This window comes from Nocardia veterana NBRC 100344, assembly GCF_000308855.1.
GTDB lineage: Bacteria > Actinomycetota > Actinomycetes > Mycobacteriales > Mycobacteriaceae > Nocardia > Nocardia veterana.
This window is the reverse complement of sequence record NZ_BAGM01000209.1, coordinates 1-57671: the sequence shown is the minus strand read 5'-3', so window position 1 is coordinate 57671 and position 57671 is coordinate 1. Positions and strand designations below refer to the sequence as shown.

48 protein-coding genes (1 of these 48 running past the window's edge) are annotated in these 57671 nt (G+C 68.8%); 19 read left to right on the top strand and 29 right to left on the bottom strand.

Features of this window, described 5'->3' with window-relative positions; all coding sequences use genetic code 11:
• The 3 genes in view from ON37_RS30055 to ON37_RS30045 are tightly spaced (at most 39 nt apart) and all read left to right on the top strand, a layout consistent with a single transcriptional unit that may run on beyond the window.
• Window positions 1-213 carry the final stretch of an ABC transporter ATP-binding protein gene (locus ON37_RS30055; protein ID WP_040724346.1) on the top strand. It extends 528 nt beyond the left edge of the window, so only the last 213 of its 741 coding nucleotides appear in the window; its start codon lies off the left edge, out of view; it ends in the stop codon at window positions 211-213.
• A 39-nt stretch (window positions 214-252) separates the two neighbouring features.
• Window positions 253-1596 carry an LLM class flavin-dependent oxidoreductase gene (locus tag ON37_RS30050; protein WP_040724344.1) on the top strand — a complete coding sequence of 448 codons (1344 nt, stop codon included), beginning with the start codon at window positions 253-255 and terminating at the stop codon, window positions 1594-1596.
• A complete protein-coding gene (locus ON37_RS30045) occupies window positions 1593-5348 on the top strand; it encodes an ABC transporter ATP-binding protein (protein ID WP_040724341.1) in 3756 nt (1251 codons plus the stop codon). The genes ON37_RS30050 and ON37_RS30045 overlap by 4 nt, the downstream gene beginning before the upstream one ends.
• Window positions 5349-5431: 83 nt before the next feature.
• Here the strand turns inward: ON37_RS30045 and ON37_RS30040 are convergent, their stop codons facing one another.
• Window positions 5432-6007 carry a CGNR zinc finger domain-containing protein gene (locus ON37_RS30040; RefSeq protein WP_040724338.1) on the bottom strand — a complete coding sequence of 192 codons (576 nt, stop codon included), beginning with the start codon at window positions 6005-6007 and terminating at the stop codon, window positions 5432-5434.
• 103 nt (window positions 6008-6110) lie between these two features.
• Between ON37_RS30040 and ON37_RS30035 the strand changes: the two genes are divergently transcribed.
• Entirely contained in the window at window positions 6111-7322 is a 1212-nt protein-coding gene (locus ON37_RS30035; RefSeq protein ID WP_051032315.1) for an epoxide hydrolase family protein, read from the top strand.
• A 35-nt stretch (window positions 7323-7357) separates the two neighbouring features.
• Here the strand turns inward: ON37_RS30035 and mhpA are convergent, their stop codons facing one another.
• Genes mhpA through ON37_RS30010 form a run of 5 tightly spaced genes read right to left on the bottom strand, consistent with a single transcriptional unit; the run spans window position 7358 to window position 13194 of the window.
• Window positions 7358-8917 carry a bifunctional 3-(3-hydroxy-phenyl)propionate/3-hydroxycinnamic acid hydroxylase MhpA gene (gene mhpA / locus ON37_RS30030; RefSeq protein ID WP_040724336.1) on the bottom strand — a complete coding sequence of 520 codons (1560 nt, stop codon included), beginning with the start codon at window positions 8915-8917 and terminating at the stop codon, window positions 7358-7360.
• Window positions 8914-9216 carry a DoxX family protein gene (locus tag ON37_RS30025; RefSeq protein ID WP_051032314.1) on the bottom strand — a complete coding sequence of 101 codons (303 nt, stop codon included), beginning with the start codon at window positions 9214-9216 and terminating at the stop codon, window positions 8914-8916. Before ON37_RS30025 ends, mhpA begins: the two co-directional genes overlap by 4 nt.
• Entirely contained in the window at window positions 9213-11129 is a 1917-nt protein-coding gene (locus ON37_RS30020; RefSeq protein WP_051032313.1) for an acyl-CoA synthetase, read from the bottom strand. The genes ON37_RS30025 and ON37_RS30020 overlap by 4 nt, the downstream gene beginning before the upstream one ends.
• On the bottom strand, window positions 11126-12064 hold the full coding sequence (locus tag ON37_RS30015) for a fumarylacetoacetate hydrolase family protein (protein ID WP_040724333.1): 939 nt from the start codon (window positions 12062-12064) through the stop codon (window positions 11126-11128). The genes ON37_RS30020 and ON37_RS30015 overlap by 4 nt, the downstream gene beginning before the upstream one ends.
• The gene (locus tag ON37_RS30010) at window positions 12061-13194 is read right to left on the bottom strand and encodes a VOC family protein (RefSeq protein ID WP_040724330.1); all 1134 of its coding nucleotides are present in this window, start codon (window positions 13192-13194) and stop codon (window positions 12061-12063) included. The genes ON37_RS30015 and ON37_RS30010 overlap by 4 nt, the downstream gene beginning before the upstream one ends.
• Window positions 13195-13326: 132 nt before the next feature.
• Between ON37_RS30010 and ON37_RS30005 the strand changes: the two genes are divergently transcribed.
• Together ON37_RS30005 and ON37_RS30000 are read left to right on the top strand one after the other, a co-directional pair.
• Window positions 13327-13977: a TetR/AcrR family transcriptional regulator gene (locus tag ON37_RS30005; RefSeq protein WP_040724405.1), complete on the top strand. Its 651-nt coding sequence runs from the start codon at window positions 13327-13329 to the stop codon at window positions 13975-13977.
• A gap of 267 nt (window positions 13978-14244) precedes the next feature.
• Window positions 14245-14718, top strand: coding sequence for an NUDIX hydrolase (locus tag ON37_RS30000; protein ID WP_040724329.1), 474 nt, complete (start codon window positions 14245-14247; stop codon window positions 14716-14718).
• Between the two features lie 125 nt (window positions 14719-14843).
• Here ON37_RS30000 and ON37_RS29995 read toward each other — a convergent pair whose 3' ends face one another.
• The 10 genes from ON37_RS29995 to hypF form a co-directional block, all read right to left on the bottom strand.
• Window positions 14844-15404 (bottom strand): hydrogenase maturation protease, encoded by a 561-nt coding sequence (locus ON37_RS29995; protein ID WP_083893401.1) that lies wholly within the window; start codon window positions 15402-15404, stop codon window positions 14844-14846.
• Complete coding sequence (locus ON37_RS29990; protein WP_040724327.1) at window positions 15401-16693, bottom strand: Ni/Fe hydrogenase subunit alpha; 1293 nt, start codon at window positions 16691-16693, stop codon at window positions 15401-15403. Before ON37_RS29990 ends, ON37_RS29995 begins: the two co-directional genes overlap by 4 nt.
• Window positions 16677-17450 carry an NADH-quinone oxidoreductase subunit B family protein gene (locus ON37_RS29985; RefSeq protein ID WP_040724326.1) on the bottom strand — a complete coding sequence of 258 codons (774 nt, stop codon included), beginning with the start codon at window positions 17448-17450 and terminating at the stop codon, window positions 16677-16679. Before ON37_RS29985 ends, ON37_RS29990 begins: the two co-directional genes overlap by 17 nt.
• Window positions 17450-18304: an FAD/NAD(P)-binding protein gene (locus ON37_RS29980; RefSeq protein WP_040724324.1), complete on the bottom strand. Its 855-nt coding sequence runs from the start codon at window positions 18302-18304 to the stop codon at window positions 17450-17452. Before ON37_RS29980 ends, ON37_RS29985 begins: the two co-directional genes overlap by 1 nt.
• On the bottom strand, window positions 18301-18810 hold the full coding sequence (locus tag ON37_RS29975) for a Crp/Fnr family transcriptional regulator (protein WP_083893400.1): 510 nt from the start codon (window positions 18808-18810) through the stop codon (window positions 18301-18303). Before ON37_RS29975 ends, ON37_RS29980 begins: the two co-directional genes overlap by 4 nt.
• Window positions 18807-19943: a 4Fe-4S dicluster domain-containing protein gene (locus ON37_RS29970; RefSeq protein WP_040724323.1), complete on the bottom strand. Its 1137-nt coding sequence runs from the start codon at window positions 19941-19943 to the stop codon at window positions 18807-18809. The genes ON37_RS29975 and ON37_RS29970 overlap by 4 nt, the downstream gene beginning before the upstream one ends.
• A gap of 135 nt (window positions 19944-20078) precedes the next feature.
• A complete protein-coding gene (hypE, locus tag ON37_RS29965) occupies window positions 20079-21131 on the bottom strand; it encodes a hydrogenase expression/formation protein HypE (protein ID WP_040724321.1) in 1053 nt (350 codons plus the stop codon).
• Entirely contained in the window at window positions 21128-22234 is a 1107-nt protein-coding gene (gene hypD, locus ON37_RS29960; RefSeq protein ID WP_040724319.1) for a hydrogenase formation protein HypD, read from the bottom strand. The genes hypE and hypD overlap by 4 nt, the downstream gene beginning before the upstream one ends.
• Window positions 22231-22494: a HypC/HybG/HupF family hydrogenase formation chaperone gene (locus ON37_RS29955; RefSeq protein ID WP_040724318.1), complete on the bottom strand. Its 264-nt coding sequence runs from the start codon at window positions 22492-22494 to the stop codon at window positions 22231-22233. Before ON37_RS29955 ends, hypD begins: the two co-directional genes overlap by 4 nt.
• A gap of 3 nt (window positions 22495-22497) precedes the next feature.
• Window positions 22498-24789 (bottom strand): carbamoyltransferase HypF, encoded by a 2292-nt coding sequence (gene hypF, locus ON37_RS29950; protein ID WP_040724317.1) that lies wholly within the window; start codon window positions 24787-24789, stop codon window positions 22498-22500.
• Between the two features lie 268 nt (window positions 24790-25057).
• Here hypF and ON37_RS29945 point away from each other — a divergent pair, with 268 nt between their 5' ends.
• Window positions 25058-26518, top strand: coding sequence for a bifunctional aminoglycoside phosphotransferase/ATP-binding protein (locus tag ON37_RS29945; RefSeq protein ID WP_040724316.1), 1461 nt, complete (start codon window positions 25058-25060; stop codon window positions 26516-26518).
• Window positions 26515-27009: a GNAT family N-acetyltransferase gene (locus ON37_RS29940; protein WP_040724401.1), complete on the top strand. Its 495-nt coding sequence runs from the start codon at window positions 26515-26517 to the stop codon at window positions 27007-27009. The genes ON37_RS29945 and ON37_RS29940 overlap by 4 nt, the downstream gene beginning before the upstream one ends.
• 17 nt (window positions 27010-27026) lie before the next feature.
• Here the strand turns inward: ON37_RS29940 and ON37_RS29935 are convergent, their stop codons facing one another.
• Complete coding sequence (locus ON37_RS29935) at window positions 27027-27977, bottom strand: 1-phosphofructokinase family hexose kinase (RefSeq protein WP_040724314.1); 951 nt, start codon at window positions 27975-27977, stop codon at window positions 27027-27029.
• 212 nt (window positions 27978-28189) lie between these two features.
• Here ON37_RS29935 and ON37_RS29930 point away from each other — a divergent pair, with 212 nt between their 5' ends.
• Window positions 28190-30994: a cation-translocating P-type ATPase gene (locus ON37_RS29930; protein WP_083893399.1), complete on the top strand. Its 2805-nt coding sequence runs from the start codon at window positions 28190-28192 to the stop codon at window positions 30992-30994.
• On the opposite strand, the gene ON37_RS29925 is transcribed toward ON37_RS29930, so the two are convergent.
• Window positions 30945-32282: a wax ester/triacylglycerol synthase family O-acyltransferase gene (locus ON37_RS29925; protein ID WP_040724312.1), complete on the bottom strand. Its 1338-nt coding sequence runs from the start codon at window positions 32280-32282 to the stop codon at window positions 30945-30947. The two genes, ON37_RS29930 and ON37_RS29925, sit on opposite strands and share 50 nt — an antisense overlap.
• A 120-nt stretch (window positions 32283-32402) precedes the next feature.
• A complete protein-coding gene (locus ON37_RS29920; protein ID WP_040724311.1) occupies window positions 32403-33329 on the bottom strand; it encodes a universal stress protein in 927 nt (308 codons plus the stop codon).
• A gap of 233 nt (window positions 33330-33562) precedes the next feature.
• On the opposite strand from ON37_RS29920, the gene ON37_RS29915 reads away from it, so the two are divergent.
• Window positions 33563-34186, top strand: a complete 624-nt coding sequence (locus ON37_RS29915; RefSeq protein ID WP_083893398.1) for a CBS domain-containing protein — start codon at window positions 33563-33565, stop codon at window positions 34184-34186.
• Window positions 34187-34553: 367 nt separating this feature from the next.
• Here the strand turns inward: ON37_RS29915 and ON37_RS29910 are convergent, their stop codons facing one another.
• Entirely contained in the window at window positions 34554-36599 is a 2046-nt protein-coding gene (locus ON37_RS29910) for an NAD(+) synthase (RefSeq protein WP_373282101.1), read from the bottom strand.
• Between the two features lie 41 nt (window positions 36600-36640).
• A complete protein-coding gene (locus tag ON37_RS29905; RefSeq protein ID WP_306306525.1) occupies window positions 36641-36907 on the bottom strand; it encodes an SHOCT domain-containing protein in 267 nt (88 codons plus the stop codon).
• A 326-nt stretch (window positions 36908-37233) separates the two neighbouring features.
• Between ON37_RS29905 and ppsA the strand changes: the two genes are divergently transcribed.
• The 3 genes from ppsA (at window position 37234) to ON37_RS29890 (ending at window position 41197) form a co-directional block, all read left to right on the top strand.
• A complete protein-coding gene (gene ppsA / locus ON37_RS29900; RefSeq protein WP_040724305.1) occupies window positions 37234-39546 on the top strand; it encodes a phosphoenolpyruvate synthase in 2313 nt (770 codons plus the stop codon).
• A 114-nt stretch (window positions 39547-39660) separates the two neighbouring features.
• Entirely contained in the window at window positions 39661-40125 is a 465-nt protein-coding gene (locus ON37_RS29895) for a DUF2231 domain-containing protein (RefSeq protein ID WP_040724303.1), read from the top strand.
• Between the two features lie 82 nt (window positions 40126-40207).
• The gene (locus ON37_RS29890) at window positions 40208-41197 is read left to right on the top strand and encodes an Acg family FMN-binding oxidoreductase (RefSeq protein WP_040724301.1); all 990 of its coding nucleotides are present in this window, start codon (window positions 40208-40210) and stop codon (window positions 41195-41197) included.
• A gap of 81 nt (window positions 41198-41278) precedes the next feature.
• Here the strand turns inward: ON37_RS29890 and ON37_RS29885 are convergent, their stop codons facing one another.
• From ON37_RS29885 to ON37_RS29860, 6 genes are all read right to left on the bottom strand, one after another.
• Window positions 41279-42529 (bottom strand): APC family permease, encoded by a 1251-nt coding sequence (locus tag ON37_RS29885; RefSeq protein WP_040724300.1) that lies wholly within the window; start codon window positions 42527-42529, stop codon window positions 41279-41281.
• 150 nt (window positions 42530-42679) lie between these two features.
• On the bottom strand, window positions 42680-43084 hold the full coding sequence (locus tag ON37_RS29880) for a DUF302 domain-containing protein (protein WP_040724299.1): 405 nt from the start codon (window positions 43082-43084) through the stop codon (window positions 42680-42682).
• 27 nt (window positions 43085-43111) lie between these two features.
• Window positions 43112-43354, bottom strand: coding sequence for a YgaP family membrane protein (locus ON37_RS29875; RefSeq protein ID WP_040724297.1), 243 nt, complete (start codon window positions 43352-43354; stop codon window positions 43112-43114).
• Window positions 43355-43390: 36 nt separating this feature from the next.
• Window positions 43391-43660: a metal-sensitive transcriptional regulator gene (locus ON37_RS29870; protein WP_030516394.1), complete on the bottom strand. Its 270-nt coding sequence runs from the start codon at window positions 43658-43660 to the stop codon at window positions 43391-43393.
• A gap of 67 nt (window positions 43661-43727) precedes the next feature.
• The gene (locus ON37_RS29865; RefSeq protein WP_083893397.1) at window positions 43728-45881 is read right to left on the bottom strand and encodes an MMPL family transporter; all 2154 of its coding nucleotides are present in this window, start codon (window positions 45879-45881) and stop codon (window positions 43728-43730) included.
• 480 nt (window positions 45882-46361) lie between these two features.
• Window positions 46362-46982 (bottom strand): TetR/AcrR family transcriptional regulator, encoded by a 621-nt coding sequence (locus tag ON37_RS29860; RefSeq protein WP_040724293.1) that lies wholly within the window; start codon window positions 46980-46982, stop codon window positions 46362-46364.
• Between the two features lie 361 nt (window positions 46983-47343).
• On the opposite strand from ON37_RS29860, the gene ON37_RS29855 reads away from it, so the two are divergent.
• The 5 genes from ON37_RS29855 (at window position 47344) to ON37_RS29835 (ending at window position 52102) form a co-directional block, all read left to right on the top strand.
• The gene (locus tag ON37_RS29855; protein ID WP_083893405.1) at window positions 47344-49182 is read left to right on the top strand and encodes an alkyl/aryl-sulfatase; all 1839 of its coding nucleotides are present in this window, start codon (window positions 47344-47346) and stop codon (window positions 49180-49182) included.
• A gap of 130 nt (window positions 49183-49312) precedes the next feature.
• Window positions 49313-49804: a pyridoxamine 5'-phosphate oxidase family protein gene (locus ON37_RS29850; RefSeq protein ID WP_051032311.1), complete on the top strand. Its 492-nt coding sequence runs from the start codon at window positions 49313-49315 to the stop codon at window positions 49802-49804.
• Window positions 49801-50262, top strand: a complete 462-nt coding sequence (locus ON37_RS29845; RefSeq protein ID WP_051032310.1) for a DUF2267 domain-containing protein — start codon at window positions 49801-49803, stop codon at window positions 50260-50262. The genes ON37_RS29850 and ON37_RS29845 overlap by 4 nt, the downstream gene beginning before the upstream one ends.
• A gap of 106 nt (window positions 50263-50368) precedes the next feature.
• On the top strand, window positions 50369-51013 hold the full coding sequence (locus tag ON37_RS29840) for a response regulator (RefSeq protein WP_040724292.1): 645 nt from the start codon (window positions 50369-50371) through the stop codon (window positions 51011-51013).
• An 87-nt stretch (window positions 51014-51100) separates the two neighbouring features.
• Window positions 51101-52102, top strand: coding sequence for an Acg family FMN-binding oxidoreductase (locus ON37_RS29835; RefSeq protein WP_051032309.1), 1002 nt, complete (start codon window positions 51101-51103; stop codon window positions 52100-52102).
• A gap of 62 nt (window positions 52103-52164) precedes the next feature.
• On the opposite strand, the gene ON37_RS29830 is transcribed toward ON37_RS29835, so the two are convergent.
• Window positions 52165-54732, bottom strand: coding sequence for a cation-translocating P-type ATPase (locus ON37_RS29830; RefSeq protein WP_051032323.1), 2568 nt, complete (start codon window positions 54730-54732; stop codon window positions 52165-52167).
• A gap of 247 nt (window positions 54733-54979) precedes the next feature.
• Here ON37_RS29830 and ON37_RS29825 point away from each other — a divergent pair, with 247 nt between their 5' ends.
• Entirely contained in the window at window positions 54980-56701 is a 1722-nt protein-coding gene (locus ON37_RS29825; RefSeq protein ID WP_040724291.1) for a GAF domain-containing sensor histidine kinase, read from the top strand.
• Between the two features lie 40 nt (window positions 56702-56741).
• Here the strand turns inward: ON37_RS29825 and ON37_RS29820 are convergent.
• On the bottom strand, window positions 56742-57671 hold a 930-nt coding region (locus ON37_RS29820), incomplete at its 5' end, for a universal stress protein (protein ID WP_373282100.1).

Sequence of the window (57671 nt, the reverse complement as noted above, 5' to 3'; positions counted from 1 at the left end):
GTCGCGGCTCATCGCCCGACTGTGCTGTTGGTTACCCACGACGTCGACGAGGCCATCACCCTCGCGCAGCGGGTGCTGATTCTCGACCGCGGCCGCATCGATATCGATATCCCTATCGACATCGACGGCCCGCGTGACCCGGCGCAACCACAGTTCCAGCAGATCCGCCGCTCGCTGCTGAGCGCGCTGGGCGCCGATCCGATCGCGGCCTGAGCGCCGGACATTCACTACCGGAAAGAATTTCGTCACCCGATGAGCAGAACCCTGCACTTGAACGCATTCCTGATGTCGACCGGCCACCACGAGGCGTCGTGGCGGCTACCCGAGTCGAATCCTTTGGCGCACCTGGATATCGAGCATTACATCCGGCTGGCGCAAACCGCCGAACGGGGTCTGTTCGACTCGATCTTCTTCGCCGATTCGCCGGTGCTGCAAGGAGATCCGGGCCGCCGGCCGGTCGGCAAGCTGGAGCCGACGATTCTGCTGACCGCGATCGCGCTGCGCACCAGCCGCATCGGCCTCATCGCCACCGCGTCGACCAGCTACAACGATCCCTACAATCTGGCCCGGCGATTCGCCTCGGTGGACTGGGTGTCCGGCGGCCGGGTGGGCTGGAATATCGTCACCACCGCCGGGGCCGACGCCGCCCGCAACTTCGGCCTCGACGACGTTCCCGATCACCGGCTGCGCTACGAGAAGGCCGCCGAATTCGTCGACGTGGCGACCAAACTCTGGGACAGCTGGGACGACGACGCCTTCATCGGCGACAAGGAACTCGGCATCCACTCCGACCCCGACAAGGTGCGCGAGATCAACCACATCGGCGAGTTCTTCCGGGTGGCGGGACCGCTCAATGTGCCGCGGTCGCCACAGGCCTATCCCGTTCTGGTGCAGGCGGGTTCGTCCGAGGACGGGAAGGGGTTCGCCGCCCGCTACGCCGAGGCGGTCTTCACCGCACAGCAGACCCTCGAGGACGGTCAGCAGTTCTACGCGGATCTGAAGGACCGGGCTCGCCGGCTCGGCCGCGACCCCGGCACCGTCAAGATCCTGCCGGGTATCGTCCCGGTGATCGGCGACACCGAGGCGCACGCACGCGAACTCGACGACGAACTGACCCACCTCATCCAGCCGGAATACCAGCGGCGGACTCTCGCCGAACGGTTCAAGCTGCCGGTGGAGGCGCTGGATCTGGACAGCGAGCTGCCCGCCGATCTGCCGAGCGAGGACGAGATCCAGGGTGCGAAGAGCCGGTTCACCTTGATCGTCAATCTCGCTCGCCGGGAACGACTCACGGTGCGCCAGCTGATCGCGCGCCTCGGTGGTGGGCGCGGGCATCGGACCTTCGCGGGCACCGCGGAACAGGTCGCCGACACCATCCAGGAATGGTTCACCGACGGCGCCGCCGACGGCTTCAACGTGATGCCGGCCGCGCTGCCCTCGGGGCTGGAGCGGTTCGTGGACGAGGTGGTGCCGATTCTGCAGGAGCGCGGCCTGTTCCGCACCGAATACGAGGCGACCACCTTGCGCGGGCACTACGGACTCGCGCGTCCGGAGAACCGGTTCACCGTGGCCGCCGATGCGGCGATCGCCCGGTGAGCCGGACGTATTCGGCTGCCGATCAGGGGTGGGTGCGGTATCTGCTGCATCGATGTCTGTCGCATCCGCGCGCCGTCGCGGGTGCGACCGTCGGCGCCCTCGGTAGTGCCGCGCTGACCGCGGCGCTCCCGCTGGTGGTGCGCCATGTCGTCGATACGCTCGGCGATTCCCGGGTACCGCCGGCCGCCGCCGTCACCGTCCTGATCGTCATCGGTGTGCTCCGCTTCGGGTTGTCGATGCTGCGCAGGGTGTGCTCGTCCACGCTGTCGCTGGGCGTCCAGTTCGATCTGCGGTCGGATCTGTTCGCCGCGCTGGTGCGGATGCCCGGCCGCGAACAGATGGCGGTGTCCACCGGGCAAGTGGTGAGCCGCGCGATCAGCGACATCACGTTGATCCAGATGTTCCTGCAACTGGTTCCGATCGTCACCGGCAATGCGGCGCTGCTGGTGACGGCGCTGGTCCTGATGGCGACGATGTCGCTGCCGCTGGCGGCCATCGCGCTCGTGCTGCTGCCGGCACTGTGGTTCGTCACCCGGCGCTCGCAGCGAGAACTGTTCCCCGCCAATTGGGACGCACAGGCCCAGGCGGCGGAGGTGGCGATGCGGGTGGAGTCGGCCGTCGCCGGGGTGCGCGTGGTCAAGGGGTTCGGGCAGGAGCGCCGGGAGACGGGAGAGCTGGAGCGGCGCGCCCGCGACCTGTTCCGGTCACGGCTGCGCGTGGTACGGATCACCAGCCGGTTCACCCCGGCGATGGCCGCCCTGCCGGCGCTGGGACAGGTGTTCATTCTGGTGGTGGGTGGTCTGCTCGCTCTTCATCGGAACATCAGTCTCGGAACGTTTCTCGCGTTCATGACGTATCTGGGGTCGTTCGTGAGTCCCGTGCGGCAGTTCTCGACACTGCTCACGGTGAGCCAGCAGGGGAAGGCGTCGCTGGATCGGGTGCGCGAGGTCATCGAGGCGAGCCCGGGCCGGCAGGCAGGTGCGCTCGCCCCGCTCACCGCGGCCGCCGCGCCGCCGCGGATCGACCTGGCCGAGGTGAGCGTGCGGATCGGTGACACCGCGGTTCTCGACCGTCTGGACCTGACCATCCCGGCCGGAACGACGGTGGCGTTGGCGGGCGGTGCCGGTTCCGGTAAGTCGACTCTGACCGCGCTGCTGCCACGGCTGATCGATCCGGATGCCGGTGTGGTGCGGCTCGACGGCGCGGATGTGCGCGAGTTGCCGGATATCCGCGGCCGGGTGGCCATCGTCTTCGAGGACACCCACCTGATGGCCGACACGATTCGGGCGAACGTGGCCTACGGCCGTCCGGATGCCACCGACGATCAGGTCTGGCACGCGCTGTACCTGGCGGCGGCCGACGAGTTCGTCCGGCGGCTGCCCGACCAGTTGCACACCCGGATCGGCGAACGAGGACAACGGCTTTCGGGTGGCCAGCGGCAGCGGCTCGCGCTGGCGCGCGCGCTGATCACCGACGCCCCCGTCCTGGTGCTCGACGATGCGACCTCGGCGATCGATGCGAAGGTCGAGCAGACCATCTTCGAACGCATCGCCGCCGAGGTGCGGCGTCGCACCACGGTAGTTGTGGCGCACCGGGTTTCGACACTCGCCCTGGCCGATCGGGTGGTGATCCTGGACGGTGGCCGGGTCGCCGAATCGGGCACCCTGGCCGAGCTCCAGGAATCCGGCGCCCTGTTCGCGACGCTGTTCACACCGCCGGACGTGGCGGAAATCGGCGCGGCACTGCGCACGACGACCGATGCCGTGCCGACCGAGATCCTGTGGGCCGAACCCGCCGAGCACGGCGACGAGAGCCGGACCCTGGAGCAGATGGCGCGGGCGTTCTCCCAGCATGCGGCCGGGGCGGGCGGTTTCGGACGCGGCGGCGGCATGATGACCTCCGCGCCGCCCAGCGGTGACGTGCAGGCGCTCATCGACGCACTGCCGCCGGTGACCGGCGAACCCGAGGTTCCCGAAATCTTCACCCGGACAGCGGATCCCGAGTTCGGTCTGCGGCGACTGCTGCGTCCGTTCGCCGGTCCGCTGCTGGCCGGTCTGGGTCTGGTCGCACTGGATGCGATCGCGCAGATTCTGATTCCGGTGCTGGTGCGCTACGGCATCGACCGGGGAGTTCTGGTCGGCGCGCGGGACGTCCTGCTCGGCGCGGCGGCACTCGCGGCCGCGGTGGTGCTGGCCGACTGGGTGATCGGTGTCGCGCAGGTGCGGGTCACCGGGCGGGCCGGGGAGCGGCTGCTGTTCGGCCTGCGGGTGAAGACGTTCGCCCAGCTGCAGCGGCTCGGCCTGCAGTACTACGAACGTGAACTCGGCGGGCGAATCATGACCCGCATGACCACCGATGTCGACGGCCTGTCCACCTTCCTGCAGACCGGCCTGTCGACCGCGCTGACCTCCTCGCTGACCATCGGCGGCGTGGTGATCGCACTGCTGGTGATCGACGCGCGGCTGGCCGTCGTGGTGCTGGCGCTCATGCCGATCCTCCTCGCCGCCACGGTCTGGTTCCGGCGGCTGTCGGTGCCCGCCTACAACAAGGCGCGGGACAAGGTCAGCGCGGTCAACGCCTACCTGCAGGAGAACGTCGACAACATCAAGGTCACGCAGGCCTACCGCCGGGAAGCGCTGAACCGGGCCAGGTTCGACCGGCTGTCGTGGGAGTACCGCGACGCGCGGCTGCGCAGCCAGACCCTGATGGCCGTGTTCTTCCCGTTCATCGAATTCCTGTCGGTGGTCGCGACGGCCGCCGTCCTCGCCGTGGGTGTGCATCAGGTGCGCGGCGCGGCGCTGAGCGCCGGGACGCTCATCGCGTTCCTGCTCTACATCGATCTGCTGTTCGCGCCGATTCAGCAGCTCTCGCAGGTGTTCGACAGTTATCAACAGGCGGTGGTCGGTGTCGATCGGCTCGGCCGGCTGTTCGCGGTGGAGGTCGCCACCCCGCAGGCGGCGCGGCCGCGAGCGGTGCGACGGGTCGACGGTGCGATCGAGGTCCGGAATGTGTGGTTCCGGTACCGGCCCGAGGACGCTGCCGTCCTGCACGACGTGACGTTGCGGATCGAACCCGGGCAGCGGGTCGCGCTGGTGGGCGAGACCGGGGCCGGAAAGTCCACGCTGGTCAAACTCCTGGCTCGCTACTACGACCCGACCGACGGACGAATTCTGGTGGACGGCATCGATATTCGCGAGTTCCGGCTGGAGGACTACCGTAAACGCCTCGGCGTGGTGCCGCAGGAGCCGTACCTGTTCGGCGACACCGTGTGCGAGGCCATCGCCTACGGCAGGCCGGACGCCGATCCCGCGGAGATCGAATGGGCCGCCCGGGCGGTCGGGGCGCACGAGATGATCGCCGCGCTCGACCACGGCTATCACCACCCGATCGGCCCGCAGGGCAGGCTGTTGTCCTCCGGGCAGCGGCAATTGCTCGCCCTCGCCCGAGCCCAGCTCGTCGAACCCGACATCCTCATCCTCGACGAGGCCACCGCCTCGCTGGACCTCGCCACCGAGGCCCGCGTCCGCGCCGCGATCGATGTGCTCACCGCGGGCCGCACCACGATCGTGGTGGCGCATCGGCTGGCGACCGCGGCGGACTCCGATGTGGTCGCGGTGATGGTGGGCGGGCGGTTGGCCGAGGTCGGCCCGCACGAGGAACTGCTGCGGGCGGAGGGTACCTACGCGGCGCTGTGGCGGGCGTATGTGGGAGCGTCGCGAACCGATGTCGATCGTGAATCGGCGCGGTTGTAGCGTGCGCCGGTTCGCCCGCTCGTCGGAACTCCGCGCTCACGTCCGTGCCGAATTCGACATCGCCGACCTCGTCTCGCGCGACATCAGCGCGCCACCGGGGAGACGGGCCGCCGCTTCGCCGCGAAACGCGCCTTCTTCTGACGATTTCCGCACGTGTTCATATCGCACCATCGACGGGTGCGACTTCGGCTGGTGTCGAAGAAGGCCGCCCGGCAGGTCGGCGACGCGCACAGGGCCAACCGCCCGTCGCGGTCGCCGGCGATGATCTCGATCGCATCGGCGGCGATCACGCCCAGGGCGTCGTCCACACCGGAAGCCGAGCCGAGCCGCCAGTGCCGACTGCCCTCGGTCGTCAGGATGGCGGCCGCCCGGCCGTTGCTGCTGCAGTCGTTGATGACCCCGACAGCGGCGGCCGGCAGCGCCTCGTGAAGCGCCGCCGCGGTCGCGGTGGCGTGAATCGATTCCCGGAGTTCCCGGGCGCGTTCGAGCTGGGCCGCGGTGCAGGAGTCCACCGCGAGGCCGTTCACCGCCAGCCAGTCGACGAGTCGCCGCGGGGTGGGGATGCGTTCCACGGGTTCGCCGTACCGCTCCGACAGCGTCCCGGTGAAGCTGGTCGCCAGCACTGCGCCGAGACGAAATTCGGGAAACCCACCAGGCATGGAACCACCATAGCCGGTTGCAGGCCGGCAGACCCCGTGTTAGAACCGTCATAGGCGGTTCCGATAGCTCTCGGAACCGGTTCCGCGATGACCAGGAGGTTTCATGTCCGCAGCCGGCCACCGCACCTCGCACCAGCCGCCCGGCATAGCGCGATTCGAGGCGCGTGCCACCGACGCCGACCTGGACGATCTGCGTGCGCGATTGGCGGCGGCGCGGCTACCGGAAACCGAAACGGTCGATCGTGCCGCGACGGGCCGCCGTCGGTGGCGACAGGGCGTTCCGCTCGCCGACCTCGTCGACCTCGTGAACTACTGGCGCACCGGATACGACTGGCGGGAGTTCGAAGCGCGGCTCGACCGAATCGGCCAGTTCCGCACGACGATCGATGGCCTGGGTATTCATTTTCTGCACCGCCGATCCAGCCGCGCGGATGCCACACCGCTCATCCTGACCCACGGCTGGCCCGGCAGCATCGTCGAATTCGTTGATGTGGCAGACGAATTGGCGGAGCCGAAGGATGCGGCCGCGCCGGCGTTCCACCTCGTGATCCCGTCGCTCCCGGGCTTCGGCTACAGCGACAAGCCGGCCACCGAGGGGTGGGGAACGGAAAAGATCGCGGCCGCGTGGGTGGAACTCATGGGACGGCTCGGCTACGACCGATTCCTGGCGCACGGCGGCGACTGGGGAGGCAATATCACCACGATCCTCGGCGGCAGGTTCCCCGGGCACGTGCTCGGCATCCACACGGTGTTCGCCGAGGCGCCGTCCGGGGTGACGACGGACGGGCTGACGGAACTCGAGCGTACGTGGGCCGAGCAAACCCGCCATTTCTGGCGCCACCGCGCGGCCTACGCGAAGCAGCAGGCGACCCGTCCGCAGACCATCGGTTACTCGCTGGTCGACTCCCCGGTCGGCCTGCTCGCCTGGATCCTCGACAAATTCGCCGAGTGGAGCGATACCGAGGACAGCCCGTTCGAAACGATCTCCCGCGATCGCGTTCTCGACGACGTGACGCTGTACTGGCTGACCCGCACCGGCGCGTCGGCGGCCCGCATCTACTACGAAAGCCACAATTCGCTCGACCCCGACCTCCGAGTCGACGTCCCGGCGGCCGTCACCATGTATCCCCGCGACATCGAGAAGTGCCCCCGCCCTTGGGCACAACAGCGCTACCGGCAGATCGTGCGGTGGCGTGAGCCCGAGCGCGGAGGTCATTTCCCGTCACTGGAGGTTCCCGGGTATTTCGTCGAGGACGTGCGTGAAGGTCTCGCGGCCGTCCTGGCCGCCCACCCCACGCGGGTTGTCGCCGGATAGGTCGTCGTCCGGCGTCGCCAGCAGCGCGAAGGGCATCAGTCCGGGGTATGCGGGCTCGGCGAGCCGGTGTGCGCCGGCCGCGCGCTCGGTGCGAAACTCGGCAACGAGGAAGACAGATCCGACAGCGTTGTTCCGCAGGTTTGAACGGTGCCGTCGGGACGGACCAGTACGGCGCTCGCACGCCCGCCGCGCAGCCAGCGGTACAACGAGGTGCCGGGCCCGGCCCGCACCACCACGCCGCCACGTTGCTCGACGGTCACCGACTCCGTGGGAGCCGGGCCGGCCGTGGTGATGACGGCGTAACGCCCGGCGATGAGGTCGTCGATTCGACGCCCGTCGGCCATCCGTTCGTTCGGAACCAGCCGTCCGGCCAGACCTCGCCGCAGCGGCGGCGCGACCACCAGCGCGGAGCGATGCAGCGGCGGTGACTCTCCGCTGATGATCGTCCGAGTCAGCCCGGGCACCCGGTGCAGGCGCGGGGCGAGCAGGCTGCGCAGCCGATTGCCCAGCTCGCCGCCCTCGGTCATGGTCAGGCCGGTGAGCTTCGCCAGCCGGATCATCATGTGCGCGTGTGGTTTCCGCTCGGTTTCGTAGCTGTCGAGCACCTGCTCGGGCAGCTCGCCGCGCAGTACCCCCGCCAGCTTCCAGCTGAGGTTGGCGGCATCGCGCACGCCCGCGCCCATGCCCTGCCCGACGAACGGCGGGGTGAGGTGGGCGGCATCGCCGAGCAGGAACACCCGCCCCGCGCGCCACCGATCGGCCAGTTGCGCGCGGAAGGTGTAATCCGCCACCCGGACCAGCTCCAAGCCCTCCCGGTCGGCATCGGCCAGCCATGGGGCGAGCAGCGGCCAGAGTCGGGCGAGATCGCGGTAGTCGTCGGCGGATTCGCCGGGGCGCAAACGGAATTCCCACCGGTGGCGGGTGTCGCCGATGCGCATGTAGGTCGCGGCTCGACGCGGGTCGCACACCTGATGCACGCCGCCCCAGTGCCCGGGATCGGTCCTGGTCGCGATGTCCACGACCAGCCAACGCTGCTCGAATCGCAGGTCCCGCATGCGCGCACCGATAACGGTGCGCACCAGGCTGTTCGCGCCGTCGCACCCCAGCACGTAGCGGGCCTGTACCGAATCGGTCCCGCCGGTCGCACGGTCGTCGAAATCTACTCGGACACAGTCTTTCTCGACCACCAACCCGGTGACTTCCACACCTCCGCGCAGCGAGACGGTCGGATACCGTGCCACATTGGCGCGCAACAGCGCCTCCAGCTCCGGCTGGTCGAACAGGTTGGCTTCGGGGAAGCCGTTGCGGCCCCCGCCCGGATCGCGGTCGAATTGGGCCAGCACCCGATGCCGCGGATCCACCAGGCGCAACCCCAGTGCGGGCCGGGCGATCGCATCGAATCCCGCACCGATGCCGAGACGTTCGACGATCCGCCGGACCTCACCGTCGAGATGGACCGCGCGCGGCTGCGGATAGACGCCCTCCCACCGCTCGAGGAGCAGCGATTCGATGCCGTACTGGGCGAGCAACGTGGCCACGGTGAGCCCGGACGGACCCGCCCCGACGATCACCACGGGAATCGGGACGGTGTTCACGAGGGCTCACCCACCTCCGTGGCGACATAGGCCGCGGCGAATACCCCGGTAGGGGCGGCGGACCCGAGATCGACTGTGCGGTCGCGGTTTCGGAGGTGGCCGGCGACCGCACCGGCCATCAACAGCAGCAGCCCGGCCCCGGCTGCCCGGCCGATCGCCGGGCGGGACGGTCCCAGTAACACCCCACCGGCCGCCAGGAGTTCGACCGCGCCGATGCCGCGCAAAGCGGTGGTGGAGTACCCGAGATGCGCCGGACGCTCGCGCATCGACGCGACCGCCGCGACCTTGGCCGTTGTCATTGCCGCACCTCGATTCTCGCGTCGATCGCGTAGCGGCCCAGGATCGCCTCGACGCCGTCACGGTCGGCATCGGACTCGAGTTCGACGGTGGCGGCGATCGCGCCGTCCTCGACCGCGGCGGTGACACCGGTGACGCTGGAGATCGCGGCCAGCGCGTCGAGGAGTTCACGGCGCGTGGCGTCCGCGCGCAGGCCCAGCTTGTACGGTTTTCCGACATCGGTGACGGGCAGCGCGTCGAGGATGGTGACCGTCTTGGGGGCGGCGGCGCGCTCGGGCACCCGCTCGGCCGCCCACGCCACCAGTTCGTCCTCGCCGACCTCCGCACCCGCGGTGACCGTGACGTAGGCGACCGGGACCTCGCCGGCATGCACATCCGGGCGACCCACCGCCCCGGCCGCGCTCACCCGTGGGTGGCTCAGCAGCGCATCCTCGATGATCGCGGGATCGATATTGTGGCCGCCGCGGATGATGAGATCCTTTGCGCGACCGTGCAGATGGATGAATCCCTCCTCGTCGATGTGGGCCAGATCGCCGGTACTCAGCCAGCCATCCACCAGCGTGCCCAGACCGTCGAGACGGTGACCGTGTTCGTCTCGGCCGGTCACGTATCCGGCGAAAACCGTGGGGCCACTGATCGTCAGCACACCCGTTTCGCCAGGAGGCAGCGCCTGCCAGACCCCGTCTTCGGTGGTTCGGACGACCGCGACCCGCTGATAGGGCATGCGCTGCCCGACCGCGCCCGGTCGCGGCAGGTCGGGGAAGCTGCGGGCGGTGGCGCAGGTGGCCTCGGTGAGGCCATAGCCTTCCACCAGGGTGACTCCGGTGTGCTCCTGGAAGCTCTCGCGCACCGCGGGCGGCAGCGGTGAGGCGCCGACCATCGCGTAACGCAGGCTGGAGATGTCGGCGGTGATCGGGCACTGGGCCAGCACCGCGTACACGGTCGGCACCGCACTCATCGCAGCGATGCGGTAGTGCGCCACGATATTCCAGAACTCCGCATACAGCGTGACGTCGCGGTATCCGAGCGGACCGGCCCACACCACCGGCTGACCACGGAACAGCGGCGCGAGCAGGGTGACGACCAGCGCGTTGACATGGAACAGCGGCAACGCGGCGAAAACCACCGATTCGGCATCGAGCAGCGAGTTGGCCGCGATCATCCACGCATTGGCCACCTCACCGGAGTGACGGTGCGCCGCCAGCTTCGGCACCCCCGTCGTGCCGCCGGTGTGAAACAGCGCCGCCAGATCCGATGCCCTCGGCGGCTCTCCGCGAAACCGGCTCGAATCCTCCTCGGCAGCAAGGGCATCGAGGTAACCGACCCGGACGCCGTCGATCCCGGGCAGGAGCGGCGGTGGCTTCGGGCCTGCTGTCGGACGCAATACCAGCAGCGCATCCACCAGACCGCGCGCCGCGAGTTCGCTTGCGGCGGTCCAGGTATCGGGCGCTAGTTCCGGACCGGCGGCGATCAGGACTCGAGCGCCCGAGCGGTGCAGCAGTTCGGCGACGTGCTCGGGCGACAGGCCGCCATTGATCGGCGCGGCGATGCCCGCCAACTGCGCGGCGAGGGTCGCCGGGATCAGCTCCGCGCAGTTCGGCGCGATCAACGCGACCGCATCACTGCGGCGCACACCCAGCTCGTGCAGCAGGTTCGCGTACCTGTGCACAACGGCGAGCAGCTCGGAGTAGGTGCGCCGCACCGGCTCTCGCCACCGCGCCGCATCCGGCAGCACGGTGATCACGGTCCGCTCCGGCCACCGCGTCGCCGCCCGAACCAGCAGGGCGTAGGTCGATTCGGGCAAGCCGCGCGCCTCGAGCGGCACCGCCTCGATCGCGTCCAAGTCCTCCGGACCGGTGTACCGGGGCCACAGCAAGTCCTCCGCCGCGGCGTCGAGAGTCGAGTTGTCGGTCATCGGGCGTACCTCACGACCGTTCGCTGGCGGCCCAGGTCCAGGGCGCCGTCGTCGGTGCCGATCGCGGCCTCGACCACATCCCCGTCCTTCAGATACTTGGGATTCTTGGCCTGGCCCTGAAAGAACAGCTTCCACTTGACCTTCGGCGGCAGCAGCGAGCCGATGATTTCCACCGGCTTGGGCGGGGCACTGAGCGCGGTGCCGACCGGGGTTCCCGTGAGCAGCAGGTCCCCGGCGTCCATGCGCTGGAAGCGGGTCAGCGCGCGCAGCGTGTCGGCCGGCCGGTAGATCATGTCCGCGACCGTCATGTCCTGCCGCACCTGGCCATTGACCCACAGCCGCAACCGCAGATCCCCGAACCGCTTCAGCTCGTCGGCGTCCAGCAGCACCAGCGCCGGGCCGACGGGGGTGAAGGTCGGATACGACTTCGCCTCGTAGAACTGGGTTTTCGGTAGCTGCACGTCGCGCGCCGAGATGTCGTTCGTGACCACCAGGCCGGCGAGGTAATCCGCGAGGTTCTCCGCCGCGATGTCGGAACCGACCGGCATCTCACGGCCGAACACGAGGCCGATCTCCACCTCGTAGTCCAGCAGCTGCACATGCGCGGGCCGGATGATGTCGTCGCGGGGTCCGCTGATCGATCCGGATGCCTTGCGGAAGAACGTGAGCGGCACCGTCTCGGGGTCCATCCCCGAATCCTTGACGTGCGAGGCGAAATTCGTCATCTGCGCCACCACCCGGCACGGCGCGGTCACCGGCGAGATCAGCGAAAGGTTTTCCAGCGCAACGACATCTGCGCTCGCGGCCGCCTTCGCGATCGCGTCGCGATCGGACAGCAGTTCCCGCGTGGTCGTCGCCCGGGTATCTATACGGGCCGCACCGGCGGGCGTCTGCACCCACCAGGCGTCGGCGGTGCGGAGGATGGATGTGCTCATGAATTGGCCACTTTCAACAGGCCGCGCAGGCGGCGGATATCGAATTCGTTGTCCTCGCGCAGCGCGGCGACGATCGAGCGCAGTTCGCGCAGCGATTCGGCTCCGGGCGTGAGGCCGAGGAAGTCCTTGGTCACAGGCGGACCCCACTGCGCCAGACCGGAAGCGCTCATCGGCGCCCAGCCCGGCTCGAGGGTGCAGTCGAACATGTCCCCGTCACTGAAGTGCTCGACCATGAACCCGTCGGGATCGCGCCAGTAGTCGAAGATCTGGCTGCCCTGGATATGGCGGCCGATCCCCCACGATCGGCGATAGCCCCGTTCGCGCAGATACTCACCGCCCGCCGCGAGCGCGTCCAGGTCCGTGACCTGATACGCGGAGTGCACATAGCGATTCGACGGCCCGAGCGTCAGCGCGAGCGTGTGGTGATCGGTCGGCACCGAACCCCGGTCGCAGCGAATGAAACTCATGACCGGCCCACGCTCTCGCTGACCCGGGTAGTAGAGGAAGTCGCTGACGATCAGGCCCAGATTCCGCAGATACCAGTCGAGGGTCTCGCGGTATCTCGTCGACTGGACAACCACATGTCCGAGCCTGCGCACGCGGGCCGGCGCGCGCGGCGGACGCTGCGTGGCGTTGACCCGCGCCGGCTCGTGCCCGAAGTTGAACAGGTGGGGCCGCTGCGGCGGCAAGGCGTCCAGTTCGTGGATGTCGGCGACCACCCGCACCCGCAGCCCGCTCGGATCCACCAGGTCGACGGTCAGTCCGCCCAGCGATTCCGGCAACGGCACGGCCCGCGCGCCGGTCGCCGCGGCCAGTCGCAGCAGATCGGCGGAATCGGCGGCACGAAAGGCCGGACCGACGAAGCGCGAGCGACCGCCACGCCGGATGAGTACGCAGGGCGCACCCGGATCGGTCCCGCGCAGCCGCAACTCGTCGGCCGTCCCCGTGGCGGTCGCGAAGCCGAAGGCGTGGGCAAAGGCCTGTGCCCCGTCCAGGTCGGGCTTCTCGAACTCCAGCCACGCCAGGTCCAGCACCTTGATCACGGGATTGCTCGCCCGGCCCGGATGCTCACCCGCGCGCGCTCCATGTTCGCTGTGCAGGCCGCTGTGCACATCGCGCTGGCCGCTCATCGACCACTCCCTTCCAATTACTGACGATATCGTCACTCGCGAACGGCGCGTCAGTCAAGAGTTATGACGATTCCGTCAAAATTGAGCCCGGTGGCTATGATGGTGACCCTGTTCAGCAGGAGAGGTGCATCGATGACCGCGAGCAACGGGTCGGGACCCAATCGCCTGGAACGCCGCAAGGCCCGTACCCGCGCCGCACTGGTCGGCGCGGCGCAATCACTGCTGGCCGAGGGCAAGATCAACGTGCCGATCGTCGAGATCACCCAGACCGCCGACGTCGGCATGGGATCGTTCTACAACCACTTCCAGAGCCGCGAGGAACTGTTCCGAGCCGCCGTCGAAGAGGCGCTCGACCGCCACGGCGCCCTGCTCGACGTCCTGTGCGAAGACGTCGATGACCCCGCTCAGGTCTTCGCACAGAGCTTCCGGCTCACCGGCCGCCTGCACCGCCGATATCCCACCCTCAGCAAAGTTCTACTCAACGACGGCCTACGGCTAGCGAATTCGGATCACGGGCTCGCCCCCCGGGCGCGGCGCGATATCGAGGCCGCAGTCGATGCCGGGCGCTTCGACGTTCGCGATCCGGAACTGTCGATGACGATCGTCGCCGGCGCGGCCCTGTGCCTCGGACGCCTGCTGCACGACCACCCCGAACGCGACGACACCGAGGCCACCGACCAAGTGGCCGAGGACCTGCTCCGCATGTTCGGCCTCCCGCCCGAGGAAGCGCACGAGATCTGCCGGCGCCCGCTCCCCCCGTTGGACCCGCCCCACGCCGACTGACCCACAGCAGCAGGCAAATTGTGGTGTGCCACTCTTCTTCCGGTGCTGGACAATATCTTTCATTCCACGAGTCGAGGAGTGACGATGGCCGATACCGCGGTGGCGGCGATCGCCAGGCGAACGGGCGTGGTTCCGCCGGCGCCACCGGGACGCCTCGCCGAACAACGGCACACTGACGTTTTTCGCCACCCGCGACCATGTATTCCGCAATAATGGATCGTCACTGTACGGCCCGGGTGGTGCACCGATCGAGGGTTGGTAAGTCGGATGATCTCTACATCCCTGCTCGATGAACTCTACGAGCGCGCGGAAAAGGACGGTGTCGCACTACGCATCGGCACGATCATCGATCGCGGCGGGGAAGTTCTGCTGCTGGAACGTGACGACAGCGGTCCCATCAAGGCCACCCTCAAACTTCCCGGCACCACCGTCGAACCCGGCGAACCGCTCGACGCGGCCGTGACCCGGGCCGTCGCCACCGAGACCGGACTGATCGTCACCCGGATCCGTTGCCACGTCGGATCTTTCGACTACCTCTCCCCCATGGGAGATCCGGTACGGCGCCTGCACTTCGCCGTCGACGTAGCCGACACGTACCCCATCCGCCTGTCCGCCCACAGTGCCTACACCTGGGCGCCGCTGAACAGCGACCTGCGCGTGACCCCCTCCATTCGCCGCATCCTCGAGGACTACCGCAAGCTCGCCGAAACCCGAACCCCGTCACCGGAAACCTCGAGATGAGAAGGGCCCGGGCACCTCGCCCTGGCTTGATCCCGACGCAGCAGCGGTGATCGTGCGAGTCAGTGCTTGGTGATTGTTCGACAACATCCGTCACGGCGAGGCCGCCGGGCGGCGACCGGAACTCTTCACTCGTGCGGACTCGGGCCCGGCTCCTGGTGCGACGGCCGCTTGCAGGAGTGTCCGTTTCCGCTGTCCGGGCTCGTGGGCCGGGTATGTGCGGACGCGATTCCCACCCGGGCGAGTTCGGTGAGCACGGCCGCGAGCACCTCCGGGACGGCCGCCGCCACGGGATCCGACAGTCCGACTCCCAGATCCACGACTTCGGCTTCGACGGCGACGACGACGAGTTCCGCGGGGACGCGGCCGAGGATCCGGCCCAACGGGACGGCGTCGGGGATACCCAGCGCATGCGAGCTTGCCGCATACGTCCGGCCTCGCAGCGCTTCGATCGTCGTGCGCCAGATGCGGCCCGGAGTCGAAGGCTCGCAGAGCACCGCATCCACCACCACCGCGAGGTCGGCGCCCGCCCACAAGTCCAGCAGGCCGGTGGGTTCTCCATCGCACACCGCGACCGAGACGTCCGGGATGCCGAGCCTTTCGAGCCGGTGAACCACCACCGGACCGACGGCGTCGTCGCGTCGGTACTCGTTGCCGACGCCGATCACGACGGCCCGCCGACCGGTCATCGGCGCACCAACTCGAGTTCCAGGAAGTGGGCCGAGCACGAAATGCACGGGTCGTAGTTGCGGATCGTTCGTTCGCACAAACCGGTCAGCGTCGAGTCGTCCAGGTGGAGGTTGTTCTCGACCACCCGACGCAGATCGTCCTCGATGGCGGCTTGGTTCTGGGAGGTCGGCGGGACGATCGTCGCCGCGCGCACCACGCCCGCGTCGTCGATTTGGTACCGGTGGTAGAGCAAACCCCGAGGAGCTTCACTGACACCGTATCCGCACCCCGCGCGGGGTGCGCCGGTGACCGCCGGGCGCGCGGGGTCCTCGTACTCGTCGATCAGCCGGAGCGCCTCGTCGATCGCGTACACGACTTCGACTGCGCGAACCAGGATGCTTCGGAAGGGGTTACGACATTGCGAGCCCAGGCCCACGGCTGCGGCAACCTGGCGAGCGAGCGGTGACAGCTGTGCGCCGTTGAGGCTGTAGCGGGCCAGCGGTCCGGTCAGGTAGCGCCGGCCGTCCAGTCGTGCCTGCAGGGCGGTGGAATGCGGCACCTGCTCCTCGGTCACGTGGTCGCCGAATTCCGCTGCGGTAAAGGACGAACCGGTGCTGGATCGGACACTTCCGTTCTCGATGGCGTAGTGATTCGGCGCGGTGGCGGCCAGGAAGTCGTGGTCGAGTTCCAGATCGGGAAACTCGAATCCGGCGACGAACTGCGCTGTCTCGATGGCGTACTCCTGCGCCCGCCGCAGTGGCTCGGCGATCGACACCAGCTGCGCGCGGGTGGGGACGGAGTAGAAGCCACCCACGCGGACATTGATCGGGTGGATCGGGCGGCCACCGATGAGTTCGAGCAGGCCGTTACCCGCCTTCTTCAACGCGAGGCCGTGTTCGACCAACTCCCGATGATCACTCGCCAGCGTGATCGCGTCGGGATACCCGAGGAAGTCCGGAATGTGGAGCAGGTGGATGTGCAAGGTATGGCTGGATATCCACTCACCGCAGTACAACAACCGTCGCAGGGCCGCCAGGGAGACATCGAGTTCGATCTCGCAGACCTGTTCGAGCGCATTGCATGCGCTGGTCTGGTAGGCGACCGGACAGATTCCGCAGATCCGCGCAGTGATGTCCGGCGGCTCGGTGTAAGCCCGGCCACGCAGGAACGCCTCGAAAAACCGTGGGGGCTCGTAGATGTTCAGTTCCGCGCGTTCGACTCGGCCGTCCTCGATCACGACCCGCAATGCGCCCTCACCCTCGACGCGGGCCAAGGAGCTGACGCGCAATTGCCTACTCCGATGGCTCATTGTGCGTCCTTTCGGCAAATGGCGGAGCGGCGACGGCGAAGGTGCTGAACGCTCGTTCGATGTCCTCGTAGGACATGCCGTTGACTTCCAGGATCGGCAACAGAGCGCCGATATTGGGCCGTTCCATCGGGCCGAAGCAGCCGAAGCAACCCCGGTGATAGGACGGACACAGGGCACCACAGCCGGCCTGGGTCACCGGACCGAGGCACGGAATGCCGTCGGCGACCATCACGCAGGTCGTTCCGCGGCGCTTGCATTCGGTACAGACGCTGGTATTCGGCAGATCCGGTACACGTCCGGCCAGCAAGGCGCACAGCGTGTCCACGAGCTGACGGCGGTCTATCGGGCACCCACGCAGCTCGTAATCCACCCGCACGTGCTCGGCGATCGGGGTGGCCGTCGCCAACGTCGAAATGTACTGCGGATCCGCGTACACCACCGAGGTGAATTCGGCGACGTCGGCGAAATTGCGCAGCGCTTGGATCCCGCCATGGCACGCGCAGGCGCCGATCGTCACGAGAATCCTCGACTGCTCGCGGATTTCGGCGATCCGGTCGATTTCCTCCGGTGTCGACACCGAGCCTTCGACCAGCGACACATCGTAGGGCCCGGGTTCGACGGCGCTCGAGGCCTCGGTGAAATGGGCGATGCGAATCCGGCCCGCGAGTGTGAGAAGTTCGTCCTCGCAATCGAGCAATGTGAGCTGGCAGCCATCGCACGAGGTGAACTTCCAGACCGCGAGCGTCGGGGTGCCCATCACAGCTCCGGCACCGACATCAGCGGTTCGGCCACCGCGTAATCGACGATCGGCCCGTCCCGGCAAATCAGTACCGGACCGAGTTGACAATGGCCGCACCGGCCCACCCCACATTGCATATTGCGTTCCATCGAGATGCGGATGTCGGTGGGGGGGACGCCTTTACGCAGCAAAGCCTGCGCGCAGAATCGCATCATCGGTTCGGGCCCGCACACGAACGCCGCGGTGCGGCCGGGATCCACGACGAGTGTGCCGAGGGGTTCGGTGACGAACCCGACCCGTCCCGTCCAGCCGGGCGCCGGGTGATCGACCGTCTGATGGAGTTCGATGTCGCCGCCGGCCTGCCACGTGCGCTGATCGGGCTCGAACAGGATCTCGCGGGGGGTTCGCGCGCCGGTGATCAGCACGATCCGGCGGTAGTCGGTGCGGCGCGCCAGAGCCTCGAGCACCACTGGGCGTAAGGGTGCGACACCGACGCCACCGCCGACGATGATCAGATCTCGGCCGACGGCCGCGTCGAGGTCCCAGCTGGTACCGAACGGTCCGCGCACGCCGACCACGGCGCCGACGGGGGCATCGTGGAGCGCGGCGCTCACCGCGCCGACCGACCGGATCGTGTGCTCGAGAAAATCACTGCGAGCACCTGGATTCCCGCTGATCGACACGGCGATCTCCCCGATCCCGAATCGGTACAGCATCATGAACTGGCCGGCCCGGAATCGCTGCGCCGCGATGTCCACCGGTGTCAGCAGCAGAGTGACGGTGTCGGCAGTCTGCGGGATCCGGCCGGCGACCCGATACCGGAGCATCGTGTCGATCTCGGTTGGCGCCCGGGTCGACAGCGCGCTGCTCATCGCCTGTCTCCGGTTCCGGCGAGACTCAGCGACGCGGTGGCGCGGGTTTCGCCGGGGTTGCGATAGAGATTCAGCAGTCTGGCCCGCGTCGCCTGCAACCGTTCCAGCAGTGCCTCGAAAAGCAAACGCGTCAGGAGATAGCCCAGCTTCGGGTCGGCGTCGGCGAGTTCGGCCAAGCGGCCGGAATCGAATTCGATCGCCGCCACCGGTTCGGCGGTGACGGCTCCGAAGTGCCAGCGGTAGGGCGGCACCAACCACGACCAGCCGAGCACATCCCCCGAACCGAGCGTTTGCACCACCACGGCGCCGCGTCCAGGCACCACCGCATCCACGACCACACAGCCCGAGCGGATCAGCCAGCACCGGTCGGCTCGCCCACCTTCGCTGATCAGCCGGTGCCCGGCGGGGTACCGCACGTCTCGACCCGCTCGCGCCAGCGTGTGGAGGTGGCCGCGGCCGAGACCGGCGAGCGGTGCGAACCGGGAGAGCTCGTCAGCGGTGGTCATCGCCGTTCTCCAGCAACATCGCCGTTCTCCAGCAGTTCGGCGAACCGGGCCACTTCCACGGTCAAATCGATACCGGCCGGACACCACGCGATACAGCGCCCGCAACCCGTGCAGCCGGAACTGCCGAACTGGTCGTACCAGGTGTCGAGTTTGTGGCTGAGCCATTGGCGGTACCGGCTCTCCGTCGAACGGCGGACGCTGCCGCCGTGCAAGTAGGAGAAGTCCATCTCGAAGCACGAGGCCCAACGTTCCCAGCGCTCGGCGTGCTCGCCGGTCAGGTCGGAGACGTCCTCGGTCGTGGTGCAGAAACACGTGGGGCACACCATGGTGCAGTTGCCGCAGGTGAGGCAGCGGTTCGCGACGTCCTCCCAATGCGAGGACTCACGGGAGCGGTGAACGACCTCGCGCACGTCGACGTCGGGCATGCTGCGGCCCATCCGGCCGGCCGCTGCCGCGACCTCGGCGCGAGCCGCCGAGATCTCCGCCGCCGAACTCGATTCGGTGGCCAGGTCCTCGACGATGCGCGCGCCCGCGTCGCTTCCGATCTCGACCAGGAACCGGTGCCCGCGATCGTCGACGCGTTCGGTGAGGGCAAGGTCGAACCCAGCGGACACTCCCGGCCCGGTCCCCATCGAGGCGCAGAAGCACACGCCGCCGGGTTCGGTGCAGTTCGCGGCGACGACGAACAGCCGGCCGTGCCGGCTCGCGAAAGCAGGATCGGGATGCGCCCCGCCACCGAGCACGCGCGCCAAGACAGCGATCGCGGCCATATCGCAGCCTCGCACGCCGAAAAAGGCCATCGGTGGCGAAACATCCGGCACGCCTTGGTGATTCAGATCGGCGTCGAGTCGCGCGGTCATGCGATGCGGTGGATGGAGGAACTGCTTCCACGATCCGGGTCCGGCCGAATGCGCGAAGACGGCTTCGTCCTCCCGGCGAAACAGCCGATAACGTCCGGGCTGGGTGTGCGCGCCCCATCCCGCCGGCAGCTGGGAGCCCGACTCGAGCTCGTCGAGGACGATCGCGCCCTCGCGTACCCGCGGGCCGATGACCCGGTACCCGTGCCCGGCCAGGACGGTCACCAGGCGGTCCAAGCCCGCCCTGTCGATTGTCACGGTATCGCCGACAGTCATATCGAGCCTCTGCTCACCATGGGTCGATGTGTTCCTTGAACGGTCAGATCCGAGTCTGGGCGGCTCGGCGTCGCATCCGGAACCGGCAAAGGTCCTCGCTGCCCGGCCGGACGTCCCCACTCCTGATGGTGTGGATCAGCAGATGCGCGGCAACTGTTCGCCCACCAACATGTCCACGAGCCGTGTCGAGCCGACCAGAGTGCGTACCACAACGCGGCCCGCGGGCCCGTCGGTCACCCTGCCGATGGGCGTGGCCTGCACTCCACCGGCGAACGCGCGCATGGCCGCCAATGCCCGGGGCGCGGCGTCCGGGGCTACGAAGGCGACCAGACAGCCCTCGTTGGCGACGTGCAGCGGATCGAGACCGAGCAGTTCGCAGGTGGACGCGACCGCGGTCGGGACCGGCACGGCGGACTCCTCGATCTCCACACCGACTCCGGACTCCGCCGCGAGTTCGTTGAGAGCGCCCGCCAAACCACCGCGGGTGGGGTCACGCAGGGTGTGGATATCCCCCCGGCACGCGGCGACCATCGCCGCCACCATCTCGTGCAGCGGCGCGGTGTCGGAACGGATTTCACTGTCCAGTCCGAGATCGCCCCGAGCGCAGAGGATCGCGGTACCGTGTGCGCCGATCGGCCCGGACACCAGCACCACATCGCCGGGCCGGCCGCGGGTCGCGTCGGGGTCGGCGCCGGGAAGCCTGGATCCGATGCCGGTGGTCGTGATGTAGATACCGTCAGCGGCGCCACGATCGACGACCTTGGTGTCGCCGGTGACGATCCGGACATCGCACGCCGCGGCGGCGCGGGCGATCGACGCCGTGATGGTGCGCAACTCGGCCACCGGCAGCCCTTCCTCGAGGACATACGCCAGCGCCAGCGCGACCGGCCGGCCGCCCCGCATGGCGAGATCGTTGACGGTGCCGTGTACCGCGAGTGCGCCGATGTCGCCGCCGGGGAAGATCCGCGGTGTCACCACGAAACTGTCGGTACTGACAATCACGTCGGTGCCCGCGATCTCGACCACTGCGGCGTCCTGCAAGGCCCCGGTGTCACCGAGTTCGGCGAGGATCACCTGATCGATCAACTCACTCATGAGCTGACCGCCCGAGCCGTGACCCAGCAGGACTCGCTCCGATTCCCGGCGCGGCGCCGGGCAACTCGTGTGCAACGGGTCCAGGGTGCTCATCGGACCACCCCCGTGAGCGGACTGCGGCCCGCAGTGTAGAAGGCCGCGCACGTACCTTCCGCGGACACCATCGGCGCACCCAGCGGATGCCGAGGCGTGCACCGGATTCCGTAGGCCGCGCAGTCGGTCGGCAGTGCGGTGCCGCGCAGGATGTCGCCCGCGATGCAGTCGTGGTTCTCGTCGGACACTTCGGTCGTGACGCGGAAGCGCCGCTGTGCGTCGAGGCCGGCGAACTCGGGGGTCAGGCCGAGACCGCTGCCGGGAATGACGCCGATTCCGCGCCAGTTGCGCGCGGTGATCCGGAACACACGCCGAATCACCTGCTGCGCAGCGGTATTCCCCGTCCGTCGGACCGCGCGAGCGTACTGATTCTCGAGTTCGGCCCGCCCGTGCTCGAGTTGGCGCACCACCATCAGGATGCCTTCGAGCAGGTCCAGCGGTTCGAATCCGGTGACCACGATCGGCACCCGATACTTCGAGGCGATCGGTTCGTACTCGGTCCATCCCATGACCGCGCAGACGTGCCCGGCAGCAAGGAACCCTTGGACCTGGTTGTCCGGCGCATCGAGGATCGCCGTCATCGCCGGCGGCACGAGCACATGGCTGACGAGCACGCTGAAGTTCCCGACACCGGCTTCGGCGGCGTGCAACACCGCCATCGCGTTGGCGGGTGCGGTGGTTTCGAAGCCGACCGCGAAGAAGACCACCTCCCGGTCCGGATTCTGCTGTGCGACAGTCACCGCGTCCAGCGGCGAGTAGACCACCCGGACGTCACCACCGCGCGCCTTCACTCCCAGCAAATCGCCGCTGCTTCCCGGAACACGCAGCATGTCACCGTAACTGGTGAAGATGACCTCCGGCCGGGCGGCGATCGCCACCGCCTGATCGATCATCTCCAACGGGGTGACACAGACCGGGCAGCCAGGGCCGTGAATCATCCGGATGCCGGCGGGCAGCAATTCGTCGATTCCCTGCCGGACCAGCGTATGGGTCTGACCGCCACACACCTCCATGATCGCCCACGGTCGCGTCGCGACGACCCGCAGCTCGGCCAGTAGCCGGCGGGCCAGCGCTGGATCACGGTATTCGTCGAGGTATTTCATCCGGCCTCCCGGTCCGGTCCCAGTTCGGTGGCAAGGGCGTCGGGGACGGCGCGGAGCACCGCGAGAGTTTCGGCTGCTTCCGCCTCATCGATCCGGCTGATCGCGAAACCCACGTGGACGATGACGTAGTCACCTGCCTCCGCCTCGGGAACGTATGCCAGACAGACCGACCTGCGGGCCCCGTCGAAGTCGACCGTCCCCATACGCAGTGGGTCCGCGCCGAGCACGCTCACGATTCGGCCCGGTACTCCGAGACACATCGGTCATCCACCTTTCGTCGACGCACTCGCGACAGCGGCTTGGCCGTAACTGATTCCGCCGTCGTTCATCGGCACCTGTTCGCCGGCGAAAGCGTCCAGGCCCGCGGCAGCCAGGCCGTCGAGCACGAGCGTGGTCAGCAGCGCGTTCTGGAAGACACCCCCACCCAGACAGACGATCCGGGATCCGCTCGCAGCCGCAGCTTCCGTGGCCAGGGCGACGACCACCTCGGCGATGGCGCGATGGAACCGGACCGCCACCGTACCGGCCGGGTGTCCGGCCGCCAGTTCCATGGCGTGGCGCAGCGTCGGGACCGGGTCGTAGACCAGCAGGCCCCCGCGCCGGTGCAGCGTCCATGCCAGCGGTTCGGTGGCACTGTTCCCGGCGGCAGCGGATTCCAGCCGAACGGCGGCTTCGCCTTCGTAACTGTTGTCGTCGCACAGCCCGAGCAGTGCGGCCAGCGCGTCGAAGAGCCGACCGGCGCTGGAGGCACGTGGGCAGTTCAGGTTTCGGGCGATCATTGTTCGAATCAGCGCGACCTCCCGCCTGCCCATCCGGTCCATCAGATCCGTTGCGGCAATCTGTGGGACGGGGGCGGTGCCGAACCGTTCCGCACCGAACAGATAGCCGAGCGCCATGCGGGCCGGGTGGCGGACCGCGGCCTCACCGCCGGGCATCGGCGCAGTGGCGAATCGCCCGAATCGCGTGTAGCCGAGGTAGTCGGCCAGCAGAACTTCTCCGCCCCAGAAGGTCCCGTCGTCTCCGAAACCCAGTCCGTCCAAGGCGATTCCGATGAAGCGGTCTGCCACTCGATGTTCGGCGGCGGTGGCCGCCACATGCGCATGATGATGCTGCACAGCAACGCGTCGGCCGGCCGGCCAGTGACGGCGCGCGTAAGCGGTGGACAGGTAGCCCGGATGCTGGTCGTGCGCAACGATTTCCGGGTGCACGCCGTGCAGCCGGCACAGGTCGGTCACGGCCCGTTCGAACGCGGCATAGGTCTCGGCATCGGCGAGATCACCGGTGTGCGGGCCGACGCATGCGGAATCCGAAACACCCACTGCGATGGTGTGTTTGAGCTGTGCCCCGATCGCAAGCAGGGGCACTGCGGCCGGAACCGGTAGCGGCAGCACTCCTGGCGCGTATCCACGAGCCCGGCGGACGGTCGTGGTCCTTCCCGCACCGACGCGCAGCACGGAATCGTCGTAGCGAGCGCGAATGGGGCGGTCGTGAGTGAGAATGCCGTCGACGAGCGGACGCAGGCTGCGGGAATCCGATGTCACGGTGGGGGCGCCGGCACGATTGCCGCTGGTGACGACCAGTGGGCGGTTCAATTCGGCGAGCAACAGATGATGCAGTGGGCTGTACGGCAGGAAGAGCCCGATTGTCGACACGCCGGGGGCGATCTCATTCATGAGCGGGGCACACCGGTGTGGCACCAGGACGATCGGAGCCGCCGGCGAGGTCAAAAGCCCGGCAGCCGCGTCATCGACCCTGCCGATACCCTGTGCGGCGTCGAGGTCGCGGACCATCACCGCCAGCGGCTTGGTCGGCCGCGACTTGACCTTGCGCAGCCGCTGCACGGTCTCGGCTGCCGCCGCGTCGCACACCAATTGATAGCCGCCCACGCCTTTGACAGCGATCAGGCCGCCGGCCGCGACCGTTTCGCACGCGACGGCCAACGCCGCATCCGCCGTGGGCTCGCGGCCCAGTCCGTCGGAGAGCCAGCTCAACCTGGGCCCGCACCGTGGACACGCGGTCGGCTCGGCGTGGAAGCGGCGGTCGTCCGGGTCGTGGTACTCACGGGCGCACGAGGTGCACATCGGGAAGATCCGCATCGTCGTGCGAGCACGATCGTAGGGCAGCGCGTCGATCACCGTCGCCCGCGGTCCGCAGTCGGTGCAGCTGAGAAATGGGTATCGGTAGCGGCGGTCGGCCGGATCGAACAGTTCTCGCACACACGCCGCGCAGGTAGCCAGATCCGGAGACACCCGTGCAGACACCACCGTCTGCTCGGTACTGTCCACCACCGAGAATCCGGGGCCGAGCGTGATGTCGGGCAGCAGCTCCGCAACGTCCACCCCTTCGACGCGCGCCGACGGTGGTGGCGATTCCCGTAGAGCGGCAACCAGACCCGCAATGGCTGCCGAGTCGCCCTGCAGTCGCGCAACCACCTGCCCGCCCACATTCCGTACGTCGCCGAGCACGCCGAACTCGTGCGCCAACCGATATACGAAGGGACGGAAACCGACCCCTTGCACGATTCCGTGCACGGTCACGACGACCCGGCGCGGCACGTCGACATCGCCGCGCCGGTCTCCTGGTCGGCACGAGCCGCGGGCCCTCCGGTCGAATTCGCGCACACTTCACGGTGGGCCTGCGCGGCACCGTCCACCTAGGGTCGAAAGGCCCTTTATCGGGAAACGGCGGTGACCGTTCCCGAGCGCCGCTGCGATCCCGGCGGCCACCGAACCGGTGATCGGCAACCTACCCGGGACACACGGCCCCGGGGCCGATGACTTTGGTCCATCACGAATCGGCCTGTCGTCGGCGACGCTGGTAACGATGGAGACCAACGATCCCTTCGCCGCGCTCGCCGAAACGCATTCGGCCGTCGTGGTGCTGTACGGAGACCGGGCCTACAAGATCAAGAAGCCGGTGCGGACCGATTTCCTCGACTTCTCCACCCGCCCCGCGCGCGAAATCGCGTGCGCCCGTGAACTCCAGCTCAATCGACGCTTCGCCCCGGACGTCTATCTCGGCGTGGGGCACCTGTGCGATCCGACCACGGGCGCGAACGAACCCGTTCTGTTGATGCGTCGGCTGCCCGACGCCGCCCGGTTGTCGAGTCGTCTCGATGATCCAGCCGTCGCTCACGCCACCCTGTCGACGCTGGTGCGTGAGGTGGTGGCCTGGCACGACCGGGCGCCGACCGGAGCGGACATCGATCGTGCGGCGACGATGGCGGCGGTTCGACAGCGGTGGTTGTCGTTGGTGTCCGGAATGGCGTGTCCCCCGCTCCGGCCGGCGCCGGTGCAGCAACTGACCGACGCCGCGATGCGTTATCTCGACGGCCGCTCGGCAATGTTCGACAAGCGCATCGCTGCCGGGCGGATCGTCGACGGCCACGGCGATCTGCGCGCCGACGACATCTTCGTCACCGACGACGGCGTGCGGGTCGTCGACTGTCTCGATTTCGACGACGAACTGCGCTATGTCGATCGGCTCGACGATATCTGTTTCCTGGCCATGGATCTGGAACGTCTCGGGTACCCGGATTATGGGCGAGCGCTCGTCGAGGAGTACCTCGAGACGACCCACGACCCCGCGCCGGAGTCGCTCTACCACCACTACATCGCCTACCGCGCGGCGGTGCGCGCGAAGGTGGACTGCGTGCGCTGGCACCAGGGAGACCACCGAACGGGAAATGCGGTCCGGCACATCGAGATCGCCCTGCGCCACCTGGCGGCCGGCAGGGTGCGACTCGTGCTGATCGGCGGCTTGCCGGGCACCGGGAAGTCGACCATCGCCGAGCGCCTGGCCGCGGCGACCGGCGCGGTCCTGCTGTCCAGCGATCGGGTTCGCGCCGATCGCCGCGCCCGCGGCGTGCTGGCCGGCGCGAGCGGCGAGTACGACGCCGGCGCATACACACCCGGCGCCCGCGACCACGTCTATACGGTAATGCGCGCCGAGGCGCAGACGCTACTCGCCGAAGGCCGATCGGTCGTCCTCGACGCCAGCTGGATCGACGGCGCCCAGCGACGACGCGCGCACGGCCTCGCGGCCCGGACATTCGCCGACCTGATCGAAATACGATGCAGCGCACCGCTATCGGTGACCGCCGCACGAATCGCGGCCCGCCGCGGATCCGAATCCGACGCTACCGCCGCCATCGCGGCAGCCATGGCGGCCGACCGAGACCCCTGGCCGGATGCGAAAGTCCTGGATACCACCGCACCCCTGGAGCGGACTACCGCCGCCGCCCTGCGGATCTATCAGCGAACGAACGATCGGACATCTTCATGACCGCGAAGCCGACCATGGACCTGAGCACGATCAGCTACCGGCGCCTGACACCCGACGACCGCGATGCGGTCCGCGAACTGCACGCCGCACTGGGGCGACGCGACGGCTACTTCCGTTTCTTCGGACCACGGCCGAAACACCTCGACCAGCTGGCGGACATCATCTCGACGAGCGACCCGACGCACTGCGCCTTCGGCGCCTTTCTCGGTGCCGAGCTCATCGGTGTCGCGAACTACGTCGTGCTGCCCGGCACCGACTGCGCGGAGGTGGCCATGGTCGTAGCCCACGCGGAGCAGCAGTGCGGTATCGGCACCGCGCTGCTGACCCGGCTGGCCGACGCCGCACGCCGGCACGGCATCAACCGGTTCGCGGGCGACATCATGACGACCAATTCCACGATGATGCAGCTGCTGATGGAGATAGATCTGCCGATGTCGGCCCGGCGCGACGACGGCATCGTCCACGTGGTTCTGCAGCTGGGGAAGCCGTGACGGTGCCGCGGTCCGGTTCAGTCGGCCTCGGTCACCAGCGCGGCGGTCCGCCGCTGCTCCTCGTACAGTCGATCGATCCGAGAGCGCAGGCCGGGCGCGGTGCCCGAGGTGGTCAGTGCCGCGGTGGCCGCGGCGATACCCAGCCGGATCACGTCGTCGAGGTCGTAGCCCCGGGTCAGGCCGACCGCGATACCGCCCACCATCGCATCGCCCGCGCCGATTCCGCTGCGCACCGGCACCGGAATAGGCACGAACCACCGCGACCGCTCGGCGGTGACCGCCAGTGCCCCTTCGGCTCCGAGCGAGACGACAACGATCTCGGCGATCGCCGCATCCACCAGCTCGCGCGCCGCCGCAACCTGTCGGTCCCGATCGGGCAGGGCGCGCCCGACCAACTGCGCGAGTTCGCGGACGCTCGGCTTGATCAGGAAGACTCCGCGCCGGATCGCCCGCAGCGCGGGTCCGGAGGTATCGAGAATCAGCGGAACACCGTGTGCCGCAGCCACATCCGCGGCGACCTGATAGAAACCGGGGGCGACACCGGGTGGAAGGCTGCCGCTGGCGACCACATAGTCCGCGCCGGCCGCGTAGCGCTCCACCGCCGCCAGGCAGCGGTGCTGTTCGGCCGGCGTCAGGCGAGGTCCCGGAAAGACGAATCGATACTGTTCCCCGCTGTCGTCGGCGAACACGGCCAAGTTCTCCCGGGTCGGCTCCGCGGTCGCCACGGCGTGGGCGGGGATATCCGACTCGCGTACCAACTGTTCGAGGAACGCTCCGGTGTGCCCGCCTGCCGGATAGATCGCGGTGACGGGCTCACCGAGCGCCGCCACCGTGCGAGCCACATTGATCCCGCCCCCTCCCGGATCGAATCGTGGTGCGCCGCAACGCAGCTTGTCGGTAGGGAGCACCCGGTCGGTGCGGGCCGCACTATCGATCGCGGGATTCATCGTAAGCGTGACGATCGCCATACGGCTCATCTCACGGGATCTGCGGTCCACCGAGTAGGGCATTCCGGTCGGCCCCGGTGGTGACCGAAGTCCCGTGTCCCGCGCGAGTGCTGCTCCTACAGTCGAAGAGGGGAACGTCACCGCGCGAAGGCAGGGAACGTCACCGGACCCGGCCGGCGCCGGAGGGAGGCATCATGGCCCACGACACCACACCACGGTCGGGCTGATCGAGCGTGCCCGGCTCCGTCTCTCCGGACACCGCCCCCGCGGCCGAGCTGCCCGCTCAGGTCGAAGCCACCGAACCGCTGGACCTGCTGCTGCGGGATCTGCGTAGCTCACGTGACGGCTTGTCCACCCGCGAGGCGCACCGACGGCTGATCCACGCGGGGCCGAACACCCTGCGCAGGCGAGGCACCCGGCAATGGCCACGAGAGCTGTTACGCCAGTTCACCCATCCGCTCGCGCTGCTGCTGTGGGCCGCGGCGGCGCTGGCGTTCTCGGTCGGCATCGAAGCGGTCGCGATCGCGATCCTGTCGGTGATCGTGCTCAATGCCGTCTTCGCGTTCGTCCAGGAACGCCACGCAGAACATGCCGTCGAGGCGCTGGCCGCATTCATTCCGTCGCACGCCACCGTCGTTCGCGACGGGTCGCGCCGCAGTATCGACACCGCCGATCTGGTGCCCGGCGATGTTCTGATCGTGTCCGAAGGGGACAAGATCTCCGCCGATGCCCGGCTGCTGGACGGCGCGGTCGAAGTGGATATGTCGGCGTTGACCGGGGAATCGGTGCCGGTCCACCGCGGCGCCGGGCCGGTCGATTCCACGGTGCCGTTGCTGCAGGCCACCGACGTGATCTTCAGTGGTACGGCCTGCACCCAGGGCGAGGCGGTCGCGGTCGTGTTCGCCACCGGGATGCGCACCGAACTGGGCCGGATCGCCGCGCTGTCGGAGCGGGTGCGCACCGAGGAGAGTCCGCTCGAACATCAGGTGCGGCGGGTGGCATGGCTGATCGCGGCGATCTCGGTCCTGCTCGGCGCGGCGTTCATCCCGCTGGCGATCTTCGGAGCGGGACTGCCGTTCCTCGACGCGGTGATCTTCGCCGTCGGGCTGCTGGTCGGCAACGTGCCCGAGGGGCTGCTGCCGGTGATCACCCTGGCGCTGGCCATCGGGGTGCGTCAGCTCGCGGCCCGCGGCGCGGTGGTCAAACGGCTGTCGGCCGTTGAGACGCTGGGATCCACGGACGTGATCTGCACCGACAAGACCGGCACCCTCACCGAGAACCGGATGCGGGTGATCACCCTCGCCACGACCTCCGGTGATATCGACCCCTTCACCGCCACCGACGTCGCGGAACCGGTGCGCCGGGCGGCGCGGGCAGTGGCACTGTGCACCAACGCCCATCCGTCACCGGCCGGTGGGCTCACCGGCGATGCCACCGATATCGCCGTCCTGGCCGCGGCGACGGCCCTCGATCCGGCGGCGGCGGACGGGGTTCGGTTGCGGCAGTTCGCCTTCGACTCCGTCCGCAAACGCATGTCCACGCTCGACGACGCCGACGGCGCGCACACCGTCCACGTGAAGGGCGCACCCGAAACCGTCGTCCCGCTGTGCGCCGCGGAGATCGCATCGGACGGAACCACCCGCCCGCTGACCGAACGACGGCGCGCCGACGTGCTCGCCGCCGTCGACGCGCGGGCGCAGGAGGGATACCGGATGCTCGCCATCGCCGATCGGCCCCTGCCCGCCGGCGGCCCGGATCCGGCGACACCCGCCGCGGCCGAGACCGCGCTCACCCTGCTGGCAGTCGTCAGCATCGTCGATCCCCCACGCCCGGAGGTACCCGAAGCCGTGGCCCGCTGCCGCACCGCGGGAATCCGGATCATCGTCATCACCGGCGATCACGGGGCGACCGCCGCCGCCGTCGCGCGCCGGGTCGGCATCGTGCGTGGCACCCCGGCCATCATCACGGGCCCCGAACTCGACGCCATGAGCGAGGCCCGGCTCGACGCGCTGCTCGCCGGCACCGACGAGGTGATCTTCGCCCGGTCCTCACCCGAGGCCAAACTGCGCATCGCCGACGCCCTGCGCGAGACCGGGCACGTGGTGGCCATGACCGGCGACGGCGCCAACGACGCACCCGCGCTGCGGCGCGCCGACATCGGCATCGCCATGGGCCGCAGCGGAACCGATGTCGCCCGCGAGGCATCCACAATGGTGCTCACCGATGACGACTTCGCCACCATCGCCGTGGCGGTCGAGTCCGGACGCCGGGTCTACGACAACATCCGCAAGTTCATCTTCTACATCTTCGCCCACGCCACACCCGAGGTGCTGCCGTTCCTGGTGTTCGCACTGTCCGGTGGCGCGGTGCCCGTTCCGCTGACGGTGCCGTTGCTGCTCACCTTCGACGTGGGGACCGAGACGCTTCCCGCCCTCGCGCTGGGCCGCGAACACGCGGAGCCCGGCATCATGCGCCGGCCACCGCGACCCCGCGGCGAACCGGTGATCCGGCGCCGGATGTTGTTGCGCGCCTGGCTGTTCCTGGGGCTCATCTGCGCCGTGCTGGCCCTCGCCGGCTTCTTCACCGTCCTGCTCGCCGCGGGCTGGCATCCCGGCGATCCCACCGGCCCCGCAGCCGCGCTGCACCATGCCTACCGGCAGGCGGTGACGATGCTGTTCGTCGGCATGGTCGCGGGCCAGATCGGCACCGCCTTCGCGGCGCGCACCGATCGCGCGTCGCTGCGGTCGATCGGCGTTTTCTCGAATCCGATGCTGTTGTGGGGCATCGGTTTCGAACTGGCGCTGACCGCCCTGGTGGTCTATGTGCCGCTGCTGCAGGATGTTCTGGGCACCGCGGCACTCGCGCCGTGGATGATCGCGTTCGTCGTCCCGTTCCCGTTCATCGTCTGGGGTTGTGACGAGGTGTATCGGTGGGTGGTGCGGCGCCGGGCCGGCCGAGTTCCCGACCTGGCCGGCGATCGGGGCCGGTTCAACCGGCGACGCGAGCGCGCGCCAGCAACGTCTCGATCTCCTCGGTGACCGCCGCCGGGATGAGGTCGATATCCGGGGTGGTGTCGTAGTCGCCGGTGATTCCGAAGGTGAACCGACCGGCATAACTCAGCATCGCGACCGTGGTACGCAGTCGCATGGCGACCGGCATTGCGGGCCAGACCTGTTCGACCTCCCCACCCGCGATCCTGAGTGGATGGCGGGGCCCGGGGACGTTGGTCGCGAGCGCGCTGATGCCCCGTTGCGGGAAGCGAGTGGCCAGCCGGAACGCCCACGCCGCCACACCCGCGGGCAGCCGGCCGGCCAGAGTCAGCAGCGACGCCTCGGCCTCCGCCTCACCACGAGCGCGATGCCGGGCGATGCGCTCGTGCACCGCGCGCAGCCGGTGCACCGGATCGCCGACATCGACCGGTAAGGCGGCGATGACCACCGAAACCCGGTTGTCCATCGCGTATTTCGCCTGGGTGGGGCGCATCGACACCGGTATCACGATCCGCACCGAATCCGCTGCCGGTTCTTCGCCCCGCCCGCACAGCAGACGTCGATACGCACCGGCGAGGGCGGCGACCGCGACATCGTTGACCGTCGCGTCGAACGCGGCACCGATCTCGTGCAGCTGGGCCAGCGAGGTCCGCGCCACCGCATACCGCCGTCTTCGGCCCAGCGGGCCGTTGAGTGAGGACGTAGGAGTGGGGACCACCGTAGCGCGCAGCACCGGCACCAGCGTGCGTGCCGTGCGGATGGCGAAACGCGAAGCGGTATAGGGGAACCGGAGCGCGGCACTCACCGTCGCGGTCAGGTCCACCGCGCTGTCCGCGGGCCGCTCGGGTGGCTCGGAGACCGACTCGGGCGCCTCGTCGCAGAGACTTTCGAACACCGTGATCCCGGCGATCCCGTCGACCATGCTGTGATGCGCCTTGACGATCACCGCCCAGCGATCTCCGGCCAGATTGTCGACGACGACGACCTGCCACAGCGGATGCTCGCGATCGAAGCGCCGGGCGAGCTCCTCGCCCACCAGCTCGCGCAGGGCACTCTCGTCGCGCGGGCGGGGCAGTGCCGCCCACCGGACGTGCCGCGACAACCGGAAGTCCGGATCGTCTTCCCAACTGGGCGCGGTGAGGTCCAGTGGTGTGCGCCGCATCCGCTGCCGCAGGCGGCCGTACCGGGACAGCGCTCGGGTGACGGTCTGGTCGAACTGTGCTCTGCCGGGCACGGGTCCGGCGACGACGGCAACCGCGGCGATGGCGATGCTGAGATGGCGGTCGCTGTCTTCCAGCTCCATGAAACCCGTGTCCAGCGGTCCGAAGTCGCTCATGGTGGTGGCCCGTTCCCCAGACGTGCCGGCGGTCTGCCGGCCGATGCGATCAGTCTCGCGCGTGGCTCCGGACGATCGGCAGATGCGAAGGTAGCCGCGGCAGGTGACAAACGGCGGTAGTCACTGCGGCGGGTGAACGACCATCACCGGGCACCAGGCGTGCTGTACCAGGGCATGAGACGTGGAGCCGAGCAGTGTGCCGAGCACGGCACCCCGGCCTCGGCTGCCGACCACCAGCAGCTGGGCCGACCTCGACGAATCGAGCAGCACCACACCCGGATCGGCGAGCGCCACCTGGCGTGTCACCGGAACGTCCGGATACTTCTCCTGCCAGCCCGCCAGCCGCTCGGCCAGGACGGCCCGCTCCCGTACCTCGACTTCCGGAGCGGAGTACAGGATGTGCGGGTCCTCGGCGAACTGGCCGTAGTAGACGTCGCGGCACACATGCACGGCGACCAGTTCGGAACCCCGTTCGGCGGCCTCCTCGAAGGCCGCACCGATGGCCGCCTCGCTGACCGGACCGCCGTCGACCCCGACCACGACCGGTCCCTCGTCGTGCACCCGGTTCACCTCGTGCGGGTCGGTCCGCACCACGAGCACCGGCCCGATCGCGTGGGCGGCCACCGCCGAGACCGTCGCCCCGAAATGATGGGCCAGTCGATTCGTGCCGTGCGCGGCGAGCACCACCGCATACGCCGACGCACTGGCGTGCACCAGCGCCCGTGCGGGATCACCGTCGACCACCGCGGTCGATATCCGCAATCCCGGCAGCACCGACCGAACCCGCTGCGCCGACCGTTCGACCAGCTCCGCGCCGCGCTCACGAGCCACCGCCGGCAGGACTGCCGCTGGAGAATCGAGCGAGCCGAGACCGAGCTGTAGCCGGTTGAGGTCCAGCGCGTGCACGATGTGCAACTCCCGCCCGCGCTGGGCGGCCATACCCGCTGCCCAGTCGACCGCGAGATCGGCGTGCCCGGACCCGTCGACACCCACCACCACCGGAGCAGATACCAGGTGCCGGATGTCGGACGAGGCGTCGGTGGTCATGGCAGCCAACTTCTTCGTGCGCACGGCCCGCCGGATGCTCGGCCGTTTCGTTCTGACGGTAGCCACGGCGACCGATCCGGCGATGCGGCCGAAGGTCCTCGACTGCCCGTCGTCCGCGGGCGAGACCGCGAGCCGCGCCCAGCCGGTTGGGACCTTGGTCCCGGCACGTGCGACGACGGTCCCTGGCGCCCCGCGGCGTCGGGCCGCCAGGATCGGTAGAGGAGGTTCCGCCCATGTACGCTCGTGACATTCTCAGCCGCCCGGTGGTCACCGTCGGAGTCGACGCGCCACTGGCACAAGCGATTTCCCAACTCACCGAGCGCGGTTTCGCCGCCCTTCCGGTCGTCGACGCGGACGGACATGTCATCGGGATGCTGTCGGAATCGGACGCACTGTCGGCGAGGGGGCTGGACACCACCGTCGGAGCGGCCATGACCACTCCCGCGGAGGTGATCGAGCCCGGGACCGACCTCGCGACCGTTGCCGCCCGGATGTTGGCGCGGCAGTTGCGTTCGATGCCGGTCGTCGAGGCGGGCGTTCTGGTCGGTATCGTGGCACGCCGCGACCTGCTGCGCGCGCTGCTGCGTGACGACGCCGCCGTGGAAGCGAAGCTGCGTGCCCTGCTCGACGCCTATGCCGGCAGCCGCCGCCAGTGGGCTATCCGGGTCGACGACGGGCATGCCGTGATCACGGGCCGCTTCGCCGATTCCGCCGAAGAGTCGACGGTGACCGCCCTGGCGCTCACCGTCGACGAAATCACCCGTGCCGAAACGGTTCCGGAGTCCCCCTCCGCCGGCGATACGGTGCCACCGCTGTCGGAGTGGCTCCATCGCAAGGCCGACGAGACAATCGGATGATGCGCGGGACCACCGGTGCTGCCCCGGCGTGAAAGATGGCCGGCGGCAGAGCGATTCGCGGCTCACCTCCGTCGGGAGCCGCGAATCGGCCGTTATCCGATACTGCCGATCACCCCCGAATGATCATCCCCGACGAATCACGCCACTCCGTTGTGGCCGACCCCTGCCGATGCGGCGACCTCGTTGTCACCGGTTGCTTCGGCACTTCCATGGTGACCCGCCACCCACCACGCGGAGCAGTATCGGAGGCCATCGGCCCAAAGGCCCAATCGAATCGCGGTCCGGGACGTCCGACCCCGGACGGCCCGCTGCTCCCCGTGACGAAAGACCCTACCCACGGGCGACCTTCGGCCCTGCCGACGGCTGATCAGCCGGGCACGGTACGTGCGAGTTCGTCCAGCCACGCCGCGGCGGAGGCATCACTCGGCGCGCGCCAGTCGGCGCGCGGCGACAGCGATCCGCCGGATCCCACCTTGGGCGCGTTCGGCAGCGTCGATCGTTTGAACTGGCTGGTCTGTACGAAGCGGCGCAGGAATTCCGCCAGCCAGCGCTTGATCGTGGCCAGGTCGTATTCGTGCCGCTGATCCTCGGGAATCAGATCGGGCCAGCCGCCGCGGGTACGGTCGCCCCAGGCGTGCTCGGCGAGGTAGGCGATGCGGCTGGGCCGGAATCCGAACCGCAGCAGGTGATAGAGGTGGAAGTCCTGCAATTCGTACGGGCCCACGGTGGCCTCCGAACTCTGCAGCGCCGCGCTGGGCACCAGCTCCGGTGAGATCTCGGTGTCGAGGACCGAGTGCAGCACCGCACTCGCCTCCGGGCCGAGCTCCCCACGGTCGGCGGTCCAGGCGATCAGATATTTGATCAGCGTCTTGGGCACCGAGGCGTTCACGCTGTAGTGCGCCATCTGGTCACCGACGCCGAAAGTGCACCAGCCCAAGGCCAATTCGCTCAAGTCCCCGGTCCCGACGACCATGCCGTGATGCATGTTCGCGAGGCGGAACAGATGTGAGGTGCGCTCCCCGGCCTGCACGTTCTCGTAGGTGATGTCGTAGACGGGCGCGCCGTCGGCCGCCGGATGACCCAGATCGCGCAGCATCTGCGTCGCCGCGGGCCGGATGTCGATCTCACCGGCGCTCGCCCCGACGGCGCGCATCAACCGGCGGGCATTCTGCAGCGTCCGCGTGCCCGTGGCGAAGCCGGGCATGGTGTAGGCGAGCACATGCGACCGCGGCAGACCCAGCCGATCCATCGTTTGCGCCGCGACGATGAGCGCGAGAGTGGAATCGAGGCCGCCGGACACACCGATCACCAGGTGCTGGGATCCGGTCGCGGCCAGCCGCGTCGCGAGCCCGGCGACCTGGATGTGATGGACCTCGGCACAGCGCCGGGTTCGGCTGCCGGGATCGGCCGGGACGTAGGGGAAGCGCGGGATCTCACGCCGCAGCGGTGGTGCGCCGGCCGGGATCGGCGCCTCGAATTCGAGCCGCCGGAACCGGGCGACGCGCTCGCGGTGATCGTGGCCGTTGTCGGTGAAGCTGTTGAGCCGCAGCCGGTCCGCGGCCAGCCGCTGCAGATCGATATCGGCCGTGACCAGTTGCGGTTCAGCGGCGAAGCGCTCACTTTCGGCCAGCAGGTTGCCGTTCTCGCAAATCAGGGCTTGACCGTCCCAGGCCATATCCGTGGTGGACTCGCCCTGCCCGGCCGCAGTGTACAGATAGGCCGCGATATTGCGCGCCGAGGTCGACACACACAGTTGCCTGCGGTAGTCCGCCTTGCCGACGACGATGTTGCTGGCCGACAGATTCGACAGTACCGTCGCACCCGCCAGCGCGGCAAAGACGTTGGGCGGCAACGGAACCCATGCATCCTGGCAGATCTCCACCGCCAGGACCAAGCCGGGCAGGTTCACCGCCTCGAACAGCAGGTCGGCGCCGAAGGGCACGCACTGTCCGGCCACGGTGATGTGATCGTCGACGGCGTCACGGGCCGCGACGAAGTGCCGCTTCTCGTAGAACTCCTGGAAATTGGGGAGATAACTCTTCGGCACGACGCCCAGCACACGGCCGCGGTCGACGACGAGCGCGCAATTGAACAGCCGCTCTCGCACCCGCAGCGGAGCCCCTACGATCAGCACACTGTCGATGTCCGCGCTTTCGGCGACCACTCGGTCCACGGCGGCACGCACCGCGTCGTCGAGTGCATCCTGGTGAAAAAGGTCCTCGTCGCTGTAGCCGGACAAGCCCAACTCCGGAAAGACCACCAGCACAACGGAATCGGCGCTTGCCCGCCGGGCCAGCCGCAGCGTCTCCCCCGCGTTGTACTCGGGGTCGGCCACCCGCACCGACGGTACGGCGACCCCCACCCGCACGAAGCCGTGCCGGTACAGCGATCGGAACGGTAACTCGCGCGCCACGGCGACTCCCTGCATTCGGCGGCCGTCGGCCCCGGCGCCGGCTACGGACCGAGCACCCGCAGCCGGCGGGTGTACTCCTCGTCATCGATCTCACCGCGGGCGAAACGCTCGGCGAGGATCTGTTGTGGCGACGGCCCCCGAAGGTGGCGGCCGGATGCGGCGGGATCGGGCCGGCCGCTGTAGCGGAGCAGGGCCACGATCGCCGCCACCACCAGCACCCAGAAGATCAGCATGCCCGCGACCATCAGCCCGTACCCCCAGCCGCCGAGGCCGGTGCCGTACCACATCATCATCGCCGTAATCCTCACTCCATCGAGGGTTTGCGTATTCCTCGGCCCGCCCCGCCGTCACATCGGCATCTGCATGGGGCAGAGCCCCATCTGGTGCAGCCACATCATCACGGCATGCATTGCCTGCATCATCGGCGATTGCATATCCATCTCGAGCATCTCCTTCGCGCGCGGTTCCGCTCCGCGACCGCGATTCAGCCTCGCCGATGCGATCGACGGGCGGCAGAGGCGAAAGACCTCGCCGTAACGCCGTCGGTCGTCGAATCGAGGACCTTCGACCGTGTTGCCCGGTGCGTGCGCCGCGCCAGTCTGACAGCGGACGGATACAGCAGATCGGAGCCGTGATGGGTGACTATGTAGCGAGTTTCGAGGAAATCCGGCTCACCGACGCCGGGCGAGCGGGGGGCAAGGGTGCCAACCTGGGCGAGATGGTCGGCGCCGACCTGCCGGTACCGCCGGGATTCGTGATCCTGCGTTCGACCTACGAGAGTGCCGTAGTCGAGGGACCGCACGGCGCGGAGATCGATGCGCTACACGCCGCGGCGCTGCACAGCGCCGCGGCCGACGACGACGCCGAGCGCACCCGGCTCGACCAGCACTGTGCCCGGATGCGGGAACTGGTGCACGACACCCCGATCGATCACGCGATTCAGGATGCGATCGTCGGCGCCTATCACCAACTCGGCGAGCGGGTTCGCGTCGCGGTCCGCTCGTCGGCCGTCGGTGAGGACAGCGCCGATGCCTCGTTCGCCGGGATGAATCTTTCGCGCACCAACGTCCAGGGCGACGAACAACTCCTCGACGCGCTGCGGCAATGCTGGGCGTCGCTGTTCACCCCCCGCGTACTCACCTATCGCGCCCGCCGCGGGATGGACCGGCGTCCGGAGATGGCGGTGGTGGTGCAGCAGATGGTGACGGTGCGGTGCGCCGGTGTCGCCTTCACCGCCGATCCCACCACGGGCCGGCGCGACCGAATCGTCATCGACGCCGCTCGCGGCCAGGGCGAGGTGGTCGTGTCCGGCGCGGTCGAGCCGGACACCTACATCTTCACCGCCGACGGCCCGACCCTGATCGAATCCCGCCGAGGCGCACAGAGTTTCGCCATCATGGCGGGCGAGGACGGGGATCGGCGCGTCGATCTCCCCGAGGACGTGGCGCACCGCCCGGTGCTCAGCACCGCGGAGGCCACGGCGGTCGCCCGACTGGCGCTCGAGGTTCAGCGCCACTACGGACGTCCCCAGGATGTCGAGTGGGCCTTCGACGAGCACCGCCTGTGGTTGGTGCAATCGCGTCCCATTACGACCCTGCCCGACGAATCACCCACGCCGGTCCCCGAGGCGGCGGCAGGCGCGGTAGTGCTGCAGGGACTGCCCGCCGCTCCCGGACGGGCCCGCGGGAAGGTGCGCATCCTGCGTGCACCCGCCGAGGGCTCGACGCTGCGCGACGGGGAGATCCTCGTCGCCCCGATGACGAATCCGGACTGGCTGCCGACCATCTCCCGGGCGGCGGCACTGGTCACCGACAGCGGCGGGCGGACCTGTCACGCCGCGATCGTGGCTCGCGAGCTCGGCATTCCGTGCGTTGTCGGCGCTCGCACCGCCACTTCGACCCTGCACGACGGACAACGCGTCGTCGTCGACGCTCGCGCCGGGCGCATCCTTGCCGACAGCTCACCCGAGCAGACCGGGACCGGGGCGACAACCGCGGCACCAGCAGTCGCGCCCATCCCGGCGAGCGAAGCCACCGGTACCAAGATCTATGTCAATCTGGCGCTGCCCGAAATCGCCGAACGGGTAGCCGATTCCGATGTCGACGGGGTCGGGCTGCTACGCGCCGAAACCTTGTTGACTCGTGCCCTGTCCGGACGTCATCCACGTGCCGTGATCGCCGCCGGCGACGAGAACGCGTTCGTCACCGACCTGGCCGAATCCTTGCAACGGATCGCGGTGGCCTTCGCACCGCGACCGGTCGTCTACCGCGCGACCGACCTGCGCAGCAACGAGTTTCGCACGCTCACCGGCGGGGCGGGGTTCGAACCGACGGAGCGCAACCCGATGATCGGCTACCGCGGCTGCTACCGCTATGTGCACGAACCCGACGTGTTCCGGCTCGAGCTGGCGGCCCTGGCCCGCGTGCGCGACTACACCCCGAATCTGCATCTGATGATCCCGTTCGTGCGCACTCGCTGGGAGCTGGCCGCGTGCCTGGAGCTGGTGGACGCCTCGCCACTGGGCCGGGATCGGACCCTGCGCCGATGGATCATGGCCGAAGTGCCGTCGGTCGTGCACTGGCTGCCCGAATACGTGCGACTCGGTATCGACGGCGTCTCGATCGGCAGCAACGATCTCACCCAGCTGGTCCTCGGCGTCGATCGCGATTCCGAGGAGTGCGCGGAACTGTTCGACGAATCCGATCCTGCCGTCCTCGATGCCATCGAACGCATCGTCACCTCCGCTCGGGAACTCGGAATCACCTCGTCACTGTGCGGGCAGGCGCCGTCGGCCCGGCCCGAGTTCGCCGAACAGCTGGTCGCCGCCGGGATCACCTCGATCTCGGTGACTCCCGACGCGGTGAGCCGAACACGGCGTGCGGTCGCGGCCGCCGAACGCCGGCTACTGCTCGACGGTTGTCTGCGCCGTGCGGACACGCCGAGGTGATCGATCCTCGACTCCGACTGCGATCAGCAGGCGAAGCCGGCGCCACGGGCGTAGGTTGTGACCACCCGGTTCCGGGCCCGGAGCCGGGAACCGAGCTCCACGCCCGGAGGCGCTGTGTCGACGATCAACGGTCTGCCCGCCCATGTGCTGTTCGTCCATTTTGTCGTGGTTCTCGTCCCGGTCACCGCAGTTCTGCTGATCGTCTCGGCGGTGTGGCCGTCCGTCCGGCGGCGGCTGGTGTGGCTGGTTCTCGTGCTCGCGGCGGTCGTCGTGGCGCTGGTCCCGCTCACCACCGAGGCCGGGGAGTGGCTGACCGGGCGGGTCGGTCCCTCCCCGGCCCTGGACACCCACATCGAGCGGGGCGACACGATGATCTATTTCGCGATCCCGCTGCTCGTGGCCGCCGTCCTCCTGGCGCTGTACCACCGCGCCGAACAACGGGGCAGGTCCGTGCGGCGGATCGTCGCGGCGGTGGTGGCGGTGGTGGCGATCGCTGCCGGTGTGGCCGCCACGGTCCAGGTCTATCGCGTCGGGGAGGCCGGGTCCCGCGCCGCGTGGGGCGACGCGCTCGACCACTGACTCCGGTTCACCGACCATCGTCGTACCCGGTCGGGACCAACGGCCCCTCCCCCGTGCCACGCGAACTCCTACCGTCGATGCCATGAACACTGTGCCCCCGCGCGACGTCGTCGAGACCGCAGTCCGGCTGGCCGGCCGGGCGCCCTCGCTGCACAACAGCCAGCCGTGGCGGTGGACCTTCGACGGTGTGCAGTTGCGGCTGTTCAGCGTGCACGACCGCATACTTCCGACCACCGACCCGACCGGCCGGCAGCTCGTGATCAGCTGTGGCGTCGTGCTCGACCACCTGTGCGCGGCCATGGCGGCGCAGGGCCGCCGCACGATCGTGGCCACCTTCCCCGATCCCAACGACCGCACTCATCTCGCCGATGTCCGGTTCGCGCCCTCGCCGTACATCACCGACGGCGACCGCGAACGCGCCGACGCCATGGCGCGCCGGTACACCGACCGGCTCCCGTTCGAGGAACCGGACGGCTGGGAGCCGTTCGAGACCGTCCTGCGCATGCTGTTGGACCCCGAGGACGTCGTCGTCGACGTCCTGCCCGACGACCGCCGCGCCGAACTTGCCCGGGCATCGGAGCTGACCGCCGCGGTCCGCCGCTACGATGCCGACTTTCACGCCGAATTGCACTGGTGGACCGGGCATGTGGTGGCAGATACCGGCATCCCGCGCGAGGCGCTGGTGAGCGAGGAGGAACGTGGACGCGTCGACGTCGGGCGCAGATTGCCCACGATCACCGGCGAACCACGTCGCACCGAGGTGCGCGCCGATCGATCGAAGATCCTCGTGTTGTCCACCGACGCCGACAGCCCCGCAGAATGGTTGACCTGCGGGCGAGTGCTGTCCACCGTCCTGCTCGAATGCACTGTCGCCGGCTACGCCACCTGTCCGCTGACCCATCTCACCGAGGTCGCCCGCAGTCGCAGCGTCGTCAGGCAACTGATCGGCCGGAATACCTTCCCGCAGGTGCTGATTCGAGTCGGACGGGCTCCGGGGGATCAACCGCGTCCCGACCCGACCCCGCGCCTGCCACTGCACGAGATCCTGCGCCGCACGGACGGCGCCGGCTGACCGGAACCGCAGGAGGAGAATCGCCGCCGACCCGCACCCGGGCGGCACAGTGCTGACCCGTGACCGAACGTCCAGGCGGCGCTACTGCGGGCGAGGCCGCCGCACGGCATAGATCGTCGCACCGATCGCCAGCACGACCACTCCCGAGACCACCGAGGTGAGCGGGAGGGTGCAAGCCAGCACCGCGCACCCGGCGACGCCCAGCACCGGGATCAGGCGCGGCGGTCTGCCTTCCGCCGCCGTCAGCGTCCAGGCCGAGGCGTTCGCGACGGCGTAGTAGCCGAGCACCGCGAAGGACGAGAACCCGATCGCGGCACGGATATCGGCACTCGCCGCGAGTACCGCCACGACCGTGCCGACCACCAGTTCGGCTCGGTGCGGGATGGCGAAACGTGGATGGACCGCGGCCAGCCGGTGCGGCAGATGCCGATCCCGGGCCATGGCGAAGGTCGTGCGCGAGACCCCGAGGAGCAACGCCAGCAGTGAGCCGAGCGCCGCGACGGCGGCCCCGGCGCGCACCACCGGCACCAGTTCGGGCCGGCCCGCCGCGCGCACCATATCGGCCAGCGGCGCTGCGGCCGAAGCCAATTGATGCGGACCGAGCACCAGCAGCGCCGCGACGGCGACCACCGCGTACACGGCCAGGGCGATGCCGAGCGCCAGCGGGATCGCGCGGGGAATGGTGCGGGCGGGGTCACGGACCTCCGCACCGAGGGTGGCAATGCGGGCGTAGCCGGCGAACGCGAAGAACAACAGCCCGGCGGCTTGCAGAATCCCGCGAACCGACGTGTCACCGCCGATCGCCAGCCGGCCGGCGTCGGCGGCCGAGCCCGCGAAGGCCGCGACGACCACGGCAGCCAGCACGGCCGATACCACCGCGACGATGATCCGGGTCAGGCGCGCCGATTTCTGCACGCCACAGTAATTCACCGCGGTGAGCGCGACCACCGCGGCGACCGCCACCGCGTGCGCGTGATCGGGCCAGGCGTAGACACCGACCGTGAGCGCCATCGCCGCACAGGAGGCGGTCTTCCCGACGACGAACGCCCAGCCGGCCAGATATCCCCAGAACTCACCCAGCCGTTCGCGGCCGTAGACGTAGGTGCCCCCGGAGGCCGGATACCGGGCGGCCAGCCGGGCCGAGGACGTGGCGTTGCAGTAGGCGACGACAGCCGCTACCGCCAAGCCGATCAACAATCCCGATCCGGCCGCGGCGGCGGCCGGACCGAGCGCGGCGAAGATGCCGGCGCCGATCATCGAACCGAGCCCGATCACCACCGCATCGCCCAGCCCGAGCCGACGACGCAGCTCGGTGGGCGCCTCGGAATCCATGTGCCCGACGATAACGAAGCCCCAGCAAGAGCGCCTGCCGGACGCGTGGCACCGGCACGACCAGTGCTCCACCACGCCGGCTGCCGCTCGGAGCCGGTCGCTGCCCGGCCTCCCGGTCCGGCGGTACCGCCGGCCGCCGATCCGACGCCGTCAGTCCGCGGTGAGAGCGTCGATGGCGCCGCGGAGTTTCGCCGCGGCCTCGGTCGCGATCGGTTGCAGGTCCGCGTCGCCGGTGACCTGCACCATGACCTCGGGATCCATCGCTTCGACGATGACGGCGCCCGCATCGTCGGGGTCGCGGCGCACGATCACGTTGCAGGGCAACAGCAATCCGATGCGGCGGTCGACGCCGACCGCGCGATGTGCCAGCGGCGGGTTGCACGCCCCGAGGATGAGGTAGTCCTCCATGTCCTCGCCGAGTTTGGCCTTCAGGGTCGCGGCCATATCGATCTCGGTCAGCACTCCGAAACCCTGCTCGGCGAGCGCGGCCCGCGTCCGTTGCACCGCGTCGTCGAACCGTTCGGTGTGCAGGGTGGTGGAAATCGCCAGATTCATGGTTGCCCGCTTTCTGTCGATGGTGGGTCAGGTTCGTGAGACGGCGCAACCGGCCGTGACCGGCAGGCCCAGCCGCCGCAGCAGCAGGGTCGCCGGGCACCAGCCCGCCACGCCGTACAGCAGCAGATTCGCGCCGACGAACCCGGTGAGAACGAGCCACCAGCCCGACCATGCCGCGGCCGCGACCACACTGATCAGCACGATGGTGCCGGCCAGCAGCGGTACGACGCGGGCGATGGACCAGCCCTGGTGACGAGGGAGGTTCGGCATGCGTTCACTTCCGGATCGGTTGGGCGCCTTCGCGTTTCAGGCGAGGGCGAGAAACAGTTTCTCGAGTTCGGCTTCGCTCATCGGTTCGGCGCCGTCGGCGCTCTCGCCGGTGAGGCATTCGCGCAGGCCGGTCGCGACGATCTTGAATCCGGCCCGGTCCAGGGCCCGCGACACCGCCGCGAGCTGGGTGACCACGTCCTTGCAGTCGCGTCCCTGCTCGATCATGGCGATCACACCGCCCAGTTGCCCCTGGGCGCGGCGCAACCGGTTGAGTACCTGTGCGATCGTTTCCTCGTTGCCGACCATGGCTGTCCGTCCTCTCGTCGCCTACCCCTCCAGCATACCCCTGGGGGTATGCCGGAGGGTTGTGGCGTCAGTCATGCGCGAAGCTGGTCGACGGCAGAATCCGGCGCAACCATCGCGGTGATGCCCAGGCGCGATGTCCGGTCAGCCGCAACAGGACCGGCAACAACACCAGTCGCACCGCGGCGGCGTCCAGCAGCACGGCCACACCGAGGATGATGCCCATCTCCTTCGGCGGCAGCGGATCGGCCAGCGCGAAGGTGAAGAACACCGCCACCATGACCGCCGCGGCGGCGAAGATCACCCGGCCCGAATGGGCCAGTCCGTCCACCAGGGCGTGACTCGGATCGCCGGAGCGCTCGTAGTGCTCTTTCGCCGTCGCCAGCAGGAATACCGTGTAGTCCATCGCGATGGCGAAGATCATCGCGAAGAAGAACACCGGGCCCCAGCCGTCGAGGAATCCCTGCGGGCTGAAACCGAGCAGTCCCGCACCGTGCCCGTCCTGGAAGATCAGTTTCGCCACTCCGAACGCGGCTGCGGTCGACAGCAGACTCACCACCGTCCCCAGCGCCGCGATCAGCGGAGCCTGCAATGCCACCAGTAGCAGGGCGAAGCCGAGCACCAGGATGATTCCCACGATGATCGGGAAGTAGTCGTTCAGGGCGTGTTGCAGATCCAGATTCTCCGCGGGCGCACCGCCGACCAGCGCTCCGGCCGGTAGCCGGTCTCGCAGGTGATCGAGGACCGCGCTCATCCGCGCGTCGGACGGGTCGACGTTCGGCAGCGCCTGCATCATCGCCAGCCCGCTTCCGTCGCGGGCAGGTTGTGGCGGGGTGACCATCGCGATGCCCTCGACCGACGAGGCGGCATCGGCCACCGCGCCGGATTCCGTTGCGGGCGCGACGATCTGCAACATCCCGGGAGCGCCTTCACCCATCTGTGCCTGCACCAGTTCGTAACCCTGACGAACCGGCGCGTCCGCGGGCACGACCTGGATAGACGGCATCGCGACCTTCAATCCGGTCACCGGGACCGCGAGCGCGACCAGGACCAGCAGTGCGGCGATCGCGAACGGCCACGGACGGTCGTGCAGGATCCGGCCCCAGGCCGCGAACCGCGGTGAGCGATGATGCGGGCGGCCGATGCGAGGCAGCGATCCAGCATTGATCCGGCTACCCAGCGCTCCCAGCGCGGCGGGCAACAGGGTCAGCGTTGCCAGCAGCACGAACGCGACGGCGAACATGATCCCGACGGCCATCGTGCGCACCGCCGGAGCCGGCACGATCAGCACCGCGGACAAGCTCACCAGCACCGTCAGCCCGGACAGCACCACGGCCTTACCCGCCGTGCTCATGGTCTCGGCGACCGCCGCGCGGGGATCGGAACTCGCCGCGAGCGCGCCGCGGAAACGGGCGACGATGAACAGGGCGTAGTCGATTCCCAGCGCGAGGGCGAACATCATCGCGAAGTTCATGGCCCACACCGAAATCGGCGTCACGTGGTTGAGCAGCACCAGCCCACCGGCCGAGGCGATCAAACCGGCCAGGGTGAGCAGCAACGGCAGTCCGGCCGCCACCAGTGACCCGAAGGCGACCACCATGATGGCGAGGGTCACCGGCCAGGAGAACATCTCGGCCTTCAGCATCGCATCGTGATTGGCCTTGTTGAAGTCGCTCCACAGCGCCGACGCGCCGGTGGGATAGACCTCGATTCCGTTGCCGGACAACGCCGTCAGCGCATCCTTGTGCGCATCGACCGCCTTCACCATGTCGTCGGTCGATGCCGCGGCGCCGGCGATGAGGATGCCGGTGTGTCCGTCGGGGCTGATCGACATCCCCGACTGGGGCGCCACCACCTCGCCGAATCGGGAATCCCCGGCGAAGATCGCGGTCATCCGGCCGAGCACCGATTGCACGTCGGGACTCTCGACGGTCCGGGTGTCGGAGTGCACCACGACCTGCACCGCCGCCGACGAGTTGCCGCCGAAGTGCTGCTGCGCCAGCTCGCGCACCCGGACCGAATCCGACCCGTTCGCCTGCCAGCCGGCGCCCGCGAGGGAGTTGAACACGCTCGGCGCCGCGGCGCCGAGCGCCACCAGCACCAGCAGCCAGACCCCGAACACGATCCGGGTGTGGCCGGCCATGGCGGCGCCCAGTCTGCCCAAGGCTCCACCGGGGCCCCGCGTGCCGGATGTCGGTGGTGGAACCACCACTGATTCGGTCATCACATCTCCGTTCTCATACCCCCAGGGGTATATAGCGATCGAGCACAACAATACCCCCAGGGGTATTTATCGCCAAAGGCGATCTCCGACACACAGCACACCCGCGCGGTAGGCAGCAAGAGCCGACGGCGGTGATCCACAGGATCCGGATGTCCACCCGAAAGAGTGGGGAAGGTCGAGCCGCGATCTCGGATGCCGAACCCTCGGCCCCGGACGGACCATGACGAGCGCCCACCCACTTCTGCGCGCCGTCGGAGTCGCCGGCGGGACGCGAGTTCGATACCGCTGCTGTCGGCGGGGGTCATGCGAGGGGCACGAGGGGATGCTTCAGTCACGACCTTCGCGCCACATCTTCGCCGCCTCGGCCGAGTACAGGATGCGCTGCCACAACCGATCCGGCTCGTCGGCGTGTTCGAGGCGAGTCGCGGCCCACCGAACGCCTCCGGTATCGACGGCAAGCGCCCGCTGTCGGTCACACCGTCACAGGCACCGCGCCGTCAGAAGCGCGAGCAGTCCCCGGCGGATCGCGGCGGAGGCGGCAGCCTCGGACAGGCCGCGACGTTCGACCAGGTGATGGCGGTGCGGCCAACCGGCGGTGGCGTCGAGGAGATCGAGCAACTGATCGTCGACGCCGTCGCCGGTGGTGAGTTCCGGCGCGAAGATTCGCGCGAGGTCGTCACGAAGACGCTCGTCGGTCAACCGCATTCGCGCGTCGACGGCCGCGATGTTGTGCGATTCGAGCAGGCCCAGCAGGCGGGGCCGACGCTGCAGCGCATAGACCGCCGCGCTCCGGCGCACCACCGCATCCACCCTCTGCTCCAGCGGGAGTTGCGAATCCACCTGCGCCACCAACGCTTCCACGTACTCCGATTGCTGGTCGGTGGCTGCGATGAGCAGGTCCTCCCGTGTGGGGAAGTGGACGAAGATGCTGCGCTCGGAGGTACCGGCGCGGGCAGCGATGGCCTTCGCGGTCGGCAGGTAGTCGCCCTCGTGCACCGCGGCCAGCAGGGCGTCGATGATCGCTCGGCGGGTCAGTTGCGGGTTGCGCCGTCGCCCACCGGCGCGCTCGCCGGATGCCCCTGCACTCGGATTGCTGGCCATGTCGCTATTATTGCATAGACACTGCAATAAGAGTAGGTTGCGTTCTTGTACCAGCCAACATGCCCCAATGGTCGAGTCGCCAGTTGATAGCTGATGAGGTTGTCGGAGGCGGTCGAATGTGGAAGGGAGAGCCACTGTGACGTCGGACGAGGAGCACGGTAACTCGGACGGAGGCGGCGGCCCTCGGCTGTCGCGGCGCAGCGTATTCGGGGTGGGCGCGGCGGCACTGGCTGCGGCCGGGGTCGGCCTCACCGTCGCGGGCTGCGACAGCCCCGACGCGTCCTCGTCGGCGGACATTCCGACAACCCCGGTCGGGCCGAGCGACTCCATCACCGAGCAGCACAAGCGCGTTCAGCAGACGATGCCGTTCTCCGATACCAGCGATTTCGCCGACGCCGACCGCGGATTCATCGGGGCCCCGGAGTCCGGGATCGTCAAGGATGCCAAGGGGAATGTCGTGTGGGACAACGACTCCTACGCATTCCTTGCGGGCGGCTGTCCGAACTCGGTGCACCCGAGCCTCTGGCGACAGTCACAGTTGGTCGTCAAACAGGGGCTGTACGAGGTGACGCCGGGCCTCTATCAGGTTCGCGGCCTGGACCTGTCGAATATGACGCTGATCGAAGGTGACCGCGGAGTCGTCGTGATCGACCCCCTCATCTCCGTCGAGACCGCGAAAGCCGGGCTCGAACTGTATCGGCGGCATCGCGGCGACCGGCCGGTGACGGGCCTTATCTACACCCACTCCCACGTCGACCATTTCGGTGGTGCCATGGGCGTGACGACGCAGGACGACGTCACCGCCGGGCGGGTACCGGTGCTGGCACCCCAGGGTTTCCTCGAACACGCCGTGGCGGAGAACATCTTCGCGGGCGCCGCGATGGCGCGCCGCTCGGCCTACATGTACGGCGCCGCACTCCCCCGCGGCGAGCAGGGCCAAGTCGGCGCCGGACTCGGCATGACGACCTCGACCGGCACGGTGAGCCTCATCGCCCCGACCCGCGACATCACCCACACCGGTCAGGAAGAGGTGATCGACGGCGTCCGAATCGTCTTCCAGATCACCCCCGGCACCGAAGCGCCGTCGGAGATGAACTTCTACTTCCCCGACCACCGGGCACTGTGCATGGCCGAGAACGCTACTCACACCCTGCACAACCTGGTGACGCTGCGCGGCGCACTGGTCCGGGACGCGCATGTCTGGGCGCAGTACCTCACCGAGGCGATCACGCTGTTCGCCGACAAGACCGACGTGGCATTCGCCTCGCACCACTGGCCGATGTGGGGTACGGCTCACATCACCGAATGGCTGTCACTGCACCGTGATACGTACGCCTACCTGCACGACCAGACACTGCGGCTGCTCAACCAGGGCTATGTCGGGGCCGAGATCGCCGAGATGATGCACATGCCGCCCGCACTCGAAGCCAAGTGGTACAACCACGGCTACTACGGATCGGTCAGCCATGACGTGAAGGCGATCTATCAACGCTATATGGGCTGGTTCGACGGCAATCCCGCACACCTGTGGGAGCACCCTCCGGTCGAGGCCGCGAAACGCTACGTGGCGGCGATGGGTGGCGCGAACGAGACACTGAAGAAGGCGCAGCAGGCATATTCCGACGGCGATTACCGCTGGGTGGTCCAACTGGTCAACCACGTAATCTTCGCCGACCCGGACAATCGAAACGCGAAGATGTTGCAGGCCGCCGCATTCGAACAGCTCGGCTACGGATCCGAGAACGCCACCTGGCGCAACTTCTACCTCTCCGGAGCACGCGAGCTGCGCAACGGAAACTTCGGCACCCCCACCAAAGCGAACTCCCCCAGCATGCTGGCCGCACTCACCGTCGACCAGATCTTCGACTCCGTCGCCTTCCTCGTCAACGGACCCAAAGCATGGGACCTGCACCTGATCATCGACTGGACGATCACCGACGAACACAAGACCTACCGCACCGAACTGCGCAACGGCGTACTGATCCACTACGTGCTCCCGCCGGACTTTCGTGGCCCCGCAGCCGAGACCGCGCTCACCCTGACCCGCACCACACTGCTGGCCGTACTGACCGGCAGCGAGGACATCGCCGGCGCAAGGAAATCCGGTGATATCACAATCTCGGGAAACCCGGCCGCGCTGAAACAGCTCAAAGCCGTCCTCGATACACCGGACCCGAAATTCGACATCGTGACCCCCTGAGGTCCGCCGGCCGTCGCCGCCCGGAACCGTGACCGGATTCCGCGTCGCGGTGGACCTTCGCCTCTAGCCACCGGGACCGTCCGGGTGATGGCATGGGATGACCGGATGCCCCAACCCGAGAGGTACGCCCGTGTTCTCGCCCGAGCCCGACGCCGACGGCGCACCAGCCACGACGGTCGCTCTCGACCGCGCCGAGGCGATCCGGCTGCTCTCCCGAATCGCCTACGGGCGCGTGGTTTTCACCCGCGACGCGCTTCCGGCGATCCGTCCGGTCGATCACCTGGTCGAGGCCGACGGGCGCGTCATCGTCCGTACTCGGCTCACATCTCGGCCGACCTCGGCGATCCGGGCCGATCCGGGTGTGGTCGTCGCCTACGAGGCCGACGAGATCGATCCGGATACCCGCACCGGTTGGTCCGTGGTGGTGACCGGTCTGGCCCGGCCCGTGACGGACCCCGCTCGCATCCGGCACTACGAACGCCTGCTGCGACCGTGGATCGCGGCCACCACGGACACCGTCCTCGAAATCGAGCCGACGATAGTCACCGGCGTCCGTCTCGTCGGCACGGCGGATTCCGCACCCGATGCCCAGTCCGCTCTCATCGAAAGCCGAAATCCATGACCTACCACGATGATCCGTTCGCGCCGGCGGCCAACACCGCCCACATCTGGCTGCGCACGATTGCCGATCGGCTCGGCACCGAGGACCGGGCGTTCGTGCTGCGGGCGTTGCGTGCCTGGCTGCACAGCGTACGCGATCGCCTCGATGTCGCGGTCACCGCTCATTTCGGCGCCCAATTGCCCGAGCTGCTACGCGGCATCTTCTACGAGGGCTGGGTGCCCGCACACGTGCCGGTCCGTCACGACGTGCCCTCCTTCGTCGGCGGATTCGCTCATGAGGCGGGTGTCTCCACCGATGAAGCCGTGGCGCTGATCGGCGCCGTGACGATCGCGCTGTCGGACGTCTTCTCCCCCGGGCACCTCGATCACGTGCTCGCCGTGGTACCCGAACCGCTGCGCGCAGTCCTGCTCGGCAGCGAGCTCAACAGCACCGCCACTGCGGCTCCCGAGGACGCCTAGACCGTCGTGGCATGCGCGCGGGAAAGGGACTTTCGTCCATGCCGGACGAACCGATCGCGCGGTTATGGTGAGTACATCATCGCTACTCCGATAGGACGCACTCACCATGATCAAGGTCTTCCTGGTCGACGACCACGAAATCGTGCGTCGGGGTCTCAGCGACCTGCTCGACAGCGACCCGGAGCTGTCCGTGATCGGCGAGGCGGGCTCGGTCTCCCAGGCCCTCGCCCGTATTCCGGCATTGCGACCCGATGTCGCAGTGCTCGACGTCCGCCTGCCCGACGGCAACGGCATCGAATTGTGCCGGGATCTGCTGTCCAAGGTCGACGGCCTGCGCTGCCTGATCCTCACCTCCTTCACCGACGAGCACGCCATGCTGGACGCAATTCTCGCCGGGGCCAGCGGGTACGTCGTCAAGGACATCAAGGGGATGGAACTGGCTCGCGCGGTGAAAGATGTCGGTGCGGGCAAATCCCTGCTGGACAACCGCGCGGCCGCGGCGCTCATGGAGCAGCTCCGGCACGGAACCGAGCCGGACGGTCCCCTGGCCACCCTGACCGAACAGGAGCGCAAACTCCTGGATCTGCTCGGCGAGGGGCTCACCAACCGCGAAATCGCCGAGCGCATGTTCCTGGCCGAAAAGACCGTCAAGAACTACGTGTCACGGTTGCTGGCGAAACTCGGCATGCAGCGCCGGACCCAAGCGGCCGTCTATGCGACCAGGCTGCGTTCCGGTGGCGCATCGGACTAGCAGGCAACGACACGTAGGGACCATGGACCCCAATTTCCGGGAGCAACGCCCGTATTCCAGGGTTGTGGCGGCGGCCACACTCGACACATGACCACGGTGAAGCACTCGACAACCGTCGACGGGCCGGACGACCGCACGGTCGAGGCGGTGATAGCGCTGGCTCAGCGCGCCCCCTCGGTCCACAACACCCAGCCCTGGCGGTGGACATTCGACCGCAGCCGGTTGCTCCTGTTCATCGACCCTGATCGGATGCTCTCCGGGGCCGACCCCCACGGCCGGGAGCAGGTCATCAGTTGTGGCGCGGTCCTGCACCATGCCCGAACCGCCTTCGCTGCCCGGGATTGGCATACCGATATCGTGCGAATGCCCGACCCCGAGCGACCGGATCTCCTGGCAGTGCTCGACTTCCGCCCCTGGCCCGACCCGCCCGACGGCATTCCGCCACGTGCCGCGGCCATCCTCCGGCGATACACCGACCGGTTGCCGATGGACCCACCACCGCACTGGGCCGAGGTGTCGCCTCGGCTCCGCGCCCTCGTCGCACCCCACGGGCTGGGATTCGACGAGCTCGGCGACGACGTGCGGGCCCGGGTCGCGGCGATCTCGGACACCGCCTCGGCGGCCCGCCGCGACGACTGGCTGTATCAGGACGAATTGCATTGGTGGGCAGGACATTCCGGCGGCCTCGAGGGCATTCCGGTCGACGATCTGATCTCCGATGCCGAGCTCGCCCGGGTCGATGTGGCCCGCGTGTTCCCCTCGGCGCCGCACTCCGACCGGCGCCCCGGACATGTCGACCGCGCCCGGCTCGTGGTCCTGAGCTCGCCCGAGGATTCGCGCCGATACTGGCTGCGCACCGGCGAAGCGCTCTCGGCGGTCCTGCTCGAATGCGCTGCCGACGGATTGAGCACCTGCGCGGTCACCCACCTCACCGAAGTGCCCACGGGCCGCCGCGCCTTGGCCACACTCTTACCCCGGCAGGATTATCCACAGGTCCTGATCCGCGTCGGTAGTTCGCCCGCGGCCGACTCGTTTCCACCCGCGACGCCGCGGCGCGACGTCACGGACGTCTTGACCAACCTGGGCTGAGCGTCCACCGCGGCGGTACGCCCCCGGCGCCCCACGTCTCCCAGCCCCAGCAGCCGAACCGTTCAGGCCAGGAGTTCCTGGCCGCGCCCGTGCCGACTTGTCACCCGAGTCCCCGGGTGCAGCAGGCGATCCAATCGGACGGCACCATATCCGAGCACGGACAGCGCGCTCACCAGCAGCAGGTCCGGTCCGCTGAGCGCTTCGGTCTCCAACAGTCGTTGCAGGGGCGGCAGATACACGGCGGCGATCTGCAATCCGAACGACACCGCGATCGTGACGAGCAACAGCGGATTGGCCGTCGACCACGGTCGAGTTCGCGATCCGAACGCCACACCCAGCTGGGTCGCTGCCAGCGTGAAGAACGCCATCGTCTGCCAGGGCCGGTCGGTGTGGTGCGCCCAGATCGCCACCCCGAGCGTCACCACGCAGAGTATCAGCGCGATGCGCGGAATCCGCTGCCACAGACCGGATCCCAGAATGCTCTGGGTCGGCGGCCGTGGCCGCCGCCGCATGATCGCCGGTTCGGCCGGCTCGCCACCGAGCGCGACTCCGGTCAGTCCGTGCGTCAGCAGATTGACCCACAGGATCTGGCCGGCCAGCAGCGGCAGTGCGAGCCCGAACAGCGGGCCGAACAGCATGACCGCGATTTCTGTCGCGCCGCCGGAGAGACCGTAGATCAAAAAGCGCCGAATGTTGGCATAGACCCGGCGCCCCTCCTCCACCGCAACCACCAGGGTGTCGAGGTTGTCATCGGCCAACACCAGATCGGCGGCCTGGCGGGCCACCTCGGTACCACGCCGTCCCATCGCCACTCCGATATCCGCACGATGCAAAGCGGGCCCGTCGTTCACGCCGTCACCGATCATCGCCACGATCTGTCCGTCGGCGCGCAGCGCGTCGATGATGTCGAGCTTCCGGGCCGGTGTCGCACGGGCGAATACGGCGGCGCTGCGCAGCTCCGCCTCGCTCGCCCGGCGCGCATCGACCACGTCGGCACCGTCAGCGAGGATTCCCAGGTCGACGGCGACGGCAGCGGCGGTACCGGGGTGGTCGCCGGTGATCACCACCGGCCGTATTCCGGCTCGCCGGCAGGCCGCCACCGTCGCTGCTGCCGACGCCCTCGGCGGATCCACGATTGCGACCAAGCCGAGCAGGCGCAGCCCGCGCTCGGGATCCTCGCCGGGCGGCTCCGCTCGATCCGCCGTCGCGACGGCCAGCACCCGATAGCCCTGCCCCGCGAACAGGGCTGCGCGGTCCAGCGTGTCGGTACGCAGCGCCGGATCGGCGTCGACCAGACCGCTGCGGATCATGACTTCGGGTGCCCCCTTGCAGACGACGCGATACCGCCCGTCCGGCAGTCGATGGACGGTCGTCATCCGCTTGCGGTCGCTGTCGAACGGAAGTTCCGAGACCCGCGGACAGCGAGCCCGCAGGTGCCGCTCATCGATACCGGAATCGGCGGCGGCACGAAGTAATGCCGTTTCGGTGGGATCCCCCAGTACGGCGTCCCCGTCCGCGGCCGGGTCGGCGAACTCCGCATCGTTGCACAGCACCGCGGCCGACAACAGCTCGGCGACCGCCGGATCCTTCGGCCCGCGACGCTCGGCCGCCGGCACGCCGCGGGCCGCCACCGGGCCGGTCGTCACTCCGGCTGCCGGCGGCGTCCAGACCTCCCCGACCACCATCCGGCCCTCGGTGAGGGTTCCGGTCTTGTCGGTCGCGAGAACCGTGACGGATCCGAGCGTTTCGACCGCGGGCAGGGTCCGGACCAGAGCCCGATGAGCGGCCATGCGGCGGGCGCCCAGCGCCAGCCCCAAGGTGACCACCGCCGGCAGGGATTCCGGAACCGCCGCCACCGCAAGGCTGATCGCGGTGACCAGCATCAGCTCGAGCGGCTGGTGGCGGACCAGCCCGAGCGCGAAGACCACGACGCACAACACGACGGTGACCGCGGCCAGCAGGCGCCCGATATCGACCAGGCGGCGCTGCAGTGGCGTCGGACCGGTCCGGCGATCCAGCAATCCGGCGATCCGCCCGGTCGCGCTCGCGGCGCCGATGGCCGTCACCACCGCCACACCTCGCCCCTTCACCACCACCGTGCCGGCGGACAGATCCGAATCACCGGCCACCGCTTTGTCGGCGGGCAACGCCTCCCCGGTCAGCGCCGATTCGTCGAGCAGCAGCGCGGCCGCGTCCACGACCGACGCATCCGCCGCGACGATATCGCCTTCTCCCAGCACCTCGACGTCGCCGACGACCACCTCGGACGCCGGAATCTGCAGCTGACGGTGATCGCGAACGACCCGCGCCGTCGGCGCGGTCAGCCGCTCGAGGGCCGAGATGGCTTGCTGCGCCCGGAGTTCCTGACTGACGCCGACCGCGGTGTTCACAACGACGACCAGCACGATCACCGCGGTATCGGGCCAATCCCCCGTTGCCACCGTGAGCGCCGCGGCCACCAGGAGGACCAGTATCAGCGGGTCCCGCAACTGCCGGACGACCCGCCGCCACCACGGCGTGGGTGGGCGGCGCGGCACGATATTGGCGCCGTCGCGAGCCGCCCGGCGCGCTGCTTCGGCGGCGGAAAGTCCTTCCGGAACGAGTCGGGTGGTGGCGATGGGCCCGATCATCGCGCGGTGCTCCGACGAGCCGAACCGAAGTACGGATGCCTCATGATTCGACGATCCGATTCCGGTGCTGTCCGGCACCAGAGCCTTTCGGCACGTTTCAACGACCGGTCGACGGTATCCGCGACCGGTCGTTCCCGGCCGGATGCGCTGTCCACCGCACTGCGAAGGACCCGGCGGGGTAGGCTTCAAGGCAAGCGTAAACACCGGTGTTTCGCGCACTCGTACAGCGCAGAGCAGGACAGACGACATGCCCGACGACCAGCGAGCCGGTACCTATTCGGTGCGCGACACTCTCTCGCAACTCCGGTTGCGGGAACTGCTCGCCGAGGTGCGGGATCGCGTCGACGAGATCATGGATTCGCGGGACCGGATGGACGGTCTCGTCGAGGCCATGCTGTCGGTGACCGCCGGGCTCGATCTCGCCGAAACTCTGCGCACCATCGTGCACGCCGCGATCAGCCTCGTCGATGCCCGTTACGGGGCATTGGGTGTACGTGGCCACGACGAACACCTGCAGCAGTTCATCTACGAGGGGATCGACGAGCCCACCCGCGAGCGCATCGGCGATCTGCCCGAGGGACACGGCGTCCTGGGCATGTTGTTCACCCAGCCGAAGCCGATTCGGCTCGAAGATCTCGCGCAGCACCCGTCCTCGGTCGGTTTTCCGGCCCACCACCCCCCGATGCGCACCTTCCTCGGGGTTCCCGTGCACATCCGCAGCGAAATCTTCGGCAATCTCTACCTCACCGAGAAGGCCGGCGGACAGCTGTTCACCGAGGACGACGAACTGATCGTGCAGGCCCTGGCCGCCGCGGCCGGTATCGCGATCGAGAACGCTCGCCTCTACGAGGCCGCGCGCAACCGGCAGGCATGGATCGAGGCGACCCGCGACCTGACCACCGAATTCCTCGCCGCCTCCGACCCCGGTCGGGTGCTCGCCCATCTGGTCGATCATGTGCGGGTGCTGACGGGCTCGGAATGGGTACTGCTCGCCACGGTCACCGACCCGGATATCCCCGCCGAGGAGATCACCGAACTGTCGGTGGACCAGTGGGCGGGGACTCGGGCGGAGACGGGCGACCGGGAGCTCGAGGTGACCGGCACGATCGGCGCGGCGTTCGCCGAACGCACACCCTTGCGGTTCGACGACGTGGCCGAGCTCGACTTCGCCACGCTCTTCCCGACCGGCGGGCCGGTGTTGCTGGTTCCGCTGCATACCCGGGACGCGCCGCAGGGCATCCTGATCGCCGTCCGCGCCAAGGCTGCGGCCCCCTACGACGACGACATGCTGGAACTGACGGCCGCGTTCGCGGATCAGGCGGCACTCGCCATGCAGCTGGCCGCTACCCAACAGCGATTGCGCGAACTCGATGTGCTGACCGATCGCGACCGCATCGCGCGTGATCTGCACGATCACGTCATCCAGCGATTGTTCGCCATCGGACTGTCGCTGCAGGGTGCGGTTCCGCGCACTCGGGTCCCGGAGGTCAAGGTCCGCCTGGTCGACGCGATCGACGGACTGCAGGACGTGGTGCAGGAGATCCGCACCTCCATCTTCGATCTGCACGGTGGCACCAGCACCCGGCTGCGCCAGCGCCTCGAGGAGGCGATCCGTCAGCAGTCCGCGGATTCGGGGCTTCGGACCTCGCTTCGGGTGCAAGGTCCGCTGTCGGTGGTGAGTTCCACGCTGGCCGACCACGCGGAAGCCGTTGTGCGCGAAGCGGTCAGCAATGCGGTCCGCCATGCCGGCGCCACGAGGCTGGAGACCGAGATCTGTGTCGGCGACGACTTGACCGTCACCGTCACCGACGACGGCTGCGGAATCGCCGACAACATCACGCCCAGCGGCCTGACCAACCTCGCCGAGCGTGCCCGGTCGCTGGGTGGTGACTTCCGCACGGAGGCCGGGCCGCAGAACGCGGACCGGCCCGGGACCCGGCTGCGGTGGTCCGTGCCGCTCAGTACGTGAGCGCCGGATACGCGAGCCGCTGCACAGGCGAGCGTGAGATCTACCGCGCCCGAGCCTTGTCGGCCGACCGCACCACCGTGATCGGGCATTCCACCGAGTGAACCAGGGCGGCGCTGGTGGACCCGAGCAGCATGCCGGTGAACCCGCCACGGCCGTGACTACCGACGACGACCAGCTGGACGTGCTCCGACGCGTCCAGGAGCGAACGCACGGGCCGGTCGAGGACCAGCTCGCGCCGAACCTTCACATCCGGGTGCCGTTCCGAGTAACCCGCCAGGTTTTCGGCCAGCAGCGCGTCCTCGGACGCCCGGATCGCATCCCAGCCGACGATCGCCGGGTCCAGGCCGTTGCTGCGGTCGCTCCACGCGTGCAGCACCACCAGCCCCACGTTTCGCCGCGACGCCTCCTCGAACGCGAACTCCAGCGCCGGCACGCTGTTCGCCGTGCCGTCGACGCCGACCAATACCGGTCGCACCGCCGTGACAGCATCCGTCGCCGAGATCGAACGCACCACGGTGACCGGGCAATTCGCGTGCCGGATGAGCGCAGCCGACACCGAGCCGAGCAGCCCACGGCGAATGGCGCCGAGGCCACGACTGCCCACCACGATTCCGCGGGCGTCGTCGGATCGCCGGATCAGGTGCTCGATGATCGCGTCGGTCGTGACCTCGGTGGTGATCACCGGCGAGGCGTCCGGGGTCGCCGCGCGGGCGATGCGGGCGGCCTCGACGAGGACGCGTTCGGCGTCGACGCGCAGCCAGCTCATATCGTCCTCGGTGAGGATCGGGGCGGGACCCAGTCCGCCGGCCACGGAGATCGAAGTGATCAGGTGCAGACGGCAGCCGCGCAGTGCGGCATCGGCCGCCGCCCAGGCGGCCGCGTGGTAGCCGACGGCCGAGCCGTCGACCGCGGCGATGATCGGCGAATCCGTATGCCGCTGCGATACCGCGGAATGCTCGGTCATGATGTT

Excerpts from the sequence above, each read along its gene's own strand:
- ON37_RS30010 (WP_040724330.1), bottom strand. The coding sequence starts at position 13,194 with ATGAGCGGCCAGCGCGATGTGCACAGCGGCCTGCACAGCGAACATGGA.
- ON37_RS29970 (WP_040724323.1), bottom strand. The coding sequence starts at position 19,943 with ATGACTGTCGGCGATACCGTGACAATCGACAGGGCGGGCTTGGACCGC.
- ON37_RS29845 (WP_051032310.1), top strand. The coding sequence starts at position 49,801 with ATGACCTACCACGATGATCCGTTCGCGCCGGCGGCCAACACCGCCCAC.
- ON37_RS29925 (WP_040724312.1), bottom strand. The coding sequence starts at position 32,282 with ATGAGCGACTTCGGACCGCTGGACACGGGTTTCATGGAGCTGGAAGAC.
- ON37_RS30035 (WP_051032315.1), top strand. The coding sequence starts at position 6,111 with ATGTCCGCAGCCGGCCACCGCACCTCGCACCAGCCGCCCGGCATAGCG.
- ON37_RS29865 (WP_083893397.1), bottom strand. The coding sequence starts at position 45,881 with ATGACCGAATCAGTGGTGGTTCCACCACCGACATCCGGCACGCGGGGC.
- ON37_RS29885 (WP_040724300.1), bottom strand. The coding sequence starts at position 42,529 with ATGGATTCCGAGGCGCCCACCGAGCTGCGTCGTCGGCTCGGGCTGGGC.
- ON37_RS29830 (WP_051032323.1), bottom strand. The coding sequence starts at position 54,732 with ATGATCGGGCCCATCGCCACCACCCGACTCGTTCCGGAAGGACTTTCC.
- ON37_RS29940 (WP_040724401.1), top strand. The coding sequence starts at position 26,515 with ATGACCGCGAAGCCGACCATGGACCTGAGCACGATCAGCTACCGGCGC.
- ON37_RS29825 (WP_040724291.1), top strand. The coding sequence starts at position 54,980 with ATGCCCGACGACCAGCGAGCCGGTACCTATTCGGTGCGCGACACTCTC.
- ON37_RS29985 (WP_040724326.1), bottom strand. The coding sequence starts at position 17,450 with ATGGGCACCCCGACGCTCGCGGTCTGGAAGTTCACCTCGTGCGATGGC.
- ON37_RS29980 (WP_040724324.1), bottom strand. The coding sequence starts at position 18,304 with ATGAGCAGCGCGCTGTCGACCCGGGCGCCAACCGAGATCGACACGATG.
- ON37_RS29975 (WP_083893400.1), bottom strand. The coding sequence starts at position 18,810 with ATGACCACCGCTGACGAGCTCTCCCGGTTCGCACCGCTCGCCGGTCTC.
- ON37_RS29835 (WP_051032309.1), top strand. The coding sequence starts at position 51,101 with ATGACCACGGTGAAGCACTCGACAACCGTCGACGGGCCGGACGACCGC.
- ON37_RS29860 (WP_040724293.1), bottom strand. The coding sequence starts at position 46,982 with ATGGCCAGCAATCCGAGTGCAGGGGCATCCGGCGAGCGCGCCGGTGGG.
- ON37_RS29920 (WP_040724311.1), bottom strand. The coding sequence starts at position 33,329 with ATGACCACCGACGCCTCGTCCGACATCCGGCACCTGGTATCTGCTCCG.
- ON37_RS29995 (WP_083893401.1), bottom strand. The coding sequence starts at position 15,404 with ATGACCGGTCGGCGGGCCGTCGTGATCGGCGTCGGCAACGAGTACCGA.
- hypE (WP_040724321.1), bottom strand. The coding sequence starts at position 21,131 with ATGAGCACCCTGGACCCGTTGCACACGAGTTGCCCGGCGCCGCGCCGG.
- hypD (WP_040724319.1), bottom strand. The coding sequence starts at position 22,234 with ATGAAATACCTCGACGAATACCGTGATCCAGCGCTGGCCCGCCGGCTA.
- ON37_RS29945 (WP_040724316.1), top strand. The coding sequence starts at position 25,058 with ATGGAGACCAACGATCCCTTCGCCGCGCTCGCCGAAACGCATTCGGCC.
- ON37_RS30025 (WP_051032314.1), bottom strand. The coding sequence starts at position 9,216 with ATGACAACGGCCAAGGTCGCGGCGGTCGCGTCGATGCGCGAGCGTCCG.
- ppsA (WP_040724305.1), top strand. The coding sequence starts at position 37,234 with ATGGGTGACTATGTAGCGAGTTTCGAGGAAATCCGGCTCACCGACGCC.
- ON37_RS30020 (WP_051032313.1), bottom strand. The coding sequence starts at position 11,129 with ATGACCGACAACTCGACTCTCGACGCCGCGGCGGAGGACTTGCTGTGG.
- ON37_RS29890 (WP_040724301.1), top strand. The coding sequence starts at position 40,208 with ATGAACACTGTGCCCCCGCGCGACGTCGTCGAGACCGCAGTCCGGCTG.
- ON37_RS29840 (WP_040724292.1), top strand. The coding sequence starts at position 50,369 with ATGATCAAGGTCTTCCTGGTCGACGACCACGAAATCGTGCGTCGGGGT.
- ON37_RS29875 (WP_040724297.1), bottom strand. The coding sequence starts at position 43,354 with ATGCCGAACCTCCCTCGTCACCAGGGCTGGTCCATCGCCCGCGTCGTA.
- ON37_RS29855 (WP_083893405.1), top strand. The coding sequence starts at position 47,344 with ATGCCGTTCTCCGATACCAGCGATTTCGCCGACGCCGACCGCGGATTC.
- ON37_RS29880 (WP_040724299.1), bottom strand. The coding sequence starts at position 43,084 with ATGAATCTGGCGATTTCCACCACCCTGCACACCGAACGGTTCGACGAC.
- ON37_RS29915 (WP_083893398.1), top strand. The coding sequence starts at position 33,563 with ATGTACGCTCGTGACATTCTCAGCCGCCCGGTGGTCACCGTCGGAGTC.
- ON37_RS30050 (WP_040724344.1), top strand. The coding sequence starts at position 253 with ATGAGCAGAACCCTGCACTTGAACGCATTCCTGATGTCGACCGGCCAC.
- ON37_RS30005 (WP_040724405.1), top strand. The coding sequence starts at position 13,327 with ATGACCGCGAGCAACGGGTCGGGACCCAATCGCCTGGAACGCCGCAAG.
- ON37_RS29935 (WP_040724314.1), bottom strand. The coding sequence starts at position 27,977 with ATGGCGATCGTCACGCTTACGATGAATCCCGCGATCGATAGTGCGGCC.
- ON37_RS30000 (WP_040724329.1), top strand. The coding sequence starts at position 14,245 with ATGATCTCTACATCCCTGCTCGATGAACTCTACGAGCGCGCGGAAAAG.
- ON37_RS29955 (WP_040724318.1), bottom strand. The coding sequence starts at position 22,494 with ATGTGTCTCGGAGTACCGGGCCGAATCGTGAGCGTGCTCGGCGCGGAC.
- ON37_RS29990 (WP_040724327.1), bottom strand. The coding sequence starts at position 16,693 with ATGAGCCATCGGAGTAGGCAATTGCGCGTCAGCTCCTTGGCCCGCGTC.
- ON37_RS29870 (WP_030516394.1), bottom strand. The coding sequence starts at position 43,660 with ATGGTCGGCAACGAGGAAACGATCGCACAGGTACTCAACCGGTTGCGC.
- ON37_RS30040 (WP_040724338.1), bottom strand. The coding sequence starts at position 6,007 with ATGCCTGGTGGGTTTCCCGAATTTCGTCTCGGCGCAGTGCTGGCGACC.
- ON37_RS30015 (WP_040724333.1), bottom strand. The coding sequence starts at position 12,064 with ATGAGCACATCCATCCTCCGCACCGCCGACGCCTGGTGGGTGCAGACG.